The organism is Ramlibacter henchirensis, assembly GCF_004682015.1.
GTDB lineage: Bacteria > Pseudomonadota > Gammaproteobacteria > Burkholderiales > Burkholderiaceae_C > Ramlibacter > Ramlibacter henchirensis.
The window spans coordinates 2,322,103-2,378,952 of the sequence record NZ_SMLM01000001.1 but is presented as its reverse complement, the minus strand read 5'-3'; the positions used below and the strand labels follow the sequence as shown (position 1 = coordinate 2,378,952).

Annotated in this window: 49 protein-coding genes (2 of these 49 cut by a window edge); 16 read left to right on the top strand and 33 right to left on the bottom strand. The window is 69.7% G+C overall.

Annotated features, from left to right (window positions below; translation table 11 throughout):
* Positions 1-490 carry the final stretch of a phosphomannomutase/phosphoglucomutase gene (locus tag EZ313_RS11720; RefSeq protein ID WP_135263318.1) on the top strand. It extends 902 nt beyond the left edge of the window, so the window shows 490 of its 1,392 coding nt (coding positions 903-1,392); its start codon lies off the left edge, out of view; it ends in the stop codon at positions 488-490.
* Here EZ313_RS11720 and EZ313_RS11715 read toward each other — a convergent pair.
* The 6 genes from EZ313_RS11715 to ligD all read right to left on the bottom strand — a co-directional run bounded on the left by EZ313_RS11715 (position 482) and on the right by ligD (position 7,539).
* Complete coding sequence (locus EZ313_RS11715) at positions 482-1,543, bottom strand: GNAT family N-acetyltransferase (RefSeq protein WP_135263317.1); 1,062 nt, start codon at positions 1,541-1,543, stop codon at positions 482-484. The genes EZ313_RS11720 and EZ313_RS11715 overlap by 9 nt on opposite strands.
* Entirely contained in the window at positions 1,500-2,552 is a 1,053-nt protein-coding gene (locus tag EZ313_RS11710) for a glycosyltransferase (RefSeq protein ID WP_135263316.1), read from the bottom strand. Before EZ313_RS11710 ends, EZ313_RS11715 begins: the two co-directional genes overlap by 44 nt.
* Positions 2,549-3,373 carry a PIG-L deacetylase family protein gene (locus EZ313_RS11705; protein ID WP_167772565.1) on the bottom strand — a complete coding sequence of 275 codons (825 nt, stop codon included), beginning with the start codon at positions 3,371-3,373 and terminating at the stop codon, positions 2,549-2,551. Before EZ313_RS11705 ends, EZ313_RS11710 begins: the two co-directional genes overlap by 4 nt.
* A gap of 13 nt (positions 3,374-3,386) precedes the next feature.
* Positions 3,387-4,997, bottom strand: coding sequence for a TIGR04290 family methyltransferase (locus EZ313_RS11700; RefSeq protein WP_240788592.1), 1,611 nt, complete (start codon positions 4,995-4,997; stop codon positions 3,387-3,389).
* 24 nt (positions 4,998-5,021) lie between these two features.
* Positions 5,022-6,116: a CgeB family protein gene (locus tag EZ313_RS11690; RefSeq protein ID WP_135263314.1), complete on the bottom strand. Its 1,095-nt coding sequence runs from the start codon at positions 6,114-6,116 to the stop codon at positions 5,022-5,024.
* A gap of 199 nt (positions 6,117-6,315) precedes the next feature.
* The gene (gene ligD / locus EZ313_RS11685) at positions 6,316-7,539 is read right to left on the bottom strand and encodes a non-homologous end-joining DNA ligase (protein ID WP_135263313.1); all 1,224 of its coding nucleotides are present in this window, start codon (positions 7,537-7,539) and stop codon (positions 6,316-6,318) included.
* Positions 7,540-7,629: 90 nt separating this feature from the next.
* Here ligD and EZ313_RS11680 point away from each other — a divergent pair, with 90 nt between their 5' ends.
* From EZ313_RS11680 to EZ313_RS11670, 3 genes are read left to right on the top strand one after another with little or no spacing between them, the layout of a single operon-like run.
* The gene (locus EZ313_RS11680; protein WP_135263312.1) at positions 7,630-9,261 is read left to right on the top strand and encodes a peptide chain release factor 3; all 1,632 of its coding nucleotides are present in this window, start codon (positions 7,630-7,632) and stop codon (positions 9,259-9,261) included.
* A 51-nt stretch (positions 9,262-9,312) separates the two neighbouring features.
* Positions 9,313-10,545, top strand: a complete 1,233-nt coding sequence (locus EZ313_RS11675; RefSeq protein WP_135263311.1) for a S41 family peptidase — start codon at positions 9,313-9,315, stop codon at positions 10,543-10,545.
* Between the two features lie 8 nt (positions 10,546-10,553).
* Positions 10,554-11,342: an HAD-IIB family hydrolase gene (locus EZ313_RS11670; RefSeq protein WP_135263650.1), complete on the top strand. Its 789-nt coding sequence runs from the start codon at positions 10,554-10,556 to the stop codon at positions 11,340-11,342.
* 18 nt (positions 11,343-11,360) lie between these two features.
* Here the strand turns inward: EZ313_RS11670 and EZ313_RS11665 are convergent, their stop codons facing one another.
* From EZ313_RS11665 to EZ313_RS11650, 4 genes are all read right to left on the bottom strand, one after another.
* Entirely contained in the window at positions 11,361-12,185 is an 825-nt protein-coding gene (locus EZ313_RS11665) for a gamma-glutamyl-gamma-aminobutyrate hydrolase family protein (RefSeq protein WP_167772564.1), read from the bottom strand.
* Complete coding sequence (locus tag EZ313_RS11660; RefSeq protein ID WP_135263309.1) at positions 12,182-12,943, bottom strand: gamma-glutamyl-gamma-aminobutyrate hydrolase family protein; 762 nt, start codon at positions 12,941-12,943, stop codon at positions 12,182-12,184. The genes EZ313_RS11665 and EZ313_RS11660 overlap by 4 nt, the downstream gene beginning before the upstream one ends.
* A gap of 106 nt (positions 12,944-13,049) precedes the next feature.
* Positions 13,050-14,021, bottom strand: a complete 972-nt coding sequence (locus EZ313_RS11655) for a tripartite tricarboxylate transporter substrate binding protein (protein WP_135263308.1) — start codon at positions 14,019-14,021, stop codon at positions 13,050-13,052.
* Positions 14,022-14,128: 107 nt separating this feature from the next.
* The gene (locus EZ313_RS11650; RefSeq protein WP_276606953.1) at positions 14,129-15,193 is read right to left on the bottom strand and encodes a histone deacetylase family protein; all 1,065 of its coding nucleotides are present in this window, start codon (positions 15,191-15,193) and stop codon (positions 14,129-14,131) included.
* A gap of 179 nt (positions 15,194-15,372) precedes the next feature.
* Here EZ313_RS11650 and EZ313_RS11645 point away from each other — a divergent pair, with 179 nt between their 5' ends.
* Positions 15,373-16,161, top strand: a complete 789-nt coding sequence (locus EZ313_RS11645) for a VOC family protein (protein WP_135263307.1) — start codon at positions 15,373-15,375, stop codon at positions 16,159-16,161.
* Between the two features lie 116 nt (positions 16,162-16,277).
* Here the strand turns inward: EZ313_RS11645 and EZ313_RS11640 are convergent, their stop codons facing one another.
* From EZ313_RS11640 to EZ313_RS11570, 15 genes are all read right to left on the bottom strand, one after another.
* Complete coding sequence (locus EZ313_RS11640; RefSeq protein ID WP_135263306.1) at positions 16,278-18,224, bottom strand: hypothetical protein; 1,947 nt, start codon at positions 18,222-18,224, stop codon at positions 16,278-16,280.
* A gap of 15 nt (positions 18,225-18,239) precedes the next feature.
* Positions 18,240-18,653, bottom strand: a complete 414-nt coding sequence (locus tag EZ313_RS11635; RefSeq protein ID WP_135263305.1) for a hypothetical protein — start codon at positions 18,651-18,653, stop codon at positions 18,240-18,242.
* 213 nt (positions 18,654-18,866) lie between these two features.
* Positions 18,867-24,815: an excinuclease ABC subunit UvrA gene (gene uvrA / locus EZ313_RS11630; RefSeq protein WP_135263304.1), complete on the bottom strand. Its 5,949-nt coding sequence runs from the start codon at positions 24,813-24,815 to the stop codon at positions 18,867-18,869.
* Positions 24,816-24,932: 117 nt separating this feature from the next.
* Positions 24,933-25,112, bottom strand: coding sequence for a hypothetical protein (locus EZ313_RS11625; RefSeq protein ID WP_135263303.1), 180 nt, complete (start codon positions 25,110-25,112; stop codon positions 24,933-24,935).
* Between the two features lie 106 nt (positions 25,113-25,218).
* Positions 25,219-26,913: an MFS transporter gene (locus tag EZ313_RS11620; protein ID WP_135263302.1), complete on the bottom strand. Its 1,695-nt coding sequence runs from the start codon at positions 26,911-26,913 to the stop codon at positions 25,219-25,221.
* A gap of 200 nt (positions 26,914-27,113) precedes the next feature.
* Positions 27,114-27,749, bottom strand: coding sequence for a 2-hydroxychromene-2-carboxylate isomerase (locus EZ313_RS11615; protein WP_135263301.1), 636 nt, complete (start codon positions 27,747-27,749; stop codon positions 27,114-27,116).
* Complete coding sequence (locus EZ313_RS11610) at positions 27,746-27,982, bottom strand: DUF1289 domain-containing protein (protein WP_420849290.1); 237 nt, start codon at positions 27,980-27,982, stop codon at positions 27,746-27,748. Before EZ313_RS11610 ends, EZ313_RS11615 begins: the two co-directional genes overlap by 4 nt.
* Positions 27,979-28,482, bottom strand: a complete 504-nt coding sequence (locus EZ313_RS11605) for a YbaK/EbsC family protein (RefSeq protein ID WP_135263300.1) — start codon at positions 28,480-28,482, stop codon at positions 27,979-27,981. Before EZ313_RS11605 ends, EZ313_RS11610 begins: the two co-directional genes overlap by 4 nt.
* 2 nt (positions 28,483-28,484) lie before the next feature.
* Positions 28,485-29,396, bottom strand: a complete 912-nt coding sequence (locus EZ313_RS11600; protein ID WP_135263299.1) for a hydroxymethylglutaryl-CoA lyase — start codon at positions 29,394-29,396, stop codon at positions 28,485-28,487.
* A 24-nt stretch (positions 29,397-29,420) separates the two neighbouring features.
* Entirely contained in the window at positions 29,421-30,341 is a 921-nt protein-coding gene (locus EZ313_RS11595; RefSeq protein ID WP_135263298.1) for a 2-hydroxyacid dehydrogenase, read from the bottom strand.
* A 21-nt stretch (positions 30,342-30,362) separates the two neighbouring features.
* A complete protein-coding gene (locus tag EZ313_RS11590) occupies positions 30,363-32,351 on the bottom strand; it encodes an acetyl/propionyl/methylcrotonyl-CoA carboxylase subunit alpha (RefSeq protein ID WP_135263297.1) in 1,989 nt (662 codons plus the stop codon).
* A 5-nt stretch (positions 32,352-32,356) separates the two neighbouring features.
* Positions 32,357-33,013, bottom strand: coding sequence for a DUF4126 domain-containing protein (locus EZ313_RS11585; protein WP_135263296.1), 657 nt, complete (start codon positions 33,011-33,013; stop codon positions 32,357-32,359).
* Positions 33,014-33,016: 3 nt separating this feature from the next.
* The gene (locus tag EZ313_RS11580) at positions 33,017-33,805 is read right to left on the bottom strand and encodes an enoyl-CoA hydratase/isomerase family protein (protein ID WP_135263295.1); all 789 of its coding nucleotides are present in this window, start codon (positions 33,803-33,805) and stop codon (positions 33,017-33,019) included.
* Between the two features lie 53 nt (positions 33,806-33,858).
* The gene (locus tag EZ313_RS11575; RefSeq protein WP_135263294.1) at positions 33,859-34,995 is read right to left on the bottom strand and encodes an acyl-CoA dehydrogenase family protein; all 1,137 of its coding nucleotides are present in this window, start codon (positions 34,993-34,995) and stop codon (positions 33,859-33,861) included.
* A gap of 14 nt (positions 34,996-35,009) precedes the next feature.
* Complete coding sequence (locus EZ313_RS11570) at positions 35,010-36,638, bottom strand: carboxyl transferase domain-containing protein (protein ID WP_135263293.1); 1,629 nt, start codon at positions 36,636-36,638, stop codon at positions 35,010-35,012.
* Positions 36,639-36,787: 149 nt separating this feature from the next.
* Here EZ313_RS11570 and EZ313_RS11565 point away from each other — a divergent pair, with 149 nt between their 5' ends.
* The 4 genes from EZ313_RS11565 (at position 36,788) to EZ313_RS11550 (ending at position 41,813) form a co-directional block, all read left to right on the top strand.
* The gene (locus EZ313_RS11565) at positions 36,788-37,777 is read left to right on the top strand and encodes an AraC family transcriptional regulator (protein WP_240788591.1); all 990 of its coding nucleotides are present in this window, start codon (positions 36,788-36,790) and stop codon (positions 37,775-37,777) included.
* 149 nt (positions 37,778-37,926) lie between these two features.
* Positions 37,927-39,324: a hypothetical protein gene (locus EZ313_RS11560; RefSeq protein WP_135263291.1), complete on the top strand. Its 1,398-nt coding sequence runs from the start codon at positions 37,927-37,929 to the stop codon at positions 39,322-39,324.
* A 161-nt stretch (positions 39,325-39,485) separates the two neighbouring features.
* Complete coding sequence (locus tag EZ313_RS11555; RefSeq protein WP_135263290.1) at positions 39,486-40,841, top strand: hypothetical protein; 1,356 nt, start codon at positions 39,486-39,488, stop codon at positions 40,839-40,841.
* A gap of 69 nt (positions 40,842-40,910) precedes the next feature.
* The gene (locus tag EZ313_RS11550) at positions 40,911-41,813 is read left to right on the top strand and encodes an HpcH/HpaI aldolase/citrate lyase family protein (RefSeq protein ID WP_135263289.1); all 903 of its coding nucleotides are present in this window, start codon (positions 40,911-40,913) and stop codon (positions 41,811-41,813) included.
* Between the two features lie 44 nt (positions 41,814-41,857).
* Here the strand turns inward: EZ313_RS11550 and EZ313_RS23295 are convergent, their stop codons facing one another.
* Entirely contained in the window at positions 41,858-42,712 is an 855-nt protein-coding gene (locus EZ313_RS23295; protein WP_205960361.1) for a glycine zipper 2TM domain-containing protein, read from the bottom strand.
* Positions 42,713-43,006: 294 nt separating this feature from the next.
* Between EZ313_RS23295 and EZ313_RS11545 the strand changes: the two genes are divergently transcribed.
* Positions 43,007-44,887: a PAS domain-containing sensor histidine kinase gene (locus tag EZ313_RS11545; RefSeq protein WP_167772563.1), complete on the top strand. Its 1,881-nt coding sequence runs from the start codon at positions 43,007-43,009 to the stop codon at positions 44,885-44,887.
* 12 nt (positions 44,888-44,899) lie between these two features.
* Here EZ313_RS11545 and EZ313_RS11540 read toward each other — a convergent pair whose 3' ends face one another.
* Together EZ313_RS11540 and glsA are read right to left on the bottom strand one after the other, a co-directional pair.
* Complete coding sequence (locus EZ313_RS11540) at positions 44,900-46,525, bottom strand: long-chain fatty acid--CoA ligase (RefSeq protein WP_135263287.1); 1,626 nt, start codon at positions 46,523-46,525, stop codon at positions 44,900-44,902.
* A 74-nt stretch (positions 46,526-46,599) separates the two neighbouring features.
* Positions 46,600-47,592, bottom strand: coding sequence for a glutaminase A (gene glsA / locus EZ313_RS11535; protein ID WP_135263286.1), 993 nt, complete (start codon positions 47,590-47,592; stop codon positions 46,600-46,602).
* Between the two features lie 134 nt (positions 47,593-47,726).
* Between glsA and EZ313_RS11530 the strand changes: the two genes are divergently transcribed.
* Together EZ313_RS11530 and EZ313_RS11525 are read left to right on the top strand one after the other, a co-directional pair.
* Positions 47,727-48,140: a hypothetical protein gene (locus tag EZ313_RS11530; RefSeq protein WP_135263285.1), complete on the top strand. Its 414-nt coding sequence runs from the start codon at positions 47,727-47,729 to the stop codon at positions 48,138-48,140.
* A gap of 233 nt (positions 48,141-48,373) precedes the next feature.
* A complete protein-coding gene (locus EZ313_RS11525; protein ID WP_240788590.1) occupies positions 48,374-50,236 on the top strand; it encodes an ABC transporter ATP-binding protein in 1,863 nt (620 codons plus the stop codon).
* Here the strand turns inward: EZ313_RS11525 and EZ313_RS11520 are convergent.
* Positions 50,233-50,652, bottom strand: coding sequence for a MarR family winged helix-turn-helix transcriptional regulator (locus EZ313_RS11520; RefSeq protein ID WP_135263283.1), 420 nt, complete (start codon positions 50,650-50,652; stop codon positions 50,233-50,235). The genes EZ313_RS11525 and EZ313_RS11520 overlap by 4 nt on opposite strands.
* Before the next feature lie 147 nt (positions 50,653-50,799).
* On the opposite strand from EZ313_RS11520, the gene EZ313_RS11515 reads away from it, so the two are divergent.
* From EZ313_RS11515 to EZ313_RS23595, 3 genes are all read left to right on the top strand, one after another.
* Complete coding sequence (locus EZ313_RS11515; RefSeq protein ID WP_135263647.1) at positions 50,800-51,258, top strand: tripartite tricarboxylate transporter TctB family protein; 459 nt, start codon at positions 50,800-50,802, stop codon at positions 51,256-51,258.
* Between the two features lie 13 nt (positions 51,259-51,271).
* Positions 51,272-52,774, top strand: coding sequence for a tripartite tricarboxylate transporter permease (locus tag EZ313_RS11510; RefSeq protein ID WP_135263282.1), 1,503 nt, complete (start codon positions 51,272-51,274; stop codon positions 52,772-52,774).
* Between the two features lie 108 nt (positions 52,775-52,882).
* Positions 52,883-53,536 (top strand): putative quinol monooxygenase, encoded by a 654-nt coding sequence (locus EZ313_RS23595; protein ID WP_135263281.1) that lies wholly within the window; start codon positions 52,883-52,885, stop codon positions 53,534-53,536.
* Here the strand turns inward: EZ313_RS23595 and EZ313_RS11500 are convergent.
* From EZ313_RS11500 to EZ313_RS11485, 4 genes are read right to left on the bottom strand one after another with little or no spacing between them, the layout of a single operon-like run.
* On the bottom strand, positions 53,533-54,009 hold the full coding sequence (locus tag EZ313_RS11500) for a nuclear transport factor 2 family protein (RefSeq protein WP_135263280.1): 477 nt from the start codon (positions 54,007-54,009) through the stop codon (positions 53,533-53,535). The genes EZ313_RS23595 and EZ313_RS11500 overlap by 4 nt on opposite strands.
* On the bottom strand, positions 54,006-54,965 hold the full coding sequence (locus EZ313_RS11495) for a Bug family tripartite tricarboxylate transporter substrate binding protein (protein ID WP_135263279.1): 960 nt from the start codon (positions 54,963-54,965) through the stop codon (positions 54,006-54,008). The genes EZ313_RS11500 and EZ313_RS11495 overlap by 4 nt, the downstream gene beginning before the upstream one ends.
* Positions 54,966-54,997: 32 nt before the next feature.
* A complete protein-coding gene (locus EZ313_RS11490; protein WP_135263278.1) occupies positions 54,998-55,828 on the bottom strand; it encodes an IclR family transcriptional regulator in 831 nt (276 codons plus the stop codon).
* Positions 55,829-55,836: 8 nt separating this feature from the next.
* Positions 55,837-56,706: a carbon-nitrogen hydrolase family protein gene (locus EZ313_RS11485; RefSeq protein ID WP_167772562.1), complete on the bottom strand. Its 870-nt coding sequence runs from the start codon at positions 56,704-56,706 to the stop codon at positions 55,837-55,839.
* A 122-nt stretch (positions 56,707-56,828) separates the two neighbouring features.
* Here EZ313_RS11485 and EZ313_RS11480 point away from each other — a divergent pair, with 122 nt between their 5' ends.
* Positions 56,829-56,850 carry the start of a Bug family tripartite tricarboxylate transporter substrate binding protein gene (locus EZ313_RS11480; protein WP_135263276.1) on the top strand. It continues 950 nt past the right edge of the window, so only the first 22 of its 972 coding nucleotides appear in the window; it begins with the start codon at positions 56,829-56,831; its stop codon lies beyond the right edge, outside the window.

Below are 56,850 nucleotides of genomic sequence, written 5' to 3'. Positions count from 1 at the left end.
CGGCTACGTGCTGCTGAAGGACCGCATGCTCGAACTGGGCGCGCCGCTCGCGGGCGAGATGAGCGGGCACCTGTTCTTCAACGAGCGCTGGTACGGCTTCGACGACGGCACGTACGCCGCGGCGCGCGTGCTGGAGATCCTCTCGCGCCACGACGATCTGGGCGCCGTGCTGGAGGCGCTGCCCACGAGCTGCTCGACGCCGGAGCTGCACGTGCCCTGCGCCGAAGGCGAGGCGCACCGTGTCGCCGCCGAACTGGCGGCGCTCGCGGGCCACAACGCTCCCCACGGTGCGCAGGTCTGCACGATCGACGGACTGCGGCTGGACTGGCCGGACGGCTTCGGCCTGGTGCGCGCGTCGAACACCACGCCGGTGCTCACGGTGCGCTTCGAAGGCCACACGCCCGAGGCCCTGCAGCGGATCGAGCGCGAGATGATGGCGCTGCTGCGCCGAGTCAAACCCGACGCCGCGTTCGCCTCCAGCTCACACTGACTCCCGCCCGACACGCAGCGTCCACATCGTTTCGGGCTCGGCGCCCCAGCGCTGCTTGTACGGCTCGGTCCCGCGCAGGAAATCGAACAGCGCCGCGCCTTCGGCCTGGGCCTGCCCGATCGCGTGCCCGACCAGCAGCGTGCCCGGGCTGAGCGACGCCGCGTCCGGATCGAAGCCGCCGATGTAGTACGACCAGCGGCGGCGCGCGACCCAGGGCGGATCGGCAAGGCCATAAAGAACGGCCAGCACGCGGCCGTCGATACGCAATGCAATGAGCCGTAGCAGACCACGCTCGAGCAACAGCGGCGCCGCCTCGCGGTGCCACTCGAGCACGCCCTCCCCGCGCAGCACGCCGGGCTCGTCGCGCCCGGCCCAGCGTCGCGCGTGCAGGCGGTCGAGTGCGTCGAGCAGGTCGGGCAGCGATTGCGCATCGGCAGACTCGTAGGCGACGCTGCCTTCGCGCTGGACGCGTCGCCGGCAGTACGCGAGATTGCGCGCCATCGGTCCCGGCACAGCCGCCGGCAATGGCAGCACCGGGTTCGGATCGGCGGCGCGCAACTCGCGGCGCCAGCGCGCAGGCCAGGCCAGCGCACCCAGTGCGGAGCCGCCCGGAAGCTGGGGCGCTTCCAGCAGGTCCCACTCGTCGCCGCGGTCCACGAGGTGGTCCACGAGTGCGCGCCCGACGCCAGGCTCCCAGCCGGGCGCCACGAGCATGTCGAGCCGGTCCGTCGTCGCAATGCCCAGCGGGAACAGATGCCGCTTCTTCGACTGCGCATCGGTGTAGACGTACAGCGGCGCGAAGCCGACCAGCTCGCCGTTCTCCGCGGACCGCAGCGCGACGCTCGCCAGCACGCCGCGTCCCACATGCTTCCACCACGGCAACAGCCACGCGGGCGATTGGCAGGGCGAGGCCCGCGCGCGACGCCACAGGGCTTCCCACTCGGGCGTCAGCCGCTCCAGCGCCGCCAGGCTGGTGACGGCCTCGCAGCAGACCGGCGTCGCGGCAGCCTCAGCGCGCCAGCTGGACGCCCCGGGCAAGCTGCCGGTAAGCACTGAAGTAGCCCTCCACCATGCGCTGCAGCGAGAAGCGCTCGCGCGCGGCCGCACGGCAGGCTTGCGGGTCCAGCTCTTCGCACGCCGCGATCGCGTCGGCCATCTCCTGTGCGCTGCGCACCAGCCATCCGGTGACGCCGTGCTCGACGATGTCGGGCAGCGCGCCGCTCGGATAAGCCACCACGGGCGTGCCACAGGCCATCGCCTCCATCGCGACCAGCGAGCTGGTTTCGGGCGCCAGCGTCGGCAGCAGGAGACAGCGCGCCGCGGTGAGCAGGCGCCGCTTGCGCCGGAACCCCAGCGGACCGAGGAAGCGGCAGCGCCGGTCGAGCCTCGGCAGCACCGCGTCACGGAAGTAGCGCTCATGCGATTCGTAGGGATAGACCTGGCCGCCGATCAGCACCGGCACGCGCGCGAGCCGCCCCGCATCCAGCGCCGTGTGCAGGTTCTTCTCCGGGCAGATGCGGCCCAGCGCCATCGCGTAATGCCGCTTGCGTGCGCGCGACGCGAGCGACTCGACCGAGACCCCGTTCTCGATCACGGGTCCCATCCCCGCGCCGGCCGGACAGGACAGGCGCTGCCGCTGCGAGACGCACTGCAGCGTGAGATCGCGCCGCCCGTCTTCGAACACGCGCGCCGGGTACCACGATGGCGGCAGATGCAGCGTCGCCAGCAGCCGCGCGCGTTCGCTGGCCGGCAGGTATTCGGCGAAGTCGATGCCATGCAGGTGCACGACGTCCACGCAATCGCGGTCGAGCACGGCATCGATCAGCCGGCGGTGCTCGGCCCAGGCGGCGGTGCGCCGCGCCTGCGTCACCGGTCCCCGCACCGGCGTCGAGCCGACCAGCGTGCCCTGCACTTCGGACCCCTCGGGCGCGATCACCAGCGACCGATGCCCGGCGGCCGTGAGGGCCGCGTCCAGCTGCGCCAGCACTTGCTCGGCGCCCCCCACCGCGTCCGCGCCCACCGAGGCGAACGGATAGCCGACGCTCAGCACGCTCAGGCTCACAGCTCGCCCTCCAGCCCGAGTTGCGTCATTGCCTGTGCGGCGAGTTCCCGGAACTGCGCTCCGGACAGGCCCCACGCATGCTGCTCGTAGAACAGCGGACCGGGGTGCGGCTCGGCGCGGAAGTCGTAGGCCGGCGCGGGACGGAATCGCTCCACGTCGAGCGCAAACTGGTCCAGCGTATCGCGCTGCGTCGCGTAGCAGTCCAGCAGCGAGCGCTTGAACGCGCGCTGCTGCGGATCGAGCACCACCGCCGCCTGCTCGCGATCCGCCACGGCATCCGGCAGGAACACGCAGGTCTGCAGCCCCGAAGGGCCGCGGTGATAGGACGTCATCTCCACCACGGCCGGCACCGGCTCGCCCTGCCGGCGCAGCAGCGCCGCCGCCGCGTGGACCGCGAACGCAGTGGCGTCGTGGTCCGGGTGCCCGCCTTCGTACGGGTGCGTGAGCAATACATCTGGACGGCGGCGCTTCAGCCACCGGGCGATTTCGATGGCCAACTGCGGCAAGCGGCGTGCCGCCTGCTGGTCCGGGCAGCCGATGTCGATGATCTGCGACTCGGCTATGCCGCACCGGGACAGCGCGGCCGCACGTTCGCGAAGTCGCAGCTCGCGGTACGCGTCGACCGTGAGACGGTGGTGTGCGGCATCCCGCCCATCCAGCGGCGCACCGTCCGTGACATAGATGAACGTCGCGTGGCGAAGGCGCGGCAGGCGCGATCCGGCGCCGACCGTCTCGTCATCCGGATGGGCCACGACGACCAGTACGGGCGTGGCCGGCAGCGCCGGGACGCCGCCGGCGCACAGCGCGTCGAGCCACTGCATCGGCGAGATTCGTTCAGCTGCCCGCGATCGGCGGTGTTCCTCGCGCGGGATAGACAGCCCGCGGCCCATCCGGCAGCTGCCGCGGTTCGGCGCGCTTGCAGAGGAAGACCTCTTCCTCCGGATGCGCCACGATGTCGAAGCCGGCGCTGCGCAGCATGGCCGCGCTGCAGGCCGCGTTCGGGATCCACCAATTCGTCTCGTCGTGCGAGTAGCGGTGCTCGACGAAGTGCAGCCGAGGCCAGGAGGGCCGCTCGAACACCTCGGTCTCCCAGAAGTCGTGGTCCTGCGCAACCGCCTCCATGTCGGCGCTGCCGCGCTGCAGCGACTGGTACAGCAAGAGGTCGCGCGCCGCGTGCTCGTGGATCAGGTCCAGCGCCAGCAGCGGATGCCGCAGGTGGTAGACCAGGCCCATGAACAGGACGAGGTCGAAGCGCTCGCCGAGCTGTCCCACGTCGTACACCGACAGCTTGCGGTATTCGATGTCCTGGCCCAGCACCTCGGCGGCGAAGCGGGCCTGGTCCAGGTAGTAGTCGTCGAAGTCGATGCCCACGACGCGCTCGGCGCCCCGGCGCTTCATCTCCAGCGAATAGAAGCCCGCATTGCAGCCGATCTCCAGCACCGACATGCCATGCATGTCCTCGGGCAGGACGTGCGCGAAGCGCTTCCACTTGAGCGTGGGGTAGTCGCCCAGGAAATGCGCGGGCGCGGTGGGCACGCCCAGCAGGTCGATGTTCTGGAACCAGTCGCCCAGCTCCTGCACGCGGCGCTCGATCTCGGCGCGGCTGAACAGCTTGCCGCCCACGCGGGAGGGCGCGTCGCCCGGCCGCTTGACCACGGACTCGCCCGCGTTGCCGCAGACCGTGGAAGGCCGCGTACCGGTCGGCGTCACGGTGGCCGCGCGCTTGCGGCGGCCCAGCAGGTCCAGCGCCTCGCGGTAGCCGTGCACCGTGCCGGTGTCGACGTAGGACTCGCCCGCGCGCACGCCGACCGCGCGCCCGCCCTTCTGGATGTAGGCGTTGACCAGCGTGCCGATGTATTCGTCCCGGCGGCCGCGCTCTCGCCACAGCGCCTCCAGCTCGTGCAGCACGCGGCCCGGCATGCGGAAGGCGCCCCAGATCCAGTTGGTCTTGGCGTCCGGATGCTTGACCTGGATCTCCTGCACGTTGCCCGCTTCATCGGTGACGACGGCATCGAACACCTGCGGCCGGTCCACCGGGAACAGCAGGAAGGACAGCACGTCGTCGGGCAGCGCGTTGAAGCCGTCCTCGGGGAACCAGATCGTGTCGGGCAGGCCCACCAGTACCGGCTCGTCGGCCCGCACCAGCGAGCAGGCGCGGAAGATCGCGTCGCACAAACCGCCGGCCTTGGGCTGCACCACGTAGCACAGGTCCGCGTCCCGCATGTTCGTGCCGTAGTACTGCACGATGTCCGACTTGCCGGGCGCGACGACGAAGCAGATGCGCGTCGCGCCCGCCTTGAGCATGCGCTCGACGAGGAACTCGCTCACGGCGCGCGGCCGCTCGATATCGCCGACGATGTTGCTGCCCACCGGCAGCAGTTCCTTCGAAAAGCCCAGGGGCTGGATGCGGGTGGCCAGGCCCGCGGCCGGAATGATTCCCCACATGGGTGTCGTCCTCTCGTGTCGGTTTCAGGCGGTGTCCAGGCTGGCGCGCGGCGCGAGCGCGTTCTCCAGCAAGGACTCGAGTTCGCGGGCGCGGTGCGCCGATGTGTGTTCGTCCAGCACGCGCTCGCGCGCGGCGCGGGCGATGCGCGACAGCTCCTCGTCGCCGAGTTCGAGCGCCTGGACCGCGTCGTCCGTCGTGCGCGCGACCAGGATCTCGCGGCCGGGCGTGAAGAACTCGTCCAGCCCGGCCCACCAGTCGCTCACCAGCGGCGTGCCGCAGGCCGCGGCCTCGAACAGGCGGCCGGAGGGACAGTGGCCGTTCTCGGCCATGGCACGGCGGGTGACGCTCAGCGTCAGGCGTGAAGAAGAAAAGAACGCCGGGTGCTCCGCCGGCGGCAGGTGGCTCACGAAGCGGATGTTGCCGGTCCACGGAAATCCGTCCGGGTACTGCGCGCCGCCGATCAGGAAGCTGCGTTGCGGCAGGCGCCGCGCCGGCACGATGAACAGCGCCTCCAGCGCGGCCTGCCGGTCGGCCGCATACGTGCCGAGGTAGGACAGGTCCGCCGCGTAGTGCGGCACGGCGGCCACGCTCCGGTGCACCTGCGGGTCGACGTGCCCGTACAGCGTCGCAACGCGCTGCGCACCGAGCAGCGTTTGCAGTTCCTGCAGCGCGGGCCCGCCGGTGTAGCTGAGGACCAGGTCGAAGTCGCGCAGGCCGCGGGGTCCGATGTAGGGCACGGCCGACCCGGCGCGCAGGGTTTCGAGCGTGACCGGCGTGTCCATGTCATAGAACACCTTGACGGCCGGCGTGCCGGAATCCGCGATCAGTGCGGCGGCCGCGACGCCGTCGGGGCAGTAGGAGGTCACCATGACCGCGTCCGCGGCTTCGAGTTCGCTCGTGGCGCGCGGCAGCAACTCGTCCCAGCTGCGATAGAGCACGAGGTCGCCGCCCGGCAGTTGCGTGACGTCGCGATGGTTCGCGTAGTACGGCACGTCGCGCTCGAAGAACACCAGGCTGTGGCCCTGCGCGACGAGGGCACGCCACAGGCCTCGCCACAGGGTCGCATGCCCGTTGCCCCAGGACGAACTGACCGTCAGACCGAAGACGACGACCCGCATGCTGGGCGTTCTCCACATCGGGCGTGCGACGGCACGCGCTGCGGGCATCTTAGGCAGGCGCGCGGCTTTCGTGGGTCCTCTGCAACTCGGCTGCAACCGGACAGTTTTGCGCGACTCAGCCGCAGTTCCGTCACCGCGGAGGCGGGGTGAGGACTCGGTACGCAGAAAGCGCAGAAACGAGGCGGAAAGCGCAAGATGCTCAGGAGGGCTTGTCCGACTTCGGCCGCAGCCGGGCGGGCACATGCTCCAGGTTGATCCGCACCCGGTACCACAGCGACGAACTTCCGCGCATCCTGTCGACCAGCACGTCGGCGGGTTGCAGGTGCGCGGCCGCTTTCGGATGCTTCTGCTTCCAGGCTTCGGCGGCCGCGATCGCCTCCGTTTCGCGATCGGCGCGCGCGACTTCGAGCAGCGGCTTGGGCTTGCGCACCGACGGTGGCGCGCGCGGCGGCTCGCCGGCCTGCTTGCGGTAGTGGGGCGGCCAGGGCGCATCGCCCTGGCCGTCGCGCTCCTGCTTCGCCGAGAGTTCGAGCAACGCATCCACTGAACCGGCCGCGTCGTCGATCCCCGCATGCGGATCGCCGAGCTCCTTCAGCCGCTGCGGCACAGTCTTCAGGGTGAAGTCCGCCGGGTCGCAGGTCCGCAGTTCGTCCCAGCCGACCGGCGTGGACACACGCGCGTCAGGCCGGGGCCGCACCGAGTACGCCGAAGCCACAGTGCGGTCCTTCGCGTTCTGGTTGTAGTCGACGAACACGCCGTGGCGCTGCTCCTTCCACCACTGGCTGCTGGCGAGCTTGGGTACGCGGCGCTCGACCTCGCGCGCCACGGCCAGCGCCGCGCGCCGCACCTGGTCGAAGCTCCAGCGCGGCTCGATGCGCACCAGCACGTGGATGCCGCGCGAGCCCGAGGTCTTGGGCCAGCCCACGAGGCCGTGCTCGTGCAGCACCTCGCGCGCGACATCGGCCACGTCGCGGATCTGCGTCCAGGGCACGCCGGGCACCGGGTCGAGGTCCACGCGCAGTTCGTCCGGATGGTCCAGGTCGTCGGCCCGCACCGGATGCGGATGCAGCTCGATGCAGTTCAGGTTGGCCATCCAGGCCAGCGTCGCGGCGTTGCGCGGCACCACTTCCTCCGCCGTGTTGCCCGAGGGGAAGCGGATCGTGGTCACCTCCACCCACTCCGGCCGGTTCGCCGGCGCGCGCTTCTGGAAGAAGAACTCGCCGCCGACGCCATCGGGGTAGCGCACCAGGACGCAGGGACGGCCGCCCGCCCCGCGCAGCGCGCCTTCGGCGACGGCCACGTAGTAGTTGACGAGGTCGAGCTTGGTGAGGCCGGCCTCGGCGAACAGCGGCTTGTCCGGGTTGCTGACCGCCACCTCGTGGCCGTCGACGAGGATCACGGTGCCGCGGGAAGCCTGGGCCATGAAGGGCAGACTACACCGCTCTGCGACAATAAGGGGCTGGCTGAAACGCTTTGCAGCTCATCGGCCGCGCACTGAAAGCCTCATCTCCCCGTGTCCGCTTCGCCCTTTGCCGCCGAAACCCGGCGCCGCCGAACCTTCGCCATCATTTCCCACCCCGACGCGGGCAAGACCACGCTGACGGAAAAACTGCTGCTGTTCTCCGGCGCGATCCAGATCGCGGGCGCGGTGAAGGGCCGCAAGGCTTCGCGCCACGCCACCAGCGACTGGATGGAGATCGAGAAGCAGCGCGGCATCTCGGTCGCTTCGTCGGTGATGCAGATGGTCTACCGCGACCACGTGATCAACCTGCTGGACACGCCCGGCCACAAGGACTTCTCCGAGGACACCTATCGCGTGCTCACCGCGGTCGATTCGGCCCTGATGGTGATCGACGCGGCCAACGGCGTGGAAGCGCAGACGCGGCGGCTGATCGAGGTCTGCCGCCAGCGCAACACGCCCATCATCACATTCGTCAACAAGATGGACCGCGAGGTGCGCGAGCCGCTGGACATCCTGGACGAGGTGGAGCGCGAGCTCGGCATGCCCTGCGTGCCCATGACCTGGCCGGTGGGCAAGGGCAAGAGCTTCGGCGGCATCATGAACCTGCGCACCGGCGCGATGACCGTTTTCGAGTCGGGCAGCGAGCGCCGGCCGCAGGACTTCGAGACGATCCCGCTGGCCGACGCCGACACGCTGCGCGCGCGCTTCGGTGCCGAGTACGACGCGGCCGCCGAGAGCATGGAGCTGGCCGCCGGCGCCTCGCCCGAGTGGGACCACGAGGCCTTCCTCGCTGCGCAGCAGACGCCGGTGTTCTTCGGCTCGGGCGTCAACAACTTCGGCGTGATGGAGGTGCTGGAGGCGCTGGTGGATATCGCGCCGCCGCCGCAGCCGCGCAAGAGCTCGCTGGTCGTGAACAAGCAGCCGGTGGAAAAGGTCGTCAAGCCCGACGAGCCCAGCTTCGCCGGCGTGGTGTTCAAGGTGCAGGCCAACATGGACGCCAACCACCGCGACCGCATCGCCTTCGTGCGCATGGCCTCGGGCCGCTACGCGCCGGGCATGAAGCTCAAGGTGCAGCGCACCGGCAAGGAGCTGCGGCCGACCTCGGTGGTCACCTTCCTGTCGCAGCGGCGAGAGGCGGTGGACGAGGCCTATGCCGGCGACATCATCGGCTTCACCACGCACGGCGGCGTGCAGCTGGGCGACACCATCACCGACGGCGCCAACCTGCAGTTCACCGGCCTGCCGTTCTTCGCGCCCGAGCTGTTCATGACGGTGCTGCTGAGGAACCCGCTGCGCACCAAGCAGCTGCAGCAGGGCTTGGCCCAGCTGGGCGAGGAAGGCGCGATCCAGGTGTTCCGGCCGCAGGCGGGCGGCCCGATGCTGCTGGGCGCGGTGGGCCAGCTGCAGTTCGAAGTGGTGCAGCACCGCCTGAAGACCGAGTACGACGCCGACATCCGGCTGGAAGGCTGCCAGTACACCGGCGCGCGCTGGATCACCGCCGAAACGCCCGCCGAGCTGCGCGCGTTCACCGACGCGTACCCGCAACGCATGGCCCTGGACGCGGCGGACGCGCTGGCATTTCTTTGCACTTCGCCGTACGACGTGCGCCTCGCGCAGGAACGATTCCCCAGGATCCGCTTCCACCTGTTGCGAGAACACGCCGGGCTGTCGCTGCAGCACTGATCAGTTCCGGCAGCTCAGCAATAATCGGCCGCTCCATTGTGGAGCTGAGCCGTGTCACACCTCGCCGCGCTGCGCCGTGCAGCCGTCACCACCGCGTCGCTTTTCCTGCTTGCCTGCGGCGGCGGCGGGGGCAGCAGCACTGACACCGCCACCGCGCTGGTCTCGGCCGGCCTCTTCCCCGAGTCGTCCTCCCTCGCGGGCCAGTGCACGCTGGACGGCCAGAAACGCTGGCTGCGCAGCTACATGTACGAGGCCTACCTCTGGGCCGACGAGATCCAGGAAGTGAACGCGCAGGAGCACGGCACCGTCCCGGGCTACTTCGACGCGTTGCTGGTGCGCACGCCGGATGCCAGCGGCCGCGCGCGCGACCGCTTCAGCCTCACCATGACCAGCTCGGCCGCCGACGTGATGCAGAACGTCGGCGGCGCCGCCAGTGCGGCCGCCATGGCTTCATCGGCCAATCCGGTGCCGCTGGTCAAGGCCCTGACCAGCAACGGCGGCCGCAAGGTCGGCTACGTGCTGTTCAACGAGCACAGCCGCGGCGCGCAGGACGCGCTGATCACCGCCTTCAACCAGCTGCGCGCCAACGCCGTGCAGGACCTGGTGCTGGACCTGCGCTACAACTCCGGCGGTTTCATCTACGTGGCCCAGACCGCTGCCTCGATGGTGGCCGGCGATTGGGTGGACGGACAGCTGTTCGAGAGCGTGCGCTTCAACGACCGCCGCGCCCGGGAGATGTCCGAGACCTTCCTCTTCAGCACGCGCGTGCAGCGGCCCGAATCGGTCTACGGGCTCGATCACCCGCTGCCGCAGCTTTCGCTGCCGCGCCTGTACGTGCTGACCTCCCAGCTGACCTGCTCGGCCAGCGAATCCATCATCAACGCCCTGCGCGGCATCGGCGTGCAGGTGATCCTGGTGGGCGACCGCACCTGCGGCAAGCCGTACGGCTTCTACCGCATGGACAACTGCGGGCAGGCCTACTTCCCGATCGAGTTCCAGGTCTACAACGCGGCCGGCTTCGGCGACTACCAGGACGGCTTCCCGGTGCAGTGCCGCGTGGCCGAGAACCCGAGGATGGCGCTGGGCAGCGCCACCGAGCCGCTGCTGGCCGCCGCGCTGAACCACATCGACACCGGCAGCTGCCCGGGCGGGGCCGCGACGCCTTACACGGCCTCGGCGCTGCAACAATCCGGCGGCGCGTCCATGCTCGACCGGCCGGAGGCTCCTGCCGCGGATTCCCCGATGTACCAGCCGGGCTGGAACGGACGCCGCCTGCAGCCTTGACCTTCGACATCCCGCCCCTTTCCTCCTGGCCCGAGGCCGCCCGCCGCGGCGTCCTCGGCGTTTTCACGGACATCGACGACACGCTCACCACCGAGGGGGCGATCACGGCCGATGCATTGGCCGCTCTCGGCGGGCTGAAGGCGGCGGGCCTGCACGTGATTCCGATCACGGGTCGCCCGGTGGGCTGGAGCGAACCGTTCGCGCAGGCCTGGCCGGTGGATGCGATCGTGGCCGAGAACGGCGCGGTGGCGCTGGTGCGCGAGCCCGGCGGACGCCTGCGGAAGTTCTACCAGCAAGCGCCGGCGGAGCGGGAGGAGAACTTCGCGCGCATGCAGCGGGTGCTGGCCCGAATCGAACGCGAAGTGCCCGGTGCACGGCGCGCGCAGGACAGCGGCGGGCGCGAGACGGACATCGCGATCGACCACAGCGAGTTCACGCGGCTGCCGCAGGAGCGCATTGACGAAGTCGTGGCGTTGATGCGCAGCGAAGGCATGAATGCGACGGTGAGTTCGATCCACATCAACGGCTGGTGGGGGGCGCACCACAAGCTGTCGGGCGCGCGCTGGATCGCGCGGACGCTGCTGGACGCGGACCTGGATGCGCAGATCGGGCGCTGGGTGTACGTGGGGGATTCGACGAACGACGTGATGATGTTCGAGCACTTCCCGCACAGCGTGGGGGTGGCGAACATCCGCAGGTTCGCGGCGCAGCTGTCGCATCCGCCGGCGTATGTCACGCAAGGGGAAAGGGGCGCGGGGTTCGCCGAGGTCGCTCGCGCGATCCTGCAAGCCCGCTGACCTCACGCCTCGGGTAAGTCAGGCGACTTCCGGCAAGACGATCGCCGGATCCGGCCCTGCCGGCGCCATCGCGCGCGAACTCAGCCGCGCCCAACACGCATCCACGTACGCCGCCATGATCCTGGCGTAGCGCGGATGCTGCTGGTGGCCCCATTCGGGGTGAAACTGGAACGCCCACGCGAACTGACGCTCGTCGTACCAGCGCGAAGCTTCGATCAATCCGTCATCGGCCACCGCCTCGGCCACCAGGCCCGGCGCCAGCCGCTTGACCCCCTGGGAATGCAGCGAGCTCACGGCGAAACGCGAGCAGCCGGTGAGCCGCTCCAGCGCTCCGCCGGGCACGCAGGTGACCTCATGCCGCTCCTGGTACTGCTCATCGAGCGTCTCGTTCGGATCTTCCCAATGCACCACCGGCCCGCCCAGCGCCTGGAGCGACTGGTGCATGCTGCCGCCCAGCCCTACGTTGATGTCGTGCGATCCGCGGCAAAAGCCGATCAGCGGAATGCCGCGCTCGATGGCCAGCCGAACCAGGGGCAGGGCCACCACATCGCGGCCTTCGTCGAAGCACATGCCCTCGTGCAGCGGCTCCTCGCCGTAATGGCGCGGATGCACATTGGTGGCCGAGCCGCCCAGCAGCACGCCGTCGACCATGTCCAGCATCAGGCCGAGGCGGCCGGCGGGCACACGCGGGAAGCAGACGGGCTGCAGGCCCAGGTTGACCAGCGTGCGCGTGCCGGCCTCGTCCATCACGGTGTACTTCTGCGGATGGCCATGCTCGTTGCCCAGCTCGCGGTGGCTGGCCACCACCCACACGCAGGGCACGCGCCCGGCCGGCAGGCTCACTGGTTTCTCCGCCGGCAATGTTCGCGGCACGCCTGGGCGAACGCCTCGAGCGTGCGCGCGTAGAACGGGTTGGAGTTGTGGCGCCATTCCGGGTGCCACTGCACGCCGAAGGCGAAGGCGGACGCATGCGCGACGCGCACGCCCTCGATCAGGCCGTCGGGCGCGTGAGCCTCGGCCACCAGGCCCTCGCCGAGTTTGCGGATGCCCTGGCCGTGCAGCGAGTTCACGAGCGCGCGTGTTCCGCCCGCCCACTGCGCGAAGGCGCTGCCGGGCGCCAGCAGCACCTCGTGCCGCTCGCCGAACTGCTCCTCCAGGCTTTCGGACTCGGGCTCGCGGTGGTCCAGCAGGCCTTGCTCGGTGTGCACGCGCTGGTAGAGCGTGCCGCCGAGCGCCACGTTCATTTCCTGTAGACCGCGGCAGACCCCGAAAAGCGGCGTGCCCGCGCCCAGCGCCGAGCGGACCAGCGCCATCGTCAGCGCATCGCGGCGCGGATCGAGCAGGTCGGTGTCGAGCGCGAACGCGCCGAAGTGGGTGGCCTCGACATTCGAGGGCGAGCCGGTGAGCAGGACGCCGTCGACCAGCGGCAGCAGGTCCTTGACGTCGCTCGCGCCGGCCATCGGGAACAGCACGGGCTGCAGGCCGAGCTCGCACACGGCCGCGGCATAGCGGTCGGCCAGCACGGTGTACCCCCCGGGGTCGGAGAGGTCGAGGTGGCGGTGGCAGGCCGGCAGCCAGACGAGCGGCTTGTGCGCAGGCATGCGCGGATTGTCGCTCGCGCCCAGCCTGGCCCGGCCGCAAACGCGCCGACTCCGCGCGTCAGACGCCGCTGATTCCGTGGGCGCGGCCGAGGCGGCCACGCATCAGTCAGTTGGGCTTGGCGAGCCCCAGTTTCTCGACCAGCGCCTTCTCGGTCGCGAACGTGTCCTGCGCGAACTTCGTGTACTGCGACGAGCTCATGTACATCGGCAGCATGTCGTACCGCGCGAGTGCCTGGGTGTAGCTCGGGTCTTCCATCGCCTTCTTGAAGGCGTCGTGCAGCTTGGTCACGACTTCAGCCGGCGTGCCGCGCGGCGCACCGATGCCGAAGGGCGAGTTCTGCACGATGTCCAGGCCGAGTTCCTTGAGCGTGGGCGCCTCGGGGAACTTCTCCAGCCGCTTCTCGCCCCAGGTGTTGAGCACGCGCAGCTTGCCGGACTGCACCAGCGGCGCGAACCCGGTCGAGTCCGCCGCGGCCATGACGTGGCCGCCGACGATCGCCTGGGCCAGGTCGGCGCTGCCCTTGTAGGGGACGTGGTTGAGCTGGATGCCCAGCTTCTGCGCGATGAGCTCGGTGGTCAGGTGCGGGCTGGTCAGCGTGCCGGTCGAGCCGTAGCTGAGCTTGCCGGGGTTGGCCCTGGCGTACGCGACGAAGTCGTTCCAGTTCTTGATCGGACTGTCGGTCGGCACCACGATGCCGAAGGCGTAGCCGGTGACGTTGATGACGTACGCGATGTCCTTGACCGGGTCCCAGGTGATCCTGGTGGTGTACGGCAGGCGGAACACGCCCAGCGGGATCTGCGCCAGCGTGTAGCCGTCGGCCGGCGAAGTCTGCAGCTGCTGCGCGGGCAGAGTGCCGCCGGCTCCGGGTTTGTTTTCCACCACCATCGGCTGGCCCAGGATCTTGCCGGCGTTGTCGGCCAGCTGGCGCATGGTGATGTCGGTCGGGCCGCCCGCCGGGAAGGCGACCAGCAGGCGGATGGGCTTGCTGGGGAAGCCGCTCGCGCCCTGCGCGAAGCTGGGCAGGACCGGCGTGGCCGCGGCCGCGGCGGCGAGCTGGATGAGTTGTCGGCGGCGCATCGGGTCTCCTTGGATCGTCGCAAAGCGGACGATTAGACGGGAGCCGTCGCGCGGGCGCATCGGGAATCACCCCCGTGCTTGTCGCGAATGCGTCGTGACGTTGCGCGTCAGCGGGCTGCGTGTTCGAAGCCCTGCAGCACGTTGGCTGCATTCACGCCCACTTCGGCCACCGCGTAGCCGCCTTCGAAGACGAACAGCGTCGGCAGTCGCGCGGCTGAGAACGCCTCGCCCACGCGCAGGTAGTCGTCGCTGCGCAGCGCAAAGCCCGACACCGGGTCGGCCTCGAAGGTGTCGAGCCCGAGCGAGACCACCAGCGCCTGCGCGCCGAACCGGCTGATGGCCTCGAGCGCGTGAGAGAGCGCGTCGCGCCAGCGTGTGTAGTCCGTACCGCGAGGCAGCGGCAGGTTGAGGTTGAAGCCCTCGCCTGCACCCGCCCCATGCTCGTCGGCGTAGCCCAGGTAGTACGGGTATTCGGTGTGCGGATCGCCGTGCACGCTCGCGAAGAACACGTCGGGCCGTTCGTAGAAGATGGCCTGCGTGCCGTTGCCGTGGTGGTAGTCGATGTCGAGGATTGCCACGCGCTCGACACCGCCGTCGCGCAACGCCTGCGCGGCGATGGCGGCGTTGTTCAGGAAGCAGTAGCCGCCGAAGAAATCCGCGCCCGCATGATGGCCGGGCGGCCGCGTGAGCGCGAAGGCCGCGCGCTCGCCTTGCAGCAACTCGCGGACACCCGCAACCGCGCACGCGGCTCCCTGGCGCGCAGCCGTCCAGGTGCCGGCCGTGATCGGCGAGCCGGCGTCGAAGGAGAACAGGCCCATGCGCGCCGGAAAGCTGGCGGGCAGGACGTCGCTGCGGAAAGTGCGGATCGGCCAGTACGAGGGGAGCGCGTCGCGCTCCGCGTTCTTCGGGTCGAGCGCAATCCACTCGTCCCAGGCCGTCGAGAGGAACTGCAGGTAGCGCGGCGTGTGCACGCGCTCCAGCACCGGGAGCGGCACTTCCTGCGCGGACGCGATCGTGCCGAGGCCGCGCCGCCGCAGTTCGTCGAGGACGTACTCGGTGCGCGCGGGTATCTCGAAGCACGGCACCAGCTCGCCACGGAACATTTCGTGGCGGCCGTGGTGGAGGGCGTGGCGCTCGTTGAAGAAGACGTGCACGGGCGGGATTGTCGCCATTCCGGTCCCGATGCCGTCATGTCCCGCCATAGCGGCGTCCAGCCGCCTGCAGCGCCGCGCGCCCTGGTTCGTTCAGCCTTGCAATGCAGGCTCAGCCGCCTTACCTTGCGGCCCGCTCCTCCCGGACTCGACGCCACCCGGTCTCGTCCGCGTTGGGGCCCACCTGCAAAGGAGACAACATGCCTGACTATCGTGGCCGCTTCTTCTGGATCGAGCTCATGACGACCGACATCGACGCCGCCAAGGCGTTCTACACCCAGGCCATCGGCTGGGACACTCAGCCCTTCGACGGCCCTCCCCCGCCCGGCATGGAGGAACAACCGTACACGCTGTGGACCGCCGCAGGCGTACCCATTGGCGGCCTGATGAAGCTGCCCGAGCAGGCGCGCTCAATGGGCGCTCCGCCGCACTGGATGGCGAGCATCGGTACGCCCAACGTGGATGCGTCGGTCGAGATCGTGAAGGAACTTGGCGGGCAGGTCCACATGGCGCCGATGGACGTTCCCCAGGTCGGCCGCGTCGCGGTGGTCGCGGATCCGCAGGGCGCGAGCTTCGGGCTGTACCAGCCGGCCCAGCCTCCGGACGCGCCGGCCGAGCCCAAAGTGGGCGAGCGGTCATGGAGCGAGCTCCTGGCCGGCAACTGGCAGCAGGCGTGGAAGTTCTACGAACGCTTGTTCGGCTGGCAGAAGACTGGCAGCACGGAGATGGGTCCGATGGGCACCTACCAGCTCTTCGGGCTTGACGGCCAAACGCTTGGCGGCATGTTCACCAAGCCCGCCGAGGTGCCGGCGCCGCCGCACTGGCTCTATTACTTCCGCGTGCGCGATGTCAACGCCGCGGTCGCGCGCATCCAGGCCGGTGGCGGCAAGGTCCTGAACGGCCCCATGGTCGTGCCCGACGGCAGCACCATCGCGCAATGCATGGACCCGCAGGGCGCCGTGTTCGCGGTGCACATGACCCGGCAGTGAGCGCATGACGCCGACCGGGCGAGGTGATCGAGGCGCACGGCCCGAGTCCCCTGGCCCGGCACAGTCGCGGCAATCCGCGAGCCTTGCCTTGCGCAACACCGCACACGTGGGGCGCGCTATTTCGAGATGCGTTGGACCTGTTCCGGCGGCAACTGGTACGGCTTCGCGCCCCAGAACAGGATGTTGAGGTCGTCGCCGTAACCCTGGCCATGGCCCTTCCAGAACTGGCGGACCTGGATGCCGTCTTCCACGGCGAAGACTTTGCCCTTGTGCTCGTAAATGATGCCGATGTACGAGAAGGCCAGGCGTGCTACAGGCACCTGGACAGGGCTGACTTCCAGGTCCCATTCGTAACCTGGCCGATAGTGATTGACGCGCATGTGCAGCACATCAATCTTTTCTTGCCGGTTGTGCTCCCACGCCGTTTCGATCGCCTCCTTGACCTTTTTCGGCGTGAGCACTTCGTCCTTGTACGGCCACTTCTGCGCCCTGGTGAAGTTTTCAGGCAGCACAGCGGCGGCGGTCCGGTTCGCGTCCGCCCTGGCGGCGAGCTCCTCGATGCGTGCCGGTACCTTCGCAGCATCGGCCTTTGTCATCTTCATCTTGAGCGTGCCGACGGCCGCGCGTTCGCCGAGGGGCGTGATCACGAACTCGAGTTCGCCGGCCGCGCCAAGCAACGCTCTGCCCAAGGTTCGGACCAGGTCAGGGTTGCGCCCGTTCTCCGGCAGGACCGATACGCACAGGTAGGCGGAGTCACCCGGGAGTTTCTGCAGGTCGAACTGGTAGCGCTGGTCGCCCGCCTCGATGAAGAGCATGTTGCCCGTCGCAACGTCCTTGATGGCCTTGTCGAGGAACACGTGGGCGTAGATGCAGTCCTTGGCGGGGTTCAGCGCCTCCGGCCACTCGTCGGTCAGGGGCAACGCATTGCTGCCGGAGAACTTGATCTGCCCCATGTACTTCTCGTGCAGCGGGCCGGCGGACATTGCCGCCCAACGCGGATCGAACTCACGCGCGATCGCCGTTCGCGCGTCGATGAATGCCTGGGACTCGATCGGGATCTTCTGCGACAGCCAGCGCAGCAGGTTCGCAAGGTGGCGCAGGGTGTTGAAGGCCCAGTTCCGGGACGAGGCTTCGCTGCTCTCGAGCAACTGGAGGCTGTTCTGGATGGATTCCTGGATATCTTTCGCCGTCTTTCCTTCAAAAGCCCTGGCGAATGCTTGCGGCAGAGTCGCGAGCAGCTCGTACGTCTTCGCGTTCAAACCGTGCTCGTCCTGCGGCGGCCAGCGCTTCTGCGCGCCCAGCGTGGCGCTGATCCGCGCGTAGTCGAAGTCGTCCAGCGTCACCATCATCTTCTCGACGTGCGTTTCGTCCAGCGAGATTCCGCTGGAGCCAGTCATGCTTTCCAGAGCGTCTGCGTACTTCGCCCGGAGCTCCCTCATGTACTGCGTGTATTCCGTGTCGTCGAACTTGGGGGGGTTACCTGCTGTCGGCGCCTCGAACAGCGGCTCCTTCGGGCCGGGATTACGGGCTTTGTCGATCTCCCCGGCGTTCCCGGCGATGAACTTCTCCAGCTCCTTCAGCTCCTTGGCTGAGAAGCCGTGGTCGGTGAGTGCCGTCTTGTACTGCGTCACGCCGGCGGCTTCGAGCCCGGCGACAAACTCCCGGTAGCGGCTGTAAGCCAGCATGCGCGCTTCGATCTCCTGGAACTGCCGGTCCCGGTGCGTGAATCGCGTGCTCCAATCGACCGTGGTCAACTCCTTGAGGCTGGCCGCGAGGCGGTCGGCCTCTTCGCCGAGTATCGATTGCATCAGCTGCGGCGAGACGATCTTCCAGATCCACTTGCCGCCGCCGTCCCGTTTCTGGAACTTTTCGGCTGCGGCAACCAGCGGCGGAAACTGCTGCACGATGTCCCAGAACGCGTTGTTCATCGTCCAGCGCTGATAGTCGGTCGGCGTTTCCCAGAAGCGTTGGAAGCCGCCGAGCTCGTTGTTGCTTTTCAAGTGGCCGGCGAGACTCGCGAGTTCCGCGGAGTATTCCTCCCTGGTCAGCTGTTTGCTCGTCATGCTCTGCTTCCTCCTCTACTCGATGAATACCCACTGACCCTCTTCGAAATTGAACCTGCCGCGCAGCCGCGGCTTGCCGGGATACTGCGCGACCGATCGAAATGCGTCGACCGTGGCCGCCTGCCGGTCGGCCTCCGACGCAAAACCGCTCCCGCCGCCCGGGACATCGTGGGTCTGGAAGGCATTGCCCAGAGGTACGTAGATGCCGGTGCGACGGCGAATGACGCCGCTCAGCTGGTGAAGCAGTGCCCGCACGATGCTGCCAACGGCAGTCTGGGTGAACCGACGGCTGCGACTGTCGGGAAAGCTGCCGCGCGCTTCGACGACACGGCCAGTTCTTGGGCACTTGAAGTAGACCGTCAGGCCTCCCGGCTTCTGTTCGATGCCATCGATCAACGAGCTGATGTGGCTGAAACTCGCAAAAGGCATGCATCTCTCCTCAAGGTCCGCGTCGGCAAGCCCCCCATGACGTATCGGTCCGCGCGTTCCTGTGGCCGCTCTTGTGCGACATCAAGGCGTGGCGCTTGCGTGCGCTGGCTCAGATGAATCTATCGCCAGGGCCGCCAATTGCCATCTGTCTTTAGGCTGCTTCGGTTGCCGGCGCGCGACGAGGCCACCGCGCCGTGCCTTGGTCTGCGGCCGCTAGGACCGTTCCAGCACCGGCTGCAGCGCCCGCCCCGTGTGCGTCATCAACCGCACCACTTCCTCCGGCGGCGCCGCGGCCACGACGCGGCCGCCTTCACCGCCGCCTTCGGGGCCTAGGTCGATGATCCAGTCCGCTTCGGCGATCACGTCTAGGTCGTGCTCGATCACCACCACGCTGTGCCCGCCATCGACCAGGCGATGCAGCACGCGGATCAGCTTCTCCACGTCCGCCATGTGCAGGCCGACGGTGGGCTCGTCGAGCACGTACAGCGTATGCGGCGGCTTCTGCCCGCGCCGCGTGACGTCGTCGCGCACCTTGGACAGCTCGGTCACGAGCTTGATCCGCTGCGCCTCGCCGCCCGACAGCGTGGGCGAAGGCTGCCCGAGCGTGAGGTAGCCCAGGCCCACGTCCTTCAGCAGCTGCAGCGGGTGGCTGATGCTGGGCATGGACGCGAAGAACTCCACCGCCTCGTCCACTTCCATCTGCAGCACGTCGCCGATGCTCTTGCCGCGCCAGGTGACGGCGAGGGTCTCGGGGTTGAAGCGCGCGCCGTGGCACGACTCGCAGGGCACCTTGACGTCGGGCAGGAAGCTCATCGCGATGGTGCGCACGCCCTGGCCTTCGCAGGTGGGGCAGCGGCCCTCGCCCGTGTTGAAGGAGAAGCGGCCCGGGCCGTAGCCGCGCGCCTTGGCTTCGAGCGTGTCGGCGAACAGCTTGCGGATCGTGTCCCAGAAGCCGATGTAGGTGGCCGGGCAGGAGCGCGGCGTCTTGCCGATCGGCGTCTGGTCGACTTCGAGCACGCGGTCGATCGACTGGTAGCCGTCCAGCGATTCGCAGCCGCTCCAGACCGGCCGCCTGCCCTTGTCGTCGGCCTCGCGGCCGGCCTTGGTGCTGCGCTGCTGCACGGCGGCCTGCACGTTGTGAAGAAGCACGTCGCGCGCGAGCGTCGACTTGCCGGAGCCGGAGACGCCGGTGACGGCGACGAGGCGCTTGAGGGGCAGGTCGATGTCGACGTCGCGGAGGTTGTGGAGGTGGGCGCCGCGGAGCTTGAGGGAATCACCCTCACCCCTGCCCTCTCCCGCAAGCGGGAGAGGGAGAGGGAGTTTCTTGCGCCTGTTGCTCCCTCTCCCCTCCGGGGAGAGGGCCGGGGTGAGGGGCGCCCCCGCACCATTGCCGTTGCCATTGCCATTCACCACCCGCCGCGCCTGCAACGGATGCTTCATCGCATGCAGCAGGTACCTTCCCGTCAGCGACTCCTCATTCGCCGTCACCTCCTGCGCCGTCCCCTGCGCGATCACGCGCCCGCCGCGCTTGCCCGCGCTCGGTCCGATGTCGATGATGTGGTCGGCGCGGCGGATGGTGTCCTCGTCGTGCTCCACCACCACCAGCGTGTTGCCCTTGTCGCCCAGCTTGTGCAGCGCATCCAGCAGGATCTGGTTGTCGCGCGCATGCAGGCCGATGGTGGGCTCGTCCAGCACGTAGCACACGCCCTGCAGGTTGGAGCCGAGCTGCGCAGCCAGGCGGATGCGCTGCGCCTCGCCGCCCGAGAGCGTGGGCGCGCCGCGGTCCAGCGTCAGATAGCCAAGTCCCACTTCCTCCAGGAACTCCAGCCGGCTCTTGATCTCCGGGATCAGGTCGCGCGCGATGCCCTGCTCGCGGTCGCTCAGCACGCCCTTGACCTGCAGGCTCTCGACCCAGCGGCGCACGTCGGTGACCGACAGCGCGGCGATCTCGTCGATGCCGACCTTGTCGAAGCGCACGGCGCGCGCCTGCGCGTTCAGCCGGGCGCCGCGGCACACGGGACAGGCCTCGTCCGTGAGGTCCTCGACCTCGGGCTCGGCGAAGGTCTGCTCGCGGCCCTTGTTGTCGTCGGATTGGACGGTGTCGTCGAACGCCTTGCGCTGGTCGCGCGTCAGCTTCACGCCGGTGCCCACGCACTCGGGGCACCAGCCGTGCTTGCTGTTGTAGGAAAACAGGCGCGGGTCCAGTTCCGGGTAGCTGGTGCTGCACACCGGGCAGGCGCGGCGGGTGGAGAACACTTCCACCTGGCCGATGTCGTGGTGCTTGCCCAGGCCCAGGGCCATCGCTTCCTGCAGGCCGGTGAGGGGCGCCAGCACATGCAGCACGCCCTTGCCGTGCTCCAGCGCCTCCGCGAGCTTCTCGCGCAGCAGCGCCTCGTTCGCGGGCGTGATGTCCAGGTCGCACACGGGCAGCTCGATCGTGTGCTCCTTGAAGCGGTCGATGCGCGGAAAGCCGGCGGTCGGCAGGAAGTTGCCGTCCACGCGCAGGTGCGTGTACCTGCGCGCCCGCGCCCAGTCGGCCAGCTCGGTGTAGACGCCCTTGCGGTTGACCACCAGCGGCGCGAGCAGGCCGATGTGCTGGCCGCGGTAGCGCTTCATCAGCTGCGCCGCGATGCTGTCCGGCGTCTGCGGCCGCACCTCGGCGCCGTCCTTCATGCAATGCTGCACGCCCAGCTTGACGTAGAGCAGCCGCAGGAAGTGCCAGACCTCGGTGGTGGTGCCCACCGTGGACTTGCGCCCGCCGCGCGAGAGGCGCTGCTCGATGGCCACGGTGGGCGGGATGCCGTAGACCGCGTCCACCTCGGGGCGGCCGGCCGGCTGCACGATGCTGCGCGCGTAGGCGTTCAGCGATTCGAGGTAGCGCCGCTGGCCTTCGTTGAACAGGATGTCGAACGCCAGCGTGGATTTGCCGGAGCCCGAGACGCCGGTGATCACGCTGAAGCGGTTGTGCGGGATGTCGACGGAGAGGTTCTTGAGATTGTGTTCGTGGGCGTTGACGATCTGGATCGCCGAAGCGCCGTTGCGCGCGGCCGGCGGCTGGGCCCCACCCGGCCCCTTCACCCCTGCCCTCTCCCGCGAGCGGGAGAGGGGGTCGGATTCGGACACCATGAACACCGTGCCGTCGTACTCCCTTAGCGCCTTCGCGGTATGCGAAGTCGGATGCGCCTTCATTTCCTCCGGCGGCCCTTCGGCCACCAGCAGTCCGCCGCCTTCGCCGCCCTCGGGCCCGAGGTCGACCAGCCAGTCGGCCGCGCGGATCACGTCCAGGTTGTGCTCGATGATCACCAGCGAATGCCCCGCCTCCAGCAGCTTGCGCAGCGCCCGCATCAGCTTGGCGATGTCGTCGAAGTGCAGCCCGGTGGTCGGCTCGTCGAACAGGAACAGCGTGCCCTTGGTGGCCAGTCCCTGGCGCGAGGCGCTGGAGCTCTTGGCGGCTTCGGCCAGGAAGCCCGCGAGCTTGAGGCGCTGCGACTCGCCGCCCGAGAGCGTCGGCACCGGCTGCCCCAGCTTCACGTATTCCAGTCCCACGTCGACGATCGGCTGCAGCGCGCGGATCACCTCGCGGTCGTTCGCGAACAGCGACGCCGCCTCGCTCACGGTGAGCTCCAGCACGTCGGCCACGTTCATCACGCGCGGCTTCAGCGCGCCGATCGGCTGCCGTTCGATCGTCACTTCCAGGATCTCCGGCCGGTAGCGCTTGCCGTCGCAGTCGGGGCAGCGCAGGTAGACGTCGGAGAGGAATTGCATTTCGACGTGCTCGAAGCCCGAGCCGCCGCAAGTCGGGCAGCGGCCGTCGCCGCTGTTGAAGCTGAACTTGGCGCCGGTGTAGCCGCGCTGCCGCGAAAGGCCGCTGGCCGCGAAGATCTCGCGGACGCAGTCCCATGCGCCCACGTAGCTCACCGGGTTGGAGCGCGCCGTCTTGCCGATGGGAGACTGGTCGACGAACACCACGTCGCCCAGGTGGTCGGCGCCGAGCAGGCGCTCGTGGTGGCCGGGCGTTTCCGTCGCGCGGCCGAAATGCCGCAGCAGCGCGGGCGCCAGGATGTCCTGCACCAGCGTCGACTTGCCCGAGCCCGACACACCGGTCACGCACACCAGCCGCTGCAGCGGGAACTCCACCGACAGGTTCTTGAGGTTGTGCTCGCAGGCGCCTTCGAGCACGAGGCGCGGCGTGGCAGGCGTGACAGCACGCTTCAATCCCATGCCGACCTGCTTGCGGCCGCCGAGATAAGCGCCCGTCAGCGTGTCCGCCCGGCGCAGATCGTCGGTCGTTCCATCGAACACGATGCGGCCGCCGCGCTCACCCGGGCCGGGGCCCATGTCGATCATGCGATCGGCCGCGACCATCACCGCGGGATCGTGCTCCACCACCACCAGCGTGTTGCCCGCATCCCGCAGGCGCTTCATGGCCTCGGTGATGCGGTTCATGTCGCGCGGGTGCAGGCCGATGCTGGGCTCGTCGAGGACGAACAGCGTGTTGACCAGCGAGGTGCCGAGCGCGGTGGTCAGGTTGATCCGCTGCACCTCGCCGCCGGACAGCGTGCGGCTCTGGCGGTCGAGCGTGAGGTAGCCGATGCCCACGTCGACGAGGTAGCGCAGGCGGGTGTTGATTTCTTCGTAGAGGAGCTTGAGGGCCTGGGTTTCACCGTGCAGGCCCTCACCCCCTCCCTCTCCCGCTCGCGGGAGAGGGAGTTCCGGGCCACTCTGGCTCCCTCTCCCGCTTGCGGGAGAGGGTTGGGGTGAGGGTGCCAGGCGCGCAAAGAACTTCCGCAGCGTCCCGATCGGCATCAACATCAGATCGTGCAGGGACAACCCCGGCAGCGCCTCCAGCTGCTCGCGCGTCCACTCCACGCCCACCGGCATGAAGCGCTTCGAGGGCTCCAGCACGGCATCGGCGTCTTCCTTGCGCCCCAGCCGCCACAGCAGGCTTTCGAGCTTGAGCCGGGCGCCGCCGCAGGTTTCGCACGGCGTATAGCTGCGGTACTTCGACAGCAGCACGCGGATGTGCATCTTGTAGGCCTTGGTCTCCAGGTAGGCGAAGAAGCGCTTGACGCCGTACCACTGCTTGTTCCAGTTGCCTTCCTTGTAGTTGGGCGTGCCGTCGATCACCCACTGCTTCTGCTCGGGCGTCAGCTTGTACCAGGGCGTGTCGCGCGGGATGCCGGCCGATTCGGCGTGGCGCATCAGGTCGTCCTGGCACTCCTGCCAGGCCGGCGTCTGCATCGGCTTGATGGCGCCGGCGCGCAGCGTGAGCTTGTCGTTGGGGATCACCAGGCCCCAGTCCACGCCGATCACGCGTCCGAAGCCGCGGCACACCTCGCATGCGCCGACCGGCGAGTTGAACGAAAACATCGAGGGGATCGGGTCGGCGTAGCGGATGTCGCTGTCGGGGCAGTGCAGGCCGGTGGAGAACTTCCAGACTTCGTTGTCGTCTTCACTCGTCGCGGCGTAGACCGCCATCCGCCCCGCGCCGCGCTTCAACGCCACTTCGATCGCCTCGATCGCCCGCGCCTTCTCCACGCCCTGGATGCGGAAGCGGTCCGCCACGACGTCCAGCACCTTGCGCGGCCCCGTCGGCGTCGCCACTTCGCGCTCGGCCTGCACACGCGTGAAGCCGCTGGCGGCCAGCCACTGCTCGAGCTCCTCGGCCGTGGTGCTCGCCGGCAGTTCCACCGGAAAGGTGACGACCAGGCGCGGATCGCTGTCCTTCGTGCGCGCCATCAGTTCCGCATACACCGTCTCCGGCGTGTCGTGCCGCACCCGCCGCGCCGTCTTGCGGTCGAACAGCTCGGCCGCCCGCGCGAACAGCAGCTTCAGGTGGTCGTTCAGCTCGGTCATCGTGCCCACGGTGGAACGCGAGGACCGCACCGGATTCGTCTGGTCGATCGCGATGGCCGGCGGCACGCCTTCGACGCGGTCGACCGCGGGCTTGTCCATGCGGTCGAGGAACTGCCGCGCATAGGCCGAGAAGGTCTCGACGTAGCGGCGCTGGCCCTCGGCGTAGAGCGTGTCGAAGACGAGGCTGGACTTGCCCGAGCCGCTGGGGCCGGTGACGACCGTCAGCTCGCCGGTGCGCAGGTCGAGGTCGAGGTTCTTGAGGTTGTGCTGCCTGGCGCCGCGGATGCGGATCAGTCCCTGGGTCATACGGCCGGTCTTTTCGTTCGAAGGCCGAAGATTCTAGGGACCTCGGCCGGGGCGGGCCGGGCCGGGGGTATTCGGGAGAAGTGCACACATGCCGCCGCGGCGGCGGCCGTGCACGCGTCAGGGCTTGGTGGCGGACGCGGTGGGCACCGGGCCGGCGGCCGAGGCGCCCGCGGCGGGCGCTTGGGAAGCTTCGACGCCGTGCTTCTCGCCCGACATGTCGACCTGGTCACCGGCCTTGAAGATGACGAAGAGGGCAATGGCGGCGAACACCGCGAAGGCGAGCGCGATCTTCCACATCAGATGAACTCCGTGATCATGCGGGGGGCCACCGCGGAACCGGCTTTGCCGGGCCGCTGGTGGCGCCCCTTGAGGGGAGGCGGCCGAAGGCCGCTTCGGGGTGGGCTTAATCCCGCGCGTAGATGTCGACGTCCTTCGTCTCGCGCACGAACAGCATGCCGATGACGAACGTGCCGGCGGCCACGATCACCGGGTACCACAGGCCGTAGTAGATGTCGCCGGTGGCCGCCACCATCGCGAAGGCGGTGGTGGGCAGCAGGCCGCCGAACCAGCCGTTGCCGATGTGGTAGGGCAGGCTCATCGACGTGTAGCGGATGCGGGTGGGGAACAGCTCCACCAGCATGGCCGCGATCGGGCCGTACACCATGGTCACCAGGATCACCAGGTACACCAGGATCAGCAGCACCATGCCCTTGTTCATCTTGTTCGGATCGGCGGCCTGGGTCAGGCCGGTGGCCTTGGCGGTGTCGGTCAGGTTCTTGCGGAACTCCGCGAGCGTCTTGCTGCTCTCTGCCGAGAACGCGTCCTTCTTCTCGTTCAGCGTCGCCGACGGAGCGGTGAACACCTTGTCGCCGAAGCTGATGGTGGCCGGCTGGCCGGCCGGGCCCGCCTTGTTCTCGTACGGGATGTAGGCCTGCGTCAGCGCGCGCTTGGCGATGTCGCACGAGGTGCGGAAATCGATGTCGCGGGCGATCGGGCTGCCCTGGAACGAGCACTCCTTCGGGTCGGCCGTGACGACGATCCTGGTCTTGTTCTGCGCTTCCACCAGGCCCGGGTTGGCGTACTGCAGCAGCATCGGGAAGACGGTGAAGTACGTCAGCGCCGCGAGCAGGCAGCCGGCCATGATGATGGGCTTGCGGCCGATCTTGTCCGAGAGCGATCCGAACACGATGAAGAACGGCGTCCCGATGAGCAGCGAGGCGGCGATCAGCAGGTTGGCCGTGGTGACGTCGACCTTGGCGATCGTGGTCAGGAAGAACAGCGCGTAGAACTGGCCCGTGTACCAGACCACGGCCTGGCCGGCGGTCAGGCCCAGCAGCGCCAGGATCACGATCTTGAGGTTCTTCCACTCGCCGAAGGATTCGGACAGCGGCGCCTTGGAGGTCTTGCCCTCGGACTTCATCTTCTGGAAAGCCGGCGACTCGTTGAGCGAGAGCCGGATCCAGACCGAGATGCCCAGCAGGATGATGGAGACGAGGAACGGGATGCGCCAGCCCCAGTCGAGGAAGTCCTTCTCGCCCAGCCAGTTGCGCACGCCCAGGATCACCAGCAGCGACAGGAACAGGCCCAGCGTCGCCGTGGTCTGGATCCACGAGGTGTAGGCGCCGCGCCTGCCGTGCGGCGCATGCTCCGCGACGTAGGTGGCGGCCCCGCCGTACTCGCCGCCGAGGGCCAGGCCCTGCAGCAGCCGCAGCGCGATGAGGATCACCGGAGCGGCCACGCCGATGGCGGCGTAGCCGGGCAGCAGGCCGACGATGAACGTCGACGCGCCCATGATCAGGATGGTGACGAGGAACGTGTACTTGCGGCCGATCATGTCGCCCAGCCGGCCGAACACGATGGCGCCGAACGGACGCACCAGGAAGCCGGCCGCGAACGCCAGCAGCGCGAAGATGTAGGCCGAGGTCGGATCCAGCCCGGCGAAGAACTGGCGGGCGATGATCCCGGCCAGCGATCCATACAGATAGAAGTCGTACCACTCGAACACGGTGCCGAGCGAGGAAGCGAAGATGACCTTCCTTTCCTCTCTCGTCATCGGTCCCGCGGCGCTGCCGCGAACGGCTGCAGTTGCTGCTGTCATGGACTTGTCTCCAAGTTGTGAATGCCCGGAATGGGCACGTGTGGCGATTCTTGGGGACGGCTCTGACCCGGTGCTTGCGCGAATCCAACCGGGGCTTGCGCGAAACTGAACGCGATCTGACGAATTAGGGTCAAACCCGCAGGCGCGGTTTCATGATGCGAAGGATCGAGCCCGGCCGTGACCGGCCGAGGGCCGGCAGTTCAGCCGCGCACTCGTTTGATGGGGCTGGCCGCCGCAGCGCGCGCCGCCTCCCGCCAAGGCTGCTCGAACCACGGGTCGCCCTGCAGGTAACCCCGCAGCATGGGCAGCGCATCGAAGCCCCAGAACAGCTTGTCATCCACCGCGAACGTGGGCACGCCGAACAGGCCGGCCGCGATCGCATCGTCGGTGGATTGCCGCAGCGCGTGCTTCACTTCGTCCGAAGCAGGATCGCGCACGGGTGCGAGCTGCTGCCGCAACGCTTCCAGCCGCGCCGGGTCGGACGCATCCGCGCCGCCACGCCACACATGGCGGAACAGCGTCTCGCACGCATGGCGATTCGGCCCGTGCGCCAGCGCCAGCCGCAGCAGCGCGAGCGGATTGAACGGATGCACCGCCGGCATCTGCATCGGGATGCCGAGCACGTGGGCCTGCCACAGCACCTGGCGGTAGGTCCATTCGCGCTTGCCGGCGATCTCCGCCGGCCCCAGCTGGCCGTGGTGCTTGAGCAGGCCGGCGAACAGCACGGGCCGGTACTCGACTTCGTAGCTCAATCCTTCCAGCGCCTGCGGCAGGTGCTCGAAGGCGAGGTAGGCGTAGGGCGAGATGAAATCCAGCCAGAAGGTGATGCGCTTCATCGCGGCTCCCCGCCCGCGCGCGCGGCCAGGCGCTGCCACACCGCGCGCTTGCCGGCTTCGTCCAGGCCGCTCCAGGCGGCGACCTCGTCCAGCGTGCGCAGGCAACCCTCGCACAAGCCGGTGCTCTCGCTGATGCGGCAGATGGAGTTGCAGGGCGAAGGCACGGGCTCATCCGGCGGCAGCGCCGCCAGCGCGCGCAGCTTCTGCCGCAGCTGAGTGGCGGCGAAGCTCACTGCGACGGCTCCTGCACCACGTCCGCGACGGGCGCGCCGGTCAGGCGTTCGAGGTCCTGCGGCCGAAGCTTGAACACGCCGTGCGGATGCCCTGCGGCCGCCCACACTTCGTCGAAGCGAAACAGCTCCCGGTCGATCAGCGTCACTGGCGGATGCGCATGCCCGACGGGCGACACGCCGCCGATCGAGTAGCCCGTCCTGCTCTTCACGAACTCCGCATCGGCGCGTCCGGTCTTGCCCACCAGCGCATCGACCTTCTTCTCGTCCACGCGCCGGTCGCCCGAGGTGACGACCAGCACCGCCGCGTCGTCCGACTTGCGGCGGAAGACGATGCTCTTGGCGATCTGGCCCACGGCGATGCCCAGTGCGTCCGCCGCCTGCTGAGCGGTGCGTGCGGCGTCGTCCAGCATCACCGGACCGTGCGGGTGCCCGTGTTCCTGCAGCACCCGGGCCACGCGCTGCACGCCCTCGGGAAGGGAAGTGAGTTCGGCGCCGCACATCGTCAGGCCGCCACCCGCTTGTTCAGGATGGCCGTCGACGCGCGCGAGTTCGGCTTGCGCTGCAGGAACTCGCTGATGTACTGGCCTGCGTCGACCAGCTTGTCAAGGTCGATCCCGGTCTCGATGCCCATGCCGTGCAGCATGAAGACCACGTCCTCGGTGGCGACGTTGCCGGTGGCGCCCTTGGCGTACGGGCAGCCGCCCAGGCCGGCCGAGGAAGTGTCGTAGTGCCAGATGCCCATTTCCAGGCAGGCCAGCGTGTTGCCCAGCGCCTGGCCGTAGGTGTCGTGGAAATGGCCGGACACGTGGTCGAGGTCGTAGTGCTTCAGCGCCGCTTCCATCGCGGCCTGCACCTTGCGCGGCGTTCCCACGCCGATGGTGTCCGCCACGCCGACGTGCTGCACGCCGATCTCCTTCATCAGCCGCGCGACCAGTTCGACGCGCTCCGGCGCCACGTCGCCCTCGTAGGGACAGCCGACCGTGGTGGAGATGGCGCCGCGCACCGCGATGCCCCTGGCGAGCGCGGCTTCCACCACCGGCGCGAAGCGCTCGATGCTTTCGGCGATCGAGCAGTTGATGTTCTTCTGGCTGAAGGCCTCGCTGGCCGCGCCGAACACCACGATCTCGTCGGGCTTGCTGGGCAGCGCCGCTTCGAGCCCCTTCATGTTGGGCGTGAGCACCGAGTAGCGCACGTCGGGCCGGCGCTGGATGCCCGCCATCACCTCGGCCGCATCGGCCATCTGCGGCACCCACTTGGGCGAGACGAAGCTGGTGACCTCGATCTCCTTGAGCCCCGCGTCCTGCAGGCGGTGCACCAGGCCGATCTTCACTTCGGCCGGGACATGGCCCTTCTCGTTCTGCAGGCCGTCGCGCGGGCCGACGTCGACGATCTTCACCCTGGAGGGCAGCTTCATGGTTTGCTCCTGCGATGCGTGCGTTCAGTATCCCCGCAGCGGGTCAACCACACCGGCGACGGGTTCACCGCGGCCCATGGCCCGGATCTTGGCGGCGATCTGCGCGATGCTTTCCTCGCGCAGCGTGCGCGCCGAGATGTGCGGGGTGAGCGTGATCTTCGGGTGCGTGCGGAAGGAATGGTCCGGCGCGGGCGGCTCCTCGCGCAGCACGTCCAGCGTGGCCCCGGCGAGGTGGCCTTCGTCCAGCAGCGCCAGCAGGTCCTGCTCGACCAGGTGTGCGCCGCGAGCGACGTTGATGAGATAGCCGCCGGGCATGAGCCGTCCGAGCGAGCGCCGGTCCAGGATGTTCTCGGTCTCCGGCGTCAGCGGCAGCAGGCAGACCAGCACGCGCGAGGCCGCGAGGAAGTCGTCGAACTGTCCGCGCCCGGCGAAGCAGCGCACGCCCTCCAGCGGCCGCGGCGTGCGGCTCCAGCCGTTGACCGGAAACTCGAACTGCCTCACGGCCTGCGCCACGCGCGCGCCGAGCACGCCCAGGCCCATGAGCCCCACTGGGTACTCGCTGCGCAGGCGCGGTCGGCGGAACGACCAGCTGCCCTGCTTGGCGTCCTGCTCGAAGACATCGAACTCGCGGAAGTGCCGGATCAGCGCGTGGCACACGTACTCGGCCATCTGCACCGACATGCCGGCATCGTCCAGCCGAACCACCTTCAGATCCGGCCGCAGGCGCAGGTTCATGAGCGCATCGACGCCGGCGCCGATGTTGAAGATCGCCTGGAGGCCGGCCTGCTCGTCGAGCAATTGCTGCGGCGGATGCCACACCACCGCGTAGTCGGCCGGCGGCGCGCCGGGGGTCCACTCGGTGACCTCGGCCTCGGGCAGGGCGGACTTCAGGCCCTGGACCCAGGGCGCGACCTTGGTGCCGGTGGCGTGGAAGCAGATGCGCATGGGAGAGGATTGTCGGAGTTCTCAAGCCCCCATCTTCAGCAGCTCAGCCCCTTCCGCCACCTGGTCGCCGGGCCCGTACAGCACCTCGGCCACCGTGCCGTCGGCCGGTGCGGCGATCGTGTGCTCCATCTTCATCGCCTCCATCACCGCGAGCGGCTGGCCTTTCTTCACCGCGTCGCCCGCCTTCACGGAGATCGAGACCACCTTGCCCGGCATCGGCGCGGTCAGGCGGCCGCCTTCGACCGCGCCTTCGCCCGCGTGCGCGAGCAGGTCCACCGCGACGATCTGCGTCGCGCCCTGCGGCGTGAACACGTGGTCGGTCTCGCCCGTCGCGTGGACATGGACGCGCGTGCGAATGCCGCCGAACTGCACCTCCATCCCGTCGCCCTCGCGCCGGAAGGCCAGCGGCCCGCTCACGCCGCCGACCGAGAACTGCAGGCCGCCGTCGTGCAGGTAGGTCAGCTCCGCCTGCTGCGGCTGCCCGCCGAAGTCGAAGGCGAAGCGGCGGCTCGCCACGCCGTGCGAGCGCCAGCCGTCGCGGCGGCTGAACGGATCCCCGCCTTCCTGCGCGCGCTCCTTCGCGAGCGCATACGACACGGCCGCGGCGGCCGCGAGCGGCAGGCCCACCGGCTCCTGGTTGAAGAGCACGGCCTGCTCCCGCTGGATCAACGCCGTGTCGAGATCCGCCTGCGAGAACGAGCGGCTCTTCACCACATGCCGCAGGAACTGCACGTTGGTGGCCAGGCCCACGATGCGCGTGGCGGCCAGCGCCTCGTCGAGGCGGGCCAGCGCCTGCTCGCGCGTGTCGCCGTGCACGATGAGCTTGGCGATCATCGGGTCGTAGTACGGCGAGATCTCGTCGCCCTCGCGCACGCCGTCGTCCACGCGCACCCGCGCCGGCGTGAAGGCCGAGCACTCCGGCTTGCGGTACACGCGCAGGCGGCCGGTGGCCGGCAGGAAGTTGTTGTCGGGGTTCTCCGCGCAGATGCGCGCCTCGATCGCATGGCCGTGGATGCGCAGCTGGTCCTGCTTGAGCGGCAGCGGCTCGCCGGCGGCGACGCGCAGCTGCCACTCGACCAGGTCGAGCCCGGTGATCGCTTCGGTGACGGGGTGCTCGACCTGCAAGCGCGTGTTCATCTCCATGAAGAAGAATTCCATCTCGCTGCCGCGCTGCTCGACGATGAACTCCACCGTCCCCGCGCCGACGTAGCCGACCGCGCGCGCCGCGGCCACTGCCGCCTCGCCCATTCGCTGCCGCAGCTGCGGTGTCATGCCCGGCGCCGGCGCTTCTTCCAGCACCTTCTGGTGGCGGCGCTGCACCGAGCAATCGCGCTCGAACAGGTAGACCAGGTTGCCCTGCGTGTCGGCGAACACCTGGATCTCGATGTGCCGCGGCCGCTGCACGTACTTCTCGATCAGCACCGCGTCGTCGCCGAAGCTGTTGCGCGCCTCGCGCTGGCACGAAGCGAGCGCGGCTTCGAAGTCCTGCGGCTTCTCGACCGCCCGCATGCCCTTGCCGCCACCGCCCGCACTGGCTTTGATCAGCACCGGGTAGCCGATTCGGTCGGCCTGCTTCTTCAGCAAGCCCGGGTCCTGGTCGGCGCCGTGGTAGCCGGGCACCAGCGGAACGCGGGCCTGCTCCATCAGGCGCTTGGACTCGGCCTTCAGGCCCATGGCCTGGATCGCGGAGGCGGGCGGGCCGATGAACCCCAGGCCGGCCTCGGCGCAGGCCCGCGCGAAGTCCTCGTTCTCGCTGAGGAAACCGTAGCCCGGGTGGATGGCCTGCGCGCCGGTGGCACGCGCGGCTTCGATGATGCGCTCCCAGCGCAGGTAGCTTTCCTTGGGCGCGCTGCCGCCGATGGGCACGGATTCGTCGCAGGCGGCGACGTGCTTCGCGTTCGCATCCGCCTCCGAGTACACGGCGACGGTGCGGATGCCCATTCGGCGGGCGGTCGCTGCGACCCGGCAGGCAATCTCACCTCTGTTTGCGATCAGGATCTTCTTGAACATGTTTTTCAGAGTTCTCCGGGCAATTGCGGCGCGGGGGCGCGCGCGCGGCGCCCCGCGAAAAAGTCCTGCAACTCACGGATCACGCGCTTGAGGAACTTCACCAGCACGACCAGCAGCACGATGGCCACCACGATGCTGACGACCAGCACCACGGTGAAGATGGCCGGATGCGTGGCGGACAGCCACAGCAGGAAGACGACCAGGCCGTCCTCGAACAGCGAGACGGCCACATTCGAGAACGGTTCGGGCGAGGTGTTGACCGCCGCGCGCGTGGTCATCTTGGTCGCGTGGCTCGTGGCGGCCAGGCTGCCGCCCACCAGCGCCGCGATCCACGCCATGGCCGTGCTGTCGGCGCCCAGCGCACCGGCTGCGAGCGCCGCGCCCGCGGGGATGCGCACCAGCGTGTGCACCGCATCCCAGAGCGAATCGACGTACGGGATCTTGTCCGCGAAGAACTCGACGAACAGCATGAAACCGCTCGCACCCAGCACGCCCGGATGCTGCAGGATCTGCAGGCCGGGCGGCAGTTCGATCCAGCCCATGTAGCCGGAGAGGCCGGTGAGGAAGAGCGCGGCATAGAGCCGGAAGCCGCTCGCCCAGCCGAGCGCTGCGGCCAGGGCCAGGAATTGCGGCGGGTCCATCAGGGCGGGGATCTGGTCCATGGCTTACCCCTGCGGCAGCAGCCAGTTGGGCTTGCGCTTCTCCAGGAACGACCGCACGCCCTCGCGGCCTTCCTCGCTCGCGCGGATGTCGGCGATGCCTTCCACCGTGCGGCGCACCAGGCCCGCGCTGATGTCGTGGCCGGCCACGTCGTGCACCAGCTGCTTGCAGGCCTTCACCGCTTCCGGCCCCGCGTTCACCAGGGCCAGCGCGATCTCGGCCACCTTGGCGTCGAGCTGCGCGGCGGGCACCACCTCGTGCACGAAGCCGATGCGATGCGCTTCGGCCGCGGAGAAGCGCTCGGCGGTGAGGAACCAGCGATGCGCCGCGCGCGCGCCCATCGCGCGGATGACATACGGGCTGATCGTGGCGGGGATCAGCCCGAGCTTCACCTCGCTCAGGCAGAACTGAACGTTGTCGGATGCGACGGCGATGTCGCAGGCCGACACCAGGCCCATCCCGCCGGCATAGGTGTCGCCATGCACGCGCGCGACGGTGGGCTTGGGCAGCTTGTAGAGCACCTCCAGCATGCGGGCCAGCGCGCTCGCGTCCTCGACGTTCTGGTCGCGCGTGTAGTCGGCCATGCGCTTCATCCAGTTGAGGTCGGCGCCCGCGCAGAAGGCCGGCCCATTGCCCGCGAGCACGACGCAGCGCACCTCCGGCCGCTTCCCGAGTTCGAGCAGCACGGCCGTCATCTCGGTGATGACCTCGTCGTTGAACGCGTTGCGCATCTCCGGCCGGTTGAGCGTTACGGTCGTCACGCCGCCGGTGGTGTTCAGGAGCAGGTGTTTCATCGTCGGGTTCTCCGCATGGGCTGCATGACGCACATTACCGCGCGCGGCACGGTTCAGTAGCGCTTGGCCACTTCCTCCAGCATCACCTCGGTGGCGCCGCCGCCGATCGCCAGCACGCGTGCGTCGCGCCACAGCCGCTCGATGGCGGTTTCGCGGATGTAGCCCATCCCGCCGTGGAACTGCTGGCAGGCGGACACCACCTCGTTGACCAGCTCGCCGGTGAGCGCCTTGAGCATGGACACGTCCTGCACGATGTCGTGCCCTTGCGTGACGCGCCAGGCGCAGTGGTACAGGAACTGCCGCGCCGCGCGCGTCTTCGCGTCGAGCATCGAAAGGCGCTGGCGGATGACCTGCTGGTCCCACAGCGGCCCGCCGAACGCCTGGCGCTGCCGGACGTAGTCGAGCGTGAGATCGAGCGCGCGAGTGCAGTGGCCCACCGCCATCGCCGCCAGCGCGATGCGCTCGGTCTGGAAGTTCTTCATCACCGAGTAGAAGCCCTTGCCTTCCTCGCCCAGCAGGTTGGCGGCCGGGATGCGCACGTTGTCGAACACGAGCTCGGCCGTGTCGCTGGACAGCCAGCCCGTCTTCTTCAGCGCGCGGCCGACCGAGAAACCCGGCGTGCCTTTCTCGACGATGAACATCGACACCTCCCGCTTGCCCGGCCCGGACTTGGCCGCGACGAAGTACAGGTCGGCATGCACGCCGTTGGTGATGAACATCTTGGTGCCGTTGAGCACCCAGTGGTCGCCGTCACGCCTGGCCGTGGTGCGGATGCCAGCGACGTCAGAACCCGCGCCAGGCTCGGTGATCCCCACGGCCGTGATCGTCTCGCCGGCGATCACCTTGCGCAGGTACTTCTCCTTCTGCGCCGCCGAGCCGGCGTGGTGCAGGTGCGGGCTGGCCATGTCGGTGTGGACCAGCACGGTGATGATGAAGCCCGCATAGGTCGATTGCGACAGCGCCTCGGCGAACACCAGGTTTGTCAGCGCATCGGCTTCGGCGCCGCCGTATTCGCTCTCGTACATCAGGCCGAACAGGCCGGCCTGGCCCATGCGGCGCAGCACCTCGCGGGGAACGAAACCCTGTTCCTCCCATTTGTCCGCGTGCGGTTCGACCTCGCGGGCGAGGAAGCGCGCGACCTGGTCGCGCAGGGTCTGGTGTTCGGGGGTGTCGTAGAGGGTGATCTGCATGGCGCCTGCTCCGCTCACATCCGGAACACCCCGAACTTCGGTTCGCCGATCGGCGCATTCAGCGCGGCCGACAGGCCCAGCGACAGCACGCGCCGCGTGTCGGCCGGATCGATCACGCCGTCGTCCCAGAGCCGCGCGCTCGAGTAGTACGGATGCGACTGGTGCGCGAACTGGTCCAGCAGCGGCTGCTTGAACGCGGCTTCCTCTTCCGCCGACCAGGTGCCGCCCTTGGCCTCGATGCCGTCGCGCTTGACCGTCGCCAGCACGCTGGCGGCCTGTTCGCCGCCCATGACCGAGATGCGCGCGTTCGGCCACATCCACAGGAAGCGCGGCGAGTACGCGCGGCCGCACATGCCGTAATTGCCCGCGCCGAAGCTGCCGCCGATGATGATGGTGAACTTGGGCACGCTGGCCGTGGCCACGGCGGTCACCATCTTGGCGCCGTGCCGCGCGATGCCTTCCGTCTCGTACTTGCGGCCCACCATGAAGCCGCTGATGTTCTGCAGGAAGACGAGCGGCACCTTGCGCTGGCAGCACAGCTCGATGAAGTGCGCGCCCTTCTGCGCCGATTCGCTGTAGAGGATGCCGTTGTTGCCGATGATGCCCACCGGCATGCCCTCGATGTGGGCGAAGCCGCACACCAGGGTGGTGGTCGAACCGCCCGGCGTGCCGCCCCAGCGCGCCTTGAACTCGTGGAACTCGGAGCCGTCGACGATGCGCGCGATGACCTCGCGCACGTCGTAGGGCTTGCGCACTTCGGTCGGGATGACTCCGTGGATTTCCTTCGGGTCGTACTTCGGCGGGCGCGGCTCGCGCAGTTCCACCGGCGGCACCTTCCCGCGATTGAGGCTGGCCACGGCCTGGCGTGCCAGCGCGAGGGCATGCATGTCGTTCTGCGCCAGGTGGTCCGCCACGCCGGAGAGGCGCGTGTGCACGTCGCCTCCGCCGAGGTCTTCGGCGCTCACCACCTCGCCGGTGGCGGCCTTCACCAGCGGCGGGCCGCCCAGGAAGATCGTGCCCTGGTTCTTCACGATGATGGTCTCGTCGCTCATCGCCGGCACGTACGCGCCGCCCGCGGTGCAGGAGCCCATCACCACGGCGATCTGCGCGATGCCCTGCGCGCTCATGTTCGCCTGGTTGTAGAAGATGCGGCCGAAGTGGTCGCGGTCCGGGAACACGTCGTCCTGGTTGGGCAGGTTGGCGCCGCCGGAATCCACCAGGTAGATGCAGGGCAGGCGGTTCTGCATCGCCACCTCCTGCGCCCGCAGGTGCTTCTTCACCGTCATCGGGTAGTAGGTGCCGCCTTTCACGGTAGCGTCGTTGCACACGATCATCACGTCGCGCCCGCTCACCCGCCCGATGCCCGCGATCACGCCGGCGCAAGGCGCAGCGCCGTGGTACATGCCATGCGCGGCGAGCGGCGCCAGTTCCAGGAAGGGCGTGCCGGGATCCAGCAGCATCTGCACGCGCTCGCGCGGCGGCAGCTTGCCGCGCGCGGTGTGCTTGGCGCGCGCCGCCTCGCCGCCGCCGGCCGCCGCCTTCGCGACCTGCTGCTCGAGGTCGGCGACCAGGCCGCGCATCACTTCGGCGTTGGCCTGGAACTCCGCGGAGCGCGGATTGAGTTGGCTCTCCAGGATGGGCATGTCTCGTTCTTCCTCGTGTTCCGTCCCGCCAGCGTACGCCAGCCCCGCCGGCCGAGCCTGCCCCGTCGGTTGCAAATCCTGCCAGCGCGGGCCACACTCGGCCGATGCCGAACCGCGCTTCGCCCCGGCCGCCCGCCGCCGTCACGCCCATGGCGTTCGCACGAGCCATCGCGGCCGCTTACCGCGCGCAGGGACGGTCGGCGGAAGCGGTGCTGCGGCTGGCACAGATCACGCCAGCTCAGCTGCGCCAGCAGGGAGCGCGGATGACGGCGCGGCAGATGGAAGTACTGTCGGCGGCCGCGATGCAGGAGCTGGACGACGAAGGCCTGGGCGCCTTCACCCGCCGCCTGCCCTGGGGCAGCTACGGCATGCTCGCGCGCGCCTCGCTCGGCGCGCCGGAGCTCGGTGTCGCGCTGAAGCGCTGGTGCCGCCACCACGGCCTGCTCACCGACGACATCCGGCTGTCGCTGGCGATCTCCGGTGCGATCGCTTCGGTGACGCTGGAAGAGCGCCGCACCTTGCCGGCGGAAGCGCGCGAGCTCTGCCTCGCCTTCGTGCTGCGCAACATCCATGGGCTGGCCTGCTGGTACATCGACTCCCGCATCCCGCTACAGGCGGCGCAGTTTCCATTCGACGCGCCCGCGCACGCCGATGCCTACGCCCACATGTTCCCCGGCGGCACGCTCTCATTCGGCGATTCACCGCAGGCCGCGCTGCGCTTCGACGCGCAGTACCTCAAGCTGCCGCTGCGGCGCGACGAGAAGGCGCTGACGCAGATGCTGCGGCAGCGCGCGCTGAGCCTGACCGTGCTGCAGTACCGGCGCGACCGTCTGCTGGTGCCGCAGGTGCGCCAGGCGCTGGCCGCGCACCCGGACCGCACGCACAGCGCCGAGGCGCTGGCCGAACTGCTCAACGTTTCCGCCCGCACGCTGCACCGGCAGCTCAAGGAGGAAGGCGCTAGCCTGCAGCAGCTCAAGGACGAGGTGCGGCTCGAACGCGCGCGCGACCTGCTTTGGCGCACCGCCAGGCCCGTCAAGCAGGTCGCGGCAGCGGTCGGTTTCCGCAACGAGAAGAGCTTCGCGCGGGCTTTCAAGGCGCGCGTCGGACTCACACCGGGCGAGTTCCGCGGCCGCAGCTGACCGCGATGCAAGGACCAACGTCTCATCCGGCGTAGCCCGGAAGCGCCGGGTGTGTGGACGAGCGGTGCAACCGCTGTTACCGAAACGTGCACCTAAGGACTACTCACGATCGAAAACATAAAGCTCTCGTACTCACAAGGGAGCTGTACATGAAGGCAAGAAAGGGAGATCGGCGCCTTGTCGGCGCCGGGAAGCAGGCGGCCGGCACGGCCGTGTTGGTGGTGGCGCTGACAGCCTGCGGCGGGGGCCGCGGTGCCGACCCGGGCACGCCGGAACCCAACGGGCTGCCATCGGTATCGGGCCTGGCGTCTGGCGGCGGGAACGTCCCGCCTCCTCCAACGGATCCGGGCCACCCGAAAGATCCGACCCATCCCACCGACCCTGGCGACCCTGGCGACCCGCAGCCCGCGCCGGCCGACTTCCGCATCAACCTGACAACGGCCGGCGACCAGGGGTTCGCGGCCGGGGCCGCCCTTCCCGGCGGGGGTCTCGTCGCCGTGTGGACGTCCACGCCCGATGGCGCGGAGCGCGGCGATGTGCGCCTCAAGCGCTTCGATGACCAAGGCCGGCCGGCGAGCACGGAAATCATCGTCGCGGCGCAAGGCGAGTCGCCGGATGTGGTGGCGCTGGCCGGCGGCGGCTTCCTCGCGACATGGACCGCGCGCGTCGCCGACGACGAGGTCAATGGCTACGTCCAGCGGTTCGACGCCGACGGCGTCCCGGTGGGTGGGCCCGTCCGGGTGGGCACGGCCTCCAACGAGTTCGTGGCGCGGCCGCTTGCCATGCCGGACGGCAGCTTCGTGCTGGCGATCGACACCTCGGAGCTCGGCGGCCCAAAGACGGGCCTGGTGGCGCGGTTCACTGCCGACGGTTCGCCGACCGGAACGTCGGTGCAACTGGTCAGCGACGTGTCGCCGCCGGTCGGCAGCTTCGATCCGAACTTCGTGCTCGGCACGGTCGCGGCGGGCTGGCCCGACGGGCGCTTTGCCGTGGCGTGGATCGCCGGCGGCCTGGTCACCAACGAACTGCGCCTGACGCGCTTCGATTCGCAGGGGCAGATGGTCGGCACCGAGGTCCTGGCGAGCGATGTGTCGCTGCGGGAGCCCACGCTGGCGGTGCTTGGAGGAGGACAACTGGCGATCGCCTGGGTGTCGGGAGTGACCGATGGGCCGAAAACGGTGTTCCTTGAGGTGTTCGGTGCGGATGGCGCTTCGCTCGGCCGGCAGGTGGTGGCGCTCAACGTTAGTGCCACCACCGTGGTACCGCGGCTGGCTCCGCTGGCGGATGGCGGCTTCGTCCTCGCCCTCAAGTTCACCGCCTACGGCAACCAGACGGTCAGGAGAAGCACCGCCGCCGGGCGTTTCGATGCCACGGGGCAGCAGAGCGGCGTGTTCGAGGAGATCTCCACGGTCAGCGCCCCGACGGGCTCGCCGGTGCCGGACCATGACAGCATCGACGTGATCGGCGGCGGCGCCGGCGAGTACGTCGTCTTCCACGGCAGCCATTCACAGGAGAGCGGCTGGGACGTGCGCGGCGCGCGCCGCTGACTCGCCGCCGTCGAGTTGCGCCGCCGCAGCGGTTTCGGCCGCTGTTGGCGCGCCGGGGTGACTCCTTCGGGCCAGTGCGAACCGTTGTTACCCAAAGCGCACACCTGAACAGTTCCCGGTTTTCCACGATGGCTGCTCGAACACATGGACAGGGAGCAGGCATGAAGCAAAAAGAGGGAGAGCGGCGCGGCGCGTGCGCCTTGCGGCTGGCCATATCCGCCGTGCTGCTGGCCGCTCTCGCGGCCTGCGGCGGCGGTGGCGGCGGAAACAGCGGGCCGGGCGGCGCCGGAAGCGGGGCCGCGCTGAGCCTCGGCGCGGCCGACAACCCGCAGGGAATCGCGGCAGCCGGCCAACCCAGCGCGTCGGCCAGCCAGCTCCAGCCGGGCGACTTCACGCTCAACACTACCACGGCGGGTGACCAGGGCCGTGCGGCCGCGGCGGCCCTGCCCGGTGGCGGCTTCGTCGCGGTGTGGTCCACGTTCGACGGAAGCGTCGGCGACGTGCGCCTGCAGCGCTTCGGCTCGGGCGGCGAGCCGGCCGGTGCCGAAACGGTTGTCGCCACCAGCGGCCATTCGCCCGGTGTCACCTTGCTGGCAGACGGCGGCTTCCTGGTGAGCTGGTCGGCCAGCCCTTTCATGTACGAAGCGAACGGACACGTGCAGCGCTTCGATGCGCAGGGCGCGCCGGTCGGCGGGCCGATGCAGCTGGCGACGACGTTCTTCAAATACCTCGCCAAGCCGCTCGGGCTCCCCGACGGCAGCTTCGTTCTGGCGGTCGACACGATGGCCGGCCGCTTCGGGCCCGAGCACGGTCTCGTGGGGCGCCATGCGGCCGACGGCACGGCGCTCGGCACGCCGGTGCGCCTGGCCAGCCAGCTGACGCGGCAGACCGGCGCTCTCGATCCCAACTGGGCCGGGTCCACGACCGCGGCCCGCTGGCCGGACGGCCGCTTCGCCGTGGCTTGGCTCGCGGGCGGCACGGGCGTCTCGGAAGTGCGGCTGACGCGCTTCGACGCTCTGGGCAACGAGGCCGGAACATCGGTTGTCGCGAAAGAACCGAGCCTGCGTCACCCGGCGCTGGCGGTGCTCGACGGCGGGGGCTTCGCGCTCGCCTGGGTCTCGGGTGCGGTCGACGGCCCCAAGACGCTGTGGCTCGAAGTCTTCGGCGCGGACGGCGCTTCGCTCGGGCGGCAAGCGGCCGCTTCCGATATGCAGGCCACGGAGGTGGTGCCGCGAATCGCTGCGCTGGACTCCGGCGGCTTCGTGCTCGGCTGGAAGGCCGCGAGCTTCGATGCGAACGCGCTGAACCGCACGGTGAGCGTGCAGCGCTTTGGCGCCGCGGGGCAAGCGCTCGGCGCGGTCGAGCAGATCGGCGCCATCAGCGCTCCGCTCAGCGCGACCGGATACGACAGCGACACCCTCGACGTGGTCGGCGGTCGTGGCGGGTCGTTCCTGGTGCTCCACGGTGGCTACAGCGACGCGGGCGGCTGGGACGTGCGGGCGAGCGCACGACGCTGAAGGCGGCGTGGCTCGAGGGGGCCGATGAGCGTCGGCCCGTGCCACGATCCGGGCCAGGAGGTGATTGCGATGGAGCAAGACCGTGATTCGGCCCGGGTTCGTCCTCCCGACCTGCGCCGGACCTGGCTGTTCGGACCCGGCGCCGACGCGCAGGCGCATGAAGCGATGCGCTCCAGCGGCGCGGATGCGCTGATCGTCGACCTGGAGGACTTCACGCCGCCTGCACGGCGAGAAGCCGCGCGGCAGCTGCTGCCCGCGCTCATCGGAAGCTGGCGTGAGGCGGGGGCCGTCACCGCGGTGCGCATCAATGCGCTCGACACCGACGGGCCGGCCGACCTCGCGGCGGCGATGCCTGCGCGGCCCGACGTGATCGCCTATCCGATGGCTGCGAGCCAGGCGCAGATGCGCGCGCTGCACGAAGCGATCACCGGTTGGGAGCAGCGGTTGGGCATCAGCGACGGGACTACGGAGATCCTGCCCGTGTGCGAGACGGCCCTGGGTGTCGCCGACGTACGCGCCATCGCCGGCGGCAGCCCGCGCATCCGCTGCGCCTTGCTGGGCGCCGAAGACCTCGCGCACGACCTGTGCGCGGAGCGCCAGCCCGACGGGCTGGAACTGGGACATGCGCGAGGGCGCTTCCTGCTCGATTGCCGCGCGGCGGGCATCGAGCCGATCGATGCGCCCTACACCTTCAGCGACGTCGAGGGCGCGTCGCGCGAAGCGCTGCACGCGCGGCGGCTGGGTTACCGGTCCAAGTCACTGGTGCGGCCGGAACACGCCGCGAGGATCAACGCCGCGTTGACGCCCGGCGAGGACGACCTGCGCCGCGCGATAGCGATGGTGGGAGCGTTCGAAGCCGCCCGGGCGCGCGGCGAGGACCGCGCACTGGTGGGAGGCTTGTGGGTGGAGGTGCCGACCTACCGGAACGCCCGCCGCCTGATCGAGCGGGCGAGGCGCCTGCGCGGCCGCTAGGCGGCCAGGCGCCGGGATGCGCCGGCGAGGCGCCTTGAGGCGCGTCAGGCGCCTTCGCCGGAGGTGCGGATGGTGCGGGGCTGGCCGCTGCCCGAGCTCTGGCCGCCGACGCGCAGGTTGTTGCCCTCGACGAAAACGCGGGTGCCCGGAGCAATCGGCTCGGCGCGGCGGATGGTGCGGACGCTGCCGTCCTCCATGCGCACCTGCACGTCGTACGCCGTGGTGGCGCGCACGTGCTTCTCGGCCTCATGGCCGGCCAGGCCGCCGCCGACGGCGCCGACCACGGTCATGACCTTCTTGCCGTTGCCGCCGCCGACCTGGTTGCCCAGCAGGCCGCCGACCACGGCACCGCCGACAGCGCCGAGGCCGGTGCCCTGGCCCTTTTCCTTCACTTCCTGCACGGCCTGGACCGTGCCGCAGGTGTTGCAGATCGCCGCGCGGGTGGTTTCGATGGGCGTGACGGCGCGCGAAGGCGCGGGGGCCTGCACGACCTGCGGCACCGCTTCGACCGGAGCCGGGTGGGTGGCCGAGCCGGTGGCCTGCTGCACGGCCGGCCGGGCCGGCGCGGGCTTGGCCACGCGCTGGGGAGCCGGCTTGGCGGCCGGCGCCTCTTGCGGCGCGGCCTGGTACTGGGCGGGCGCGGGCTGCGCGGCCTGGACCGGCGCTTGCAGCTGCGACTGTTGCGCTGCGGCCACCTGGGTAGGCGCCGTCTGCGCCGACATCGCCGCCGCCGGAGCGGGCTTGTCGTCGATGGAGCGCATCACCAGCGCGCCGGCCAGGCCGGCGGTGGCCAGGCCCAGCGTGCCCAGGACGACCCACATCGCGCGCGGCACGGCGCCGAGTCCGGACGGGGCGGATTGGGTGGAACCAGGGGCTTGGGTGGAGGTGGCAGCAGACATGGAAGGGCTCTCTTGTGGTTGCTGGTGTTGTTTATAACGGTCGAGCTGGGGGGTCGCCGACTACCGCGCCGTTGCACTTGTTTCGGTTCGTGTCCCCTTTTGGCCCCTGAAGCTTTAGCATCTGCTCAGGCCTTCCGTGCATCCTGCGCGGATGGGCCGTCAGGAGCGACCCATGCCAGCACCCTTCGGCCGCACTTCCTGTTGCATGACGTTGCGGCGCGTTCACGTGGGCTTGACGCGCCGCACACGCGCCGCCGCGCCCCGGAAAGGTGCACCGTGAAGCGGCCGCCCGCCATGTCGGATCTCCGGCCGGGCCCGCGGGCGCCCGGGGCTGACGTATTCGCCGACGCCGGCCGGCTGGCCGCCGCGATCGCGGAGGCGACCGACGACGCCATCTTCGCCAAGGACCTGGAGAGCCGCTACCGCTTCGCGAACGGGGCCACGCTCGCGGCCGTCAACCGCACGGCGGCCGAAGTGCTGGGCCGCACCGACGCCGAGTTCATGGAAGACCCGGACATGGCGCACCGGCTCATGCACAACGACCGGAGGGTCATCGCCACCGGCGAGGTGCTCGACGCCGAGGAAGCGATCCACCAGGCCGACGGCAGCTTGCGCTACTGGTGGTCGCGAAAGCTGCCGCTGCGCGACCCGTCCGGCCGCATCGTCGGCGTGCTGGGCATCGCCCGCGACATCACCGAGCGCAAGCGGGTCGAAGCGCGCATGGAGGCGGACCATTTGAAGCTCGAGATGGGCATCAAGGCCGCCGGGCTGGTGATGGCGGAGATCGACTACCTCACCAACGAGAACCACATCTCGGCCGAACTGGCGCGGCTGCTGGAGCTTGGCGACACCGAGATGACGGTGCCGCGGCAGGCCATCTTCGACCGCATCCACCCCGACGACCGCGAGCGCTACCTGCAGGCGATCGCCGAAGTGCTCAAGCCCACCAGCAGCGGGCACCTGGCCATCGACGTGCGCGGCCTGCTGCCCAGCGGCACGGTGCGCTGGCTGCACATCCGGCTGCAGATCGTGTTCGCCGTCATCGACGGCAAGCTGCAGCCCATGCGCGGCATCTGCGCGGCCCGCGACGTGACGGCCGAAATGGTGGCCGAGCGCAAGCTGCGGACCGCCCAGCGGCTGACCGAATCGGTGATCGAGGGCGCCGGCGCTTTGGTCTACGCCAAGGACCTGAAGGGCCGCTACATCCTCTCGAACGAAGCCTGGCGCGCTCAGCACGGCGTCGACCGCGAAGCCTCCATCGGCATCACCGACGGGCAGCTGTTCGGGGCCGAGGTGGCCGCCGAGCTGCGGGCGAGCGACGCGCAGGTGCTGGAGCGCGGCGAACACGTCGTGGTACAGGAAAAGATGGTGGTGCGCGGGCGGCAGGTCACCTACCGTTCCAGCAAGTTCCCGCTGTACGACGAAGGCGGGCGCATCTACGCGGTCTGCGGCGTCTCGACCGACATCACCGACGTGGTGGAAGCCGACCGCCGCAAGGACGCCTTCATAGCGACGCTGGCGCACGAGCTGCGCAATCCGCTGGCGCCGATCCGCAACGGCCTGGAGATCATGCGGCGGCTGGAAGACCTGCCGCCCGTCGCGCGCCGCACGCGCGACATGATGGAGCGCCAGCTGGTGCACCTGGTGCGGCTGGTGGACGACCTGCTGGACGTCTCGCGCATCACGCGCGACCGGCTGGACCTGCGGCTGGAGCGCGTGACGCTCGACCAGGTGGTGGCACATGCGCTGGAGTCCAGCCAGCCGGGCGTGGAAGCCGCCGGCCACACGCTGGAAGTGCACATGCCGGCCGGCCCCGTGCCGCTGCGCGGCGACCTCACGCGCCTGGCGCAGGTGATCAGCAACCTGGTGAACAACGCCGCCAAGTACACACCGCGCGGCGGCCACATCGTGCTGGGCGGCGAGGTGCTGGCCGGTCAGTTGCTGCTGCACGTGAAGGACAACGGCAAGGGCATCGCGGCCGACATGCTGCCGCAGGTGTTCGACCTGTTCGTGCAGGGCGAGGACACGCGCGAGAGCGCCCAGGGCGGTCTCGGCATCGGCCTGTGGCTTGTGAGGAAGCTGGTGGAGCTGCACGACGGCGAGGTCGGCGCGCACAGCGACGGGCCGGGTCGCGGCAGCATCTTCACCGTGCGCCTGCCGCTGCTGCGTGAGTGAGCGCCGCCGCGCTCAGCGCGGGTAGCGCTCGCGCAGCTTGAGCTTCCAGAACTTTCCGGTGGACGTGCGGGGCACGGCGTCGATCCATTCGTAGCGGTCCGGCAGCTGCCACTTCGCGAAGCCTTGCTTGAGCAGGTGTGCGTCGAGTTCCTCGGCCGCCACCGCGCCGTTCGGTTTCTTCACCACGCAGGCGAGCGGCCGCTCGCCCCATTTCTCGTCGGGGATGGCGATGACCGCGGCCTCGGACACTGCGGGATGCGCCATGACGGCGTTCTCCAGGTCGACCGAGCTGATCCACTCGCCGCCCGACTTGATGAGGTCCTTCGTCCGGTCGGTGATGCGAACGAAACCGAGCGCATCGACGGATGCGACATCGCCGGTGCGCAGCCAGCCATCGGCGGTGAACTTTTCGGCCTCTTCCACCGCGTGGTAGCGGCCCGTGATGAAGGGTCCGCGCACCTGGATCTCACCGACGCTCTTGCCGTCCCAGGGCTGGTTGCCTTCGTCGCCGCGCACGCGCAGGTCGACCAGCGGCACCGGCACGCCGGCCATGGCGGCACGCCGGTAGCGCTCGTCGGCATCGGCGCCGTGCAGCTCCGCCCGCGGATAGGAGACGGTGCACACCGGCGAGGTCTCGGTCATGCCCCAGCCCTGCAGGATCCAGATGCCATGCCGGTCGAAGGCGCGGATCAGCGCCTCCGGCACGGCCGCGCCGCCGACCAGCGAGCGCATGCCGCGCGGCAGCTTCCAGCGGCCGTGGTGCGGCGAGTCCTTGGCCAGCGAAGCCTCGTAGGCCTGGATCAGTCCCATCCAGATCGTGGGCACGCCGAGCGAGAGCGTGGGCGGCTCCTGCTGGATCAGGTCCAGCAGGTCCTCCGGGTGCAGGTGCGGCCCGGGGAAGACCATCTTCACGCCCATCATCACCGCCCCGTACGGCATGCCCCAGCTGTTGGCGTGGAACATGGGCGTCACCGGCAGCACGACGTCGGTGCCGCGCAAGCCCCAGAAATCGCCAAGGCTGGCCACCAGCGTGTGCAGCACGGTGGACCGGTGCGAATAGGCCACGCCCTTGGGCCGCCCTGTCGTGCCCGACGTGTAGCACATGGCCACCGGGTCGTTCTCGTCGTGCGGCGCGTAGTCGAAACCGTCCGGGTCGGCTTCGGCCAGCAGCGCTTCGTAATCGTCGAACCCTTCGGGGGCGGCTTGGCCCGAGAACGGAAACACGATCACGCGTTCGAACTTGTGAAGCGCCGTGAACTGCCTGTAGAGCGGCAGCAGCACGTCGTCGACCACGAGGAACCGGTCCTGCGCATGCCCCGCGATCCAGCCGATCTCGTCGGGCGACAGGCGCAGGTTGAGCGTGTGCATCACGCCGCCCGCGGCCGGGATGCCGAAGTAGCACTCCAGGTGGGCATGGTGGTTCCAGCACAGCGTCGCGACGCGATCGCCCTTCTTGAGTCCAAGCCGCTGCAGCGCACTGGCAAGGGCCCGGGCGCGGCGGTGGAACTCGCCGTAGGTGTGCCGGCGCAGCGACTTGTCCGGCAGGCGCGAGACGATCTCGTTGCCGGCGAACAACCGCCCCGCGCGCTCCAGCAGGTGGTTGAGCGAGAGCGGGACATCCATCATCGTGGTCTGCATGGCGCGTGCCTCCTCGGGTGCAGGCCAATGTAAGCCGCGCGGTTGGCCGGCTGCAATGCGGGACTTCGCGGGAATCAGTTGGCGCTCTTGGCCGAGGCCGGGTCCGGCACCGGATGCGCGGAGCGTTCGCTGTCCTCGCAGCCGCCGAGCACGCCCAGGCCCCAGTCGACCGCCCAGGCCTTGAACACCTGGATCCCACGCACGCTGTGGCCGTGGCCATCCAGGCGGGGCGAGAACACCGCCAGACCCATCCGCCCCGGCACAACCGCCAGGATGCCGCCGCTCACACCGCTCTTGGCGGGCAGGCCGACGTGGTAGGCCCAGGTGCCCGAGGTGTCGTACATGCCGCAGGTGAACATCAGCGTGAGCACGTCGCGCACGTGGCGGCGCTGAAGGGCGCGCCTGCCGGTGACGGGCTGCACGCCGCCGTTGGCCAGGGTGGCGGCCATCAGCGCCAGCTCGCGCACGTCCAGCATCACCGCGCATTGCCAGGCATAGAGCCGGATCGCGCCGTCGATGTCGTCGCCGATCACCTCGAAGTGCCGCAGCAGGTGGGCGATCGCCCGGTTGCGGTGCGCGCCTAGCAGTTCGCGGCCTTTCACCGCCTCGTGCACCTCGGCGCGCCGCCCCAGGTACTCGCCGAACATCGCCATCATCCTGTCGCGCGACTCGTCCGGCGCGTCGTGGTGCAGCAGGGCCGAGATGGCGATCGCGCCCGAATTGATCATCGGGTTGTACGGCAGGTGGTCCTCTTCCAGCTCGGTGAGGGAATTGAACGCCTCGCCGGTGGGCTCCACCGCGACCTTGCGGTGCACGCACTCGCGCCCGAGCTGGTCCAGCGCCATCCCGTAGAGAAAGGGCTTGGAGATCGACTGCAGCGAGAACGGATGCCGGTCGTCGCCCTCGGACCAGACCTGCCCGTCGGCCGTGGCCACTGCGATGGCGAAGGTGTCCGGATCGGTCCGGTCCATCCCCGGCAGCGACTGCTGGACCTTGCCCTCGCGCAGCGGGCGGAACCGCTCCAGCAGGTCACGCAGGTACGGACCCGGGTCGTCGGATGCTGTCATGGGTCGACACTAGGCGGGCGCCGTCGCGCGGCTTGTAGGCGCCCTGCAGCAGCCCACGTCGGAGGCGGCTCATCCGCTGCACTCGGTTACGACGGCGACTTGCGATGCGCCCCGGCAACTAGCATGGTCTGCACATGAACGCCCGCCCGCTCATCGCCGCACTCCTGGCTGCCTTTGCCTGCGCCGCCGGCGCACAGACGACGGCTCCGCAGTCGAGCGGCGCGCTCGCGCCCAGCCGGCCGAGCACGCCCAGCGGTCCTTCGGCCCCGAGAGAGATCGGCCCCGATGGCGTGGCCATCGATCCGCTGCAGCAGGGCACGCCAGCGACGACGTCGCGGTCTCCGAACGCACCGCAGCCGCGCACTCGCAACCCGGCCATGCTCGGCCCCGGCGCCTTCGGCACGACCACCGGGCTGGAAAACGTGCTGAACAGCGGCACGCCGCCGGCCTACGACCGCAAGAGCGGCACGCGGAAGGTTTGCCCACCGGAGTTGGAGAACCGCAACAACGTTTGCGTGGCACCGGTGGGCTCCGTCATCTCGAACTGACTCCGCTCCCAGCCGCGAACGCGGCATCACTCACGCATCCGTTGCGCCGCCACTCGGCACGAGCCCGCCGCGCGCTCGGAGTTGGGTCAACCTTGGCGCGAGCTCATCCGTTAGCCGCTACAGTTTTGTCTTGCGGCTGACCTGCGCTGTCTGTGCGTCCAGAGCCGCGCACGCCGTCCATGTTGTCCGCCCTCCGGCCTGAAGCTTCAGGCGCCCTCCTCCGCCGCGACGCCGTGGCACTCCCGCATTCGCTGCGCAGCACGCGCGACGTCGCCCGCCAGGCGCTTCCCTGGCTGCAAGGCTTCGGCCGGCCGATCGGCAAGGTCATCGCGCTGGCCCTGTTGCTCGCGGTGGTGAGCGCGGCGTCGCCGCTGGCCGTCATGGGCCTGGTCGACGCGCTCACCCGGTTCGCTGCTTCGGCCCCCATCGGCGGACTGCGGACCATCGTGATCGCCTTGTGCGCGGTGGCTGCGGCCGAACTGGCGCAGGTCTACCTCTCGCGGCTGCTGGAAACACGAAGCTGGCGCGTGAAGCTGGATCTCGATTTCTCGCTGCGCGGCCGGGTGACGGCGCGTTTGCACGAGCTGCCGCTGGCGTGGCACCAGAAGCAGACCGTCGGCGCCACGGTGAACCGCGTCAACGCCTCCATCAACGGATTCGTGACGGCCGTCTGCGAGCTGGCCTTCAAGACGCTGCCCGCCGCCTGCTACCTGGCCCTGGCGCTGGCCGCGCTGCTGAATCTCGACTGGCGCCTCGCCCTTGCCGTCTGCGTGTTCGCCCCGCTGCCGGCCCTGATCGGCATGCGCGCCGTGCCCGAGCAGACGCAGCGCGACCGCGCGCTCGTGGCCCACTGGTCGGCGATCTTCGGCCGATGGACCGAGGTTCTGGGAGGCATCCGCACCGTCAAGGGTTTCGCCATGGAGCAGGAAGAGGAGCGCCGCTTCCTGAAGGCCGTGGACGAGGGCAACGCGCTGCAAAAGCGCGGCGCTGGCCGCGACGCGCAGACCGCCGCCCTGCAGGGCCTGTCGGCGGCGGGCGCGCGCCTGTCGGTCGCCGCCATCGGCGTGTGGCTGGTGCTGCGCGGGCACGGCACCGTGGGCACACTGGTCGCTTCGCTGCAGTACGTCAGCAGCCTGTTCGGTCCCATCCAGAGCCTGACGAACGTGTATGCGACGGTGCGCCGCGGCCGGGTGTCGCTGGAGGCCGTGAGCGAGATCCTGGACACGCCCGATCCGCTGGCCGACGCGCCCGATGCCCGCGAGCTGGTGGTCGCGCGGGGCGCGGTGGACTTCCAGCAGGTCTCGTTCGATTACGGCGACGGTCGCCCGGTGCTGCGGGAGGTGACGCTGTCGATCGCGCCCGGCGAGACGGTCGCGCTGGTCGGCCCCAGCGGCTGCGGCAAGACCACGCTGGTGTCGCTGCTCGAGCGCCTGCACGCGCCCACCGGCGGCCGCATCCTGATCGACGGCGTCGACGTGCGCGACTGCACGTCGCGCTCGCTGCGCGCGCAGGTCGGCACCGTGATGCAGGAAGTGCACCTGTTCCACGACACCGTCCTGGGCAACATCACCTACGGCAGCCCGGGCGCGACGCGCGAGCAGGCCGAGGCGGCCGCGCGCGCGTCCAACGCGCACGAGTTCATCGAGCGCCTGCCCCATGGCTACGACACGCTGGTGGGCGAGCGCGGCGCGGGCCTGTCCGGCGGGCAGAAGCAGCGCATCGCCATCGCGCGGGCGCTGCTGAAGGACCCGCCCATCCTGGTGCTGGACGAAGCCACGAGCGCGCTGGACAACGAGAGCGAGGCGCTGGTGCAGGGCGCGCTGCAGCGGCTCACGCGCGGCCGCACCACGCTGGTCGTGGCGCACCGGCTTTCGACCGTGATGGACGCCGACCGCATCGTCGTGCTGCGCGGCGGCCAGATCGAGGCGGTGGGCACGCACGCGGAGTTGCTGGCGCAAGACGGCTACTACGCGCGGCTGTTCTCGCGCCACTCGCGGGGGCACGGCGAGGCGGCCGAGCCGTCGGGTGCCTGGGACGCTGCCGCGCGGCGCGCCCGCTGGGCCCGCGGGCCGCGCCGCCGCGGCCTGCGGCGCTAGCTCTCGCTCGCCGCCTCCACCACGGCCGCGAGGCTGGCCAGTTCCTCCCGGTGCAGCTGCGCCAGCCGGCGCAGGCAGCGCCGGCCCTTGGCCGTGAGGTGCACCTCGACCAGGCGGCCGTCGAGGGCGTTGGGGCGCCGCTCCACCAGGCCGGCCTGCTCGCACCGCGTCACCAGGGCCACCACGCCATGCGGCTGCGCCTGCAGCCGCTCGGCCAGCTCGCCGATGCTGGCCCACTCGCGCTCCTCGAAGCCCTGGGTGTGCACCAGCAGCTGGTACTGGAGCATGGTGACGCCCTCGCCGCGGCACGCGTCCTCGCTGAACCGCAGGAAGCGGCGCAGCTGCCAGCGGAAGCTGGACAGCCGCTCGTAGTGTTCCTTTTCGGTCGGCTCGCGCCGGCGCGCCCTGTTGTTCATCAGTCTTCTCCCGGTGCGCGGAATCTACACCGGCCGGCGGAACTGTCTCCGCGGATTCACATCACAGCGTGAGGCAATCATGTCACGACATGATCCAAACCCGGCCCGCGCGGCCCTCGAACTCCAAGGAGACAGGAAAGCATGCGATTGAGCATACGCAACCAGAAAGACTTCGCCGCCGGGCTCATCTACGTCCTGGCCGGCGCCGGGTTCAGCCTCGGCGCGCTCGAGTACAGGCTGGGCGACCCGGCCCGGATGGGCCCGGGCTTCTTCCCGTTCTGGGTCGGCGTCCTGCTGGCCATCGTCGGGCTCCTGACGCTGGCGGGCGGCGTGAGGCGCACGGCCGGGGTGGAGGGCGTCAAGCGCCTGGAGATCGGCCCCATGGCGTGGATCCTGGGCGGCGTGGTGCTGTTCGGGCTGCTGCTGCAGCCGCTGGGCCTGGTGCTGGCGCTGACCGTGCTCGTGCTGGTGTCCAGCCGCGCCAGCCACGAGTTCACCTGGCGCGGCGCGCTCATCAACGCCGCGGCGCTGGTGGCTTTCAGCACCGCCGTGTTCATCCACGGGATCAACCTGCAGATCCCGCTGTGGCCGGTCGCGCTGGGCTGAGGAGGACCGGACGATGGAACTGTTCTCCCACCTCGCCCTGGGCTTCGAGACGGCCCTGAGCCTGCAGAACCTCCTCTACGCATTCATCGGCTGCCTGCTCGGCACGCTGATCGGCGTGCTGCCGGGCCTGGGCCCGTCCACGACGATCGCGATGCTGCTGCCGGTCACCTACACGCTGCCGCCGGTGTCGGCGCTGATCATGCTGGCGGGCATCTACTACGGCGCGCAGTACGGCGGCTCGACGACCGCCATCCTGGTCAACCTGCCGGGCGAGTCGTCCTCGGTGGTCACCGCGATCGACGGCTACCAGATGGCGCGCCGCGGCCGCGCGGGCGCCGCGCTGGCCACCGCCGGCATCAGCTCGTTCATGGCGGGCTGCTTCGCCACGCTGGTGCTGGCGGCATTCGCGCTGCCGATGTCGGAGCTCGCGTTCAAGTTCGGGCCGGCGGAGTATTTCTCGCTGATGGTGCTGGGCCTGGTCGGAGCGGTGGTGCTCGCGTCCGGATCGCTGGTCAAGGCGGTCGGCATGATCCTGCTCGGGCTGGTGCTCGGCCTGGTCGGCACGGACGTGAATTCGGGCGTGGCGCGCTACTCGTTCGACGTCCCCGAACTCACGGACGGGATCAACTTCGTCGCGCTCGCCATGGGCATCTTCGGCTTCGCCGAGATCATCGTGAACGTCGAGCAGCGCGAGCACCGAGAGACCTTCACCAACCACATCACCCACCTGTTCCCGACGCGCGAGGACTTCCGCCGGTTCGTCCCCGCCGCCGCGCGCGGCACCGCCCTGGGCACCGTGCTGGGCATGCTGCCGGGCGGGGGCGCCACGCTGTCGGCCTTCGCCTCCTACACGCTGGAGAAGAAGCTGTCTTCGCGCAGCGCCGAATTCGGCCGGGGCGCGATCGAGGGCGTGGCCGGCCCCGAGGCGGCCAACAACGCCGGCTCGCAGACCTCGTTCGTGCCGCTGCTCACGCTGGGCATCCCGTCGAACGTGGTGATGGCGCTGATGGTGGGCGCGATGACCATCCACAACATCCAGCCCGGCCCGCAGGTGATGACCAGCAACCCCGACCTGTTCTGGGGACTGATCGCCAGCATGTGGATCGGCAACGCCATGCTGATCGTCCTGAACCTGCCGCTGGTGGGCGTGTGGGTGAAGCTGCTGAAGGTGCCCTACCGGTACCTGTACCCGGCCATCCTGGTGTTCTGCTGCATAGGCGTCTATTCGATCAACAACAACACCTTCGACGTCTTCATCACGGCCGCGTTCGGCGTGGCCGGCTACGTGTTCGCGCGCTGCGGCATGGAACCCGCGCCGCTGCTGCTGGGCTTCGTCCTCGGGCCGATGATGGAAGAGAACCTGCGCCGCGCCCTGCTGCTGGCGCGCGGGGACTTCTCCACGCTGGTCACGCGCCCGCTGTCGCTCAGCCTGCTGGTCGCCACGCTCGTGCTGCTGCTGGTCGTGGCCCTGCCGGCGATCCGCAAGACGCGCGAGGAGGCGTTCCAGGAGGCGTAGCGGAGCGCCCGCCGAGCTACAGGCGCTCACAGTCTTCACCACGGCGCGGCTTTCCGGTCGCGCCGCTCAGGTTCTACGCTGGCTGTTCTTTGACCAAAGGAGGAGACGATGTCGACGGTGACCCATGGTTTGCTGGCGCGGATGATCGCCCGGCCCGGCCAGTCGGCGCAGGCCGAGCTGTTCCAGCAGTGCGCGCTGCCGCAGGCGCGGGCCGAGCCCGGCACGCTGGCCTGGTACGCGCTGCGCTTCGGCCGCGAGGACTACGGCTTCTTCAGCGCGTTCGGCGACGAGGCCGGGCGGCAGGCGCACCTGCAAGGCCCGGTCGCCCAGGGGCTGAAGGAGAAAGGGGCGCAGATGCTGCGGCGCGAAGCGGAGTTCGCCCGCCTGAACATCCTGGCCAGCAAGCTGCCTGCGACGCCGCGCGCTTCGAGCCTCGGCGTGCTGCTCGCCTTCAAGGCGAAGGCGGGGCATGAGGCCGAGGTGGAGCAATTCCTGCGCGATGCCCGCCACATGGTCGAAGAGGAGCCCGACACCGTGGCCTGGTTCGCGCTGCACTGGGCCGACAGGCAGCACTACGGCATCTTCGATGTCTTCCCGGACCTGCGCGCGCGCAACGCGCACCTGTCCGGCCGCGTGCCGCGCGAGCTGGCCAAGCACGCGCTGCAATTGGTCGGCGGGATGCCCTCGATGAAGCGGCCGGAGGTGCTGGCCATCCACTACGCGCAGGGCGTCACGGCCGAGGCGGGAGCGCAGGCCGCTTAAGCCGCACGCCCGCCGGCTGGCGGCGGCACGAGCACGGGCACGCCGCCGCGGAACAGCGCGACGATGCCGTGCTCTCGCATGCGCCACGCGCCATCGGCCTCGCGCACGAAGGTCGCGTGGTTGTCCGCCACCAGGATCGGCGGCGCGGCCGGCAGCACCGGCACGCCGTCGGCCGCGTAGACGGACAGCACGCCCTGCACCGAAGCCTGCCCCGGCCCTTCGACGCGCGCCCGCACGTTGGTGAGCACATGCCGCACCAGCCGATCGCCGCGCGCGGTGCGAAAGGCGTAGTAGTCGTGCACCGCGCCACGGCCTTCCATCCGGTGCTCGCACATCTGGTAGACGCAGTCCTGCGTGTAGAAGTCGGTCGCGCCGCGCGCGCCGTCCGCGTCGACGTCCCACCAATAGTCGACCAGCCGCTCCATCACGGCATGGCGGATGCGGAAGTCTTCATCGGCCGGGAGAGTGGTCATCGGATCATCGCGCTCCAGCGAGCGGCCTCTTTCTGCACGAACTGCAGCATCTCCTCGGGCGAGCTGCTCACCGGCTCCGCCGCCGCCGAACGCAGCGCCTGCTGCACGTCCGGCGCGGCCAGCGCCTCGCGCAGTACCTTGTTCACCTTCCGCACGATGGGATCGGGCAGGCCCTTGGGGCCGACCATGCCGTACCAGAGCGTCAGATCGAAACCCGGATACCCGGACTCGGCGAAGGTCGGGATGTTGGGCGCGGCCTCGACGCGCTTGGGCGAGGTGATCGCCAGCGCGCGCGCCCGGCCGCTTTGCAGCTGCGCACCCACGCCCTGCAGGCTGACCAGCGTCGCCTCGACCTGGCCACCCACCAGGTCCTGGAGCGCGGGCGCCGTGCCCTTGTAGGGGATGTGGTTCAGCTGGATGCCCGCCTGCTTCGCGAAGATCTCCATGCCGTAGTGCGTGGCGCCGCCTTCGCCGTTGGATGCGTAGGCGATCGTCCCCGGCGCGCGCTTGGCTTCCGCGACGAAGTCCGCCAGCGTGTTGCCCTTGAACTTGGGCCCGACCGACAACGTGACCGGCTGCGAGGCCAGCATCGAGATTTGTGTGAGCTGAGTCACCGGGTCCGTGCCCTTGCCTTGCAGCAGCTTCACCGTGCCATCCGTGGAGGTGACCAGCAGCGTGTAGCCGTCGGGCGCCGAGCGCATCACGTGCTCCGAGCCTATGCCGGCGCTGGCGCCCGGCCGGTTCTCCACCACGACGGGCTTGCCGAGGCCCGCGGCCATCTTCTCCGCCATCAGGCGGCCCAGCTTGTCGGTGAAGCCGCCGGCCGGCCAAGGCACGACAACCGTGACCGCGCGCTCGGGCCAGGCCTCGGCCGAGCCCTGCGCCTGCACGAGCGCGGGCGACGTCCATGCACCGGCGGCCAACGCCAGCACTGCAAACCTACGAGAGAACCTCATGTCGAACCTCCTGGCGGGGTGGATGGAAAAAACTAGAGATGCCGGACTTCGCGGTTGATCGCCGCCGCGGTCTTGAGCAACTGCGGCACCAGCCGCGCGAGCACGTCCTCGAGCCGCCAGCGTGGCGTGGGGACGGCGATGTTCACGGCGCCCAGCGGATGCCCGCGCGGGTCCAGCAGCGGCGCGGCGACCGAGACGTCGCCGATGAAGGCTTCCTGGTTGTTCAGCGCATAGCCCTGCTCCCGCGCCTCGCCCAGGGCCGCGCGCAAGCCGGCGAGGTCCGTCACGGTGTGGCGCGTCATCGCCGTGCGGCGCGCCGCCTTCAGCCGTGCCAGCGCGTCGGCCGGCTCCATGCAGGAGAGGATGGCGCGGCCCGCGGCGGTGCAGAACGCGGGCAGCCGCGAGCCCACGTGCAGGTCCACGCTCACGGCATGCAGGCTGGGATAGCGGGCGACGTACACGATCTCGTCGCCTTCCAGCTCCATCAGGTTCACCGTCTCGGACGTGCGCCGGTTCAGCGCTTCCAGGTGCGGCTGCGCGCGCTCGCGCAGCTGGTCGGTCGCGAGCACCGTGTGGCCGAACTCCAGCATGCGGCCCGAGAGCCGGAAGGCCTTGGTCGCGGGATCCTGCCGCAGGTAGCCGAGCACGCGCAGCGTGTGCGTGATGCGCTGGACGCCGCTGCGGTCCAGGCTCGCGAGCTGCGCCAACTCCGTGAGGCCGACCGCGCGACCCGCGGTGTTGAGCGCTTCCAGCACCTGGAAGCACTTGGCCAGCGAGCCCATGAAGAGCGGGCTGTGGTCGCCCTCCGCCGCCGTCGCCGTACGAATGGCACGGCGGGTGGACGCGCTTGCGGCTGCGGGCATCGGCGCCTTCACTGCGGGGCTGCGAGCGGCCCGTACAGGTCGGGCCGGCGGTCGCGCCACCAGGGGAATTTCTTGCGTGCCGCGCTGACCGCATCGAGGTCGATCTGCGCGGTCAGCAACTGCGGCTTCCCGGTGCCTGCTTCCGCGACGATCATGCCGCGCGGATCGACCACCATGCTGCGGCCCAGGTGGTGCCTCGGACCTTCCGTGCCCACTCGGTTGCAGGCGAGCACGAACACGCCGTTCTCGTAGGCGCGGGCGCGCAGCGGGATCTCCCAGATCGAGGTGCGCTGCTGCGGGTCGGCGTAGGTGGAGAACGCGATCGGCATCGCGATCAGCTCGGCCCCCGCCAGCGCGAGCGCGCGCGAGGATTCGGGATAGAGCCGGTCGTTGCAGATCTGCACGCCGATGCGCGTGCCCGCCACCGCATACGTCTCCAGTTTGGCGCCCGGCGCGAAATAGAACTTCTCGAAGCTGCCGGTGCCGCCCGGCCCCTCGCTCGGGAAGTAGGCCGGGATGTGGGTCTTGCGGTAGCGCCCGGCTTCGCGCCCATCCTCGTCGTAGATGAACGCGCTGTTGAAGTAACCGTCGTGCGCGCGCTCCGCGAAAGGCAGCACCAGCGCGATGCGATGGCGGCGCGCCTTCTCGCGCAGGCCGGCCAGCACCTCGTGCGTGTCCTGCATGAACCAGCGGTCGAACTCCTCCTCGAGCTTGTTGGCGAAGAACGGGGTGAGGAACAGCTCGCCGAACGTGAGCAGGCGCACCTGCTGCCGCCCGGCTTCGTCGAGCATGGCGTGCGCCGCTTCGGTGATGGTGCGCAGGTCGCCGTCCTGGACGCTGCCGGTCTGGGCCGCGGCCACGGTGATCGTTCTGGCCATCGGGAATCTCCGGTGGTTATTGCATTCCGATATTGGCATATTGCTTTCCGATACGCCAGCCGCCTAAAGTGCTCCCGCTTCCCGTAGCGGCCGGCGCGCCGCCGCCTGCCTGGAGAACCGTCATGCAACGTCGTACTTTCCTGC

Coding starts and splice junctions, on each gene's coding strand:
- EZ313_RS11635 (WP_135263305.1), bottom strand. CDS start 18,653: ATGCCTTTTGCGAGTTTCAGCCACATCAGCTCGTTGATCGATGGCATC.
- EZ313_RS11655 (WP_135263308.1), bottom strand. CDS start 14,021: ATGCGCCGCCGACAACTCATCCAGCTCGCCGCCGCGGCCGCGGCCACG.
- EZ313_RS11565 (WP_240788591.1), top strand. CDS start 36,788: ATGGCGTTCGCACGAGCCATCGCGGCCGCTTACCGCGCGCAGGGACGG.
- EZ313_RS23295 (WP_205960361.1), bottom strand. CDS start 42,712: ATGTCTGCTGCCACCTCCACCCAAGCCCCTGGTTCCACCCAATCCGCC.
- EZ313_RS11485 (WP_167772562.1), bottom strand. CDS start 56,706: ATGGCCAGAACGATCACCGTGGCCGCGGCCCAGACCGGCAGCGTCCAG.
- EZ313_RS23595 (WP_135263281.1), top strand. CDS start 52,883: ATGTCGACGGTGACCCATGGTTTGCTGGCGCGGATGATCGCCCGGCCC.
- EZ313_RS11595 (WP_135263298.1), bottom strand. CDS start 30,341: ATGCGCATCTGCTTCCACGCCACCGGCACCAAGGTCGCGCCCTGGGTC.
- EZ313_RS11545 (WP_167772563.1), top strand. CDS start 43,007: ATGTCGGATCTCCGGCCGGGCCCGCGGGCGCCCGGGGCTGACGTATTC.
- EZ313_RS11645 (WP_135263307.1), top strand. CDS start 15,373: ATGCCTGACTATCGTGGCCGCTTCTTCTGGATCGAGCTCATGACGACC.
- EZ313_RS11600 (WP_135263299.1), bottom strand. CDS start 29,396: ATGAAGCTGCCCTCCAGGGTGAAGATCGTCGACGTCGGCCCGCGCGAC.
- EZ313_RS11510 (WP_135263282.1), top strand. CDS start 51,272: ATGGAACTGTTCTCCCACCTCGCCCTGGGCTTCGAGACGGCCCTGAGC.
- EZ313_RS11620 (WP_135263302.1), bottom strand. CDS start 26,913: ATGACAGCAGCAACTGCAGCCGTTCGCGGCAGCGCCGCGGGACCGATG.
- uvrA (WP_135263304.1), bottom strand. CDS start 24,815: ATGACCCAGGGACTGATCCGCATCCGCGGCGCCAGGCAGCACAACCTC.
- EZ313_RS11540 (WP_135263287.1), bottom strand. CDS start 46,525: ATGCAGACCACGATGATGGATGTCCCGCTCTCGCTCAACCACCTGCTG.
- ligD (WP_135263313.1), bottom strand. CDS start 7,539: ATGGCCCAGGCTTCCCGCGGCACCGTGATCCTCGTCGACGGCCACGAG.
- EZ313_RS11560 (WP_135263291.1), top strand. CDS start 37,927: ATGAAGGCAAGAAAGGGAGATCGGCGCCTTGTCGGCGCCGGGAAGCAG.
- glsA (WP_135263286.1), bottom strand. CDS start 47,592: ATGACAGCATCCGACGACCCGGGTCCGTACCTGCGTGACCTGCTGGAG.
- EZ313_RS11580 (WP_135263295.1), bottom strand. CDS start 33,805: ATGAAACACCTGCTCCTGAACACCACCGGCGGCGTGACGACCGTAACG.
- EZ313_RS11690 (WP_135263314.1), bottom strand. CDS start 6,116: ATGCGGGTCGTCGTCTTCGGTCTGACGGTCAGTTCGTCCTGGGGCAAC.
- EZ313_RS11500 (WP_135263280.1), bottom strand. CDS start 54,009: ATGACCACTCTCCCGGCCGATGAAGACTTCCGCATCCGCCATGCCGTG.
- EZ313_RS11530 (WP_135263285.1), top strand. CDS start 47,727: ATGAACGCCCGCCCGCTCATCGCCGCACTCCTGGCTGCCTTTGCCTGC.
- EZ313_RS11555 (WP_135263290.1), top strand. CDS start 39,486: ATGAAGCAAAAAGAGGGAGAGCGGCGCGGCGCGTGCGCCTTGCGGCTG.
- EZ313_RS11660 (WP_135263309.1), bottom strand. CDS start 12,943: ATGCCTGCGCACAAGCCGCTCGTCTGGCTGCCGGCCTGCCACCGCCAC.
- EZ313_RS11585 (WP_135263296.1), bottom strand. CDS start 33,013: ATGGACCAGATCCCCGCCCTGATGGACCCGCCGCAATTCCTGGCCCTG.
- EZ313_RS11490 (WP_135263278.1), bottom strand. CDS start 55,828: ATGCCCGCAGCCGCAAGCGCGTCCACCCGCCGTGCCATTCGTACGGCG.
- EZ313_RS11705 (WP_167772565.1), bottom strand. CDS start 3,373: ATGCAGTGGCTCGACGCGCTGTGCGCCGGCGGCGTCCCGGCGCTGCCG.
- EZ313_RS11520 (WP_135263283.1), bottom strand. CDS start 50,652: ATGAACAACAGGGCGCGCCGGCGCGAGCCGACCGAAAAGGAACACTAC.
- EZ313_RS11570 (WP_135263293.1), bottom strand. CDS start 36,638: ATGCCCATCCTGGAGAGCCAACTCAATCCGCGCTCCGCGGAGTTCCAG.
- EZ313_RS11615 (WP_135263301.1), bottom strand. CDS start 27,749: ATGAAGCGCATCACCTTCTGGCTGGATTTCATCTCGCCCTACGCCTAC.
- EZ313_RS11590 (WP_135263297.1), bottom strand. CDS start 32,351: ATGTTCAAGAAGATCCTGATCGCAAACAGAGGTGAGATTGCCTGCCGG.
- EZ313_RS11650 (WP_276606953.1), bottom strand. CDS start 15,193: ATGGCGACAATCCCGCCCGTGCACGTCTTCTTCAACGAGCGCCACGCC.
- EZ313_RS11625 (WP_135263303.1), bottom strand. CDS start 25,112: ATGTGGAAGATCGCGCTCGCCTTCGCGGTGTTCGCCGCCATTGCCCTC.
- EZ313_RS11700 (WP_240788592.1), bottom strand. CDS start 4,997: ATGTGGGGAATCATTCCGGCCGCGGGCCTGGCCACCCGCATCCAGCCC.
- EZ313_RS11495 (WP_135263279.1), bottom strand. CDS start 54,965: ATGAGGTTCTCTCGTAGGTTTGCAGTGCTGGCGTTGGCCGCCGGTGCA.
- EZ313_RS11575 (WP_135263294.1), bottom strand. CDS start 34,995: ATGCAGATCACCCTCTACGACACCCCCGAACACCAGACCCTGCGCGAC.
- EZ313_RS11550 (WP_135263289.1), top strand. CDS start 40,911: ATGGAGCAAGACCGTGATTCGGCCCGGGTTCGTCCTCCCGACCTGCGC.
- EZ313_RS11605 (WP_135263300.1), bottom strand. CDS start 28,482: ATGTGCGGCGCCGAACTCACTTCCCTTCCCGAGGGCGTGCAGCGCGTG.
- EZ313_RS11640 (WP_135263306.1), bottom strand. CDS start 18,224: ATGACGAGCAAACAGCTGACCAGGGAGGAATACTCCGCGGAACTCGCG.